Origin of the sequence: Nocardia vinacea NBRC 16497, from assembly GCF_000308835.1 — a bacterium.
Classification (GTDB): Bacteria; Actinomycetota; Actinomycetes; order Mycobacteriales; family Mycobacteriaceae; genus Nocardia; species Nocardia vinacea.
Genome location: NZ_BAGN01000182.1, coordinates 57,131 through 114,307 on the forward strand (window position 1 = coordinate 57,131; position 57,177 = coordinate 114,307).

General features: G+C 58.8%; 60 protein-coding genes, 1 tRNA gene and 2 pseudogenes (2 of these 63 only partly in view). 33 read left to right on the top strand and 30 right to left on the bottom strand.

Annotated features, from left to right (window positions below; all coding sequences use genetic code 11):
* Positions 1-43, top strand: the final stretch of a protein-coding gene (locus ON44_RS24910; RefSeq protein WP_040694615.1) for an SDR family oxidoreductase. The gene continues 707 nt to the left of window position 1, outside the view; 43 of the gene's 750 nt are visible here — the last part of the coding sequence; its start codon lies off the left edge, out of view; its stop codon occupies positions 41-43.
* A 54-nt stretch (positions 44-97) separates the two neighbouring features.
* Here the strand turns inward: ON44_RS24910 and ON44_RS24915 are convergent, their stop codons facing one another.
* On the bottom strand, positions 98-997 hold the full coding sequence (locus tag ON44_RS24915) for a phosphotransferase family protein (RefSeq protein ID WP_040694308.1): 900 nt from the start codon (positions 995-997) through the stop codon (positions 98-100).
* A 165-nt stretch (positions 998-1,162) separates the two neighbouring features.
* Between ON44_RS24915 and ON44_RS24920 the strand changes: the two genes are divergently transcribed.
* Entirely contained in the window at positions 1,163-1,555 is a 393-nt protein-coding gene (locus ON44_RS24920) for an acyl carrier protein (protein WP_051182411.1), read from the top strand.
* Positions 1,556-1,570: 15 nt separating this feature from the next.
* On the opposite strand, the gene ON44_RS24925 is transcribed toward ON44_RS24920, so the two are convergent.
* Positions 1,571-1,963 (bottom strand): hypothetical protein, encoded by a 393-nt coding sequence (locus ON44_RS24925; RefSeq protein ID WP_040694311.1) that lies wholly within the window; start codon positions 1,961-1,963, stop codon positions 1,571-1,573.
* 81 nt (positions 1,964-2,044) lie between these two features.
* Between ON44_RS24925 and ON44_RS24930 the strand changes: the two are divergent.
* A pseudogene (locus tag ON44_RS24930) lies at positions 2,045-2,686 on the top strand (serine hydrolase domain-containing protein); the annotation flags it as partial.
* A gap of 104 nt (positions 2,687-2,790) precedes the next feature.
* Here the strand turns inward: ON44_RS24930 and ON44_RS24935 are convergent.
* Entirely contained in the window at positions 2,791-4,089 is a 1,299-nt protein-coding gene (locus ON44_RS24935) for a serine hydrolase domain-containing protein (RefSeq protein WP_040694313.1), read from the bottom strand.
* Positions 4,090-4,367: 278 nt separating this feature from the next.
* On the opposite strand from ON44_RS24935, the gene ON44_RS24940 reads away from it, so the two are divergent.
* Both ON44_RS24940 and ON44_RS24945 read left to right on the top strand, forming a co-directional pair.
* Entirely contained in the window at positions 4,368-4,802 is a 435-nt protein-coding gene (locus tag ON44_RS24940; RefSeq protein ID WP_157187296.1) for a hypothetical protein, read from the top strand.
* A gap of 56 nt (positions 4,803-4,858) precedes the next feature.
* Positions 4,859-5,185 carry a helix-turn-helix domain-containing protein gene (locus tag ON44_RS24945; protein ID WP_040694318.1) on the top strand — a complete coding sequence of 109 codons (327 nt, stop codon included), beginning with the start codon at positions 4,859-4,861 and terminating at the stop codon, positions 5,183-5,185.
* Here ON44_RS24945 and ON44_RS50455 read toward each other — a convergent pair.
* The gene (locus ON44_RS50455) at positions 5,153-6,169 is read right to left on the bottom strand and encodes an ATP-dependent helicase (RefSeq protein ID WP_157187297.1); all 1,017 of its coding nucleotides are present in this window, start codon (positions 6,167-6,169) and stop codon (positions 5,153-5,155) included. The two genes, ON44_RS24945 and ON44_RS50455, sit on opposite strands and share 33 nt — an antisense overlap.
* 170 nt (positions 6,170-6,339) lie before the next feature.
* Positions 6,340-7,944, bottom strand: coding sequence for an ATP-dependent nuclease (locus ON44_RS24950; protein ID WP_040694320.1), 1,605 nt, complete (start codon positions 7,942-7,944; stop codon positions 6,340-6,342).
* A gap of 1,211 nt (positions 7,945-9,155) precedes the next feature.
* Here ON44_RS24950 and ON44_RS24960 point away from each other — a divergent pair.
* Both ON44_RS24960 and ON44_RS47050 read left to right on the top strand, forming a co-directional pair.
* On the top strand, positions 9,156-9,524 hold the full coding sequence (locus ON44_RS24960; protein ID WP_040694324.1) for an effector-associated constant component EACC1: 369 nt from the start codon (positions 9,156-9,158) through the stop codon (positions 9,522-9,524).
* Positions 9,521-11,128: a caspase family protein gene (locus tag ON44_RS47050; protein ID WP_051182413.1), complete on the top strand. Its 1,608-nt coding sequence runs from the start codon at positions 9,521-9,523 to the stop codon at positions 11,126-11,128. Before ON44_RS24960 ends, ON44_RS47050 begins: the two co-directional genes overlap by 4 nt.
* Positions 11,129-11,252: 124 nt before the next feature.
* On the opposite strand, the gene ON44_RS24970 is transcribed toward ON44_RS47050, so the two are convergent.
* Together ON44_RS24970 and ON44_RS47055 are read right to left on the bottom strand one after the other, a co-directional pair.
* Complete coding sequence (locus tag ON44_RS24970) at positions 11,253-11,849, bottom strand: hypothetical protein (protein WP_245567321.1); 597 nt, start codon at positions 11,847-11,849, stop codon at positions 11,253-11,255.
* Positions 11,846-12,595, bottom strand: coding sequence for a uracil-DNA glycosylase family protein (locus ON44_RS47055; protein ID WP_051182414.1), 750 nt, complete (start codon positions 12,593-12,595; stop codon positions 11,846-11,848). Before ON44_RS47055 ends, ON44_RS24970 begins: the two co-directional genes overlap by 4 nt.
* Before the next feature lie 304 nt (positions 12,596-12,899).
* Between ON44_RS47055 and ON44_RS24980 the strand changes: the two genes are divergently transcribed.
* Positions 12,900-13,331, top strand: a complete 432-nt coding sequence (locus tag ON44_RS24980; protein WP_157187298.1) for a hypothetical protein — start codon at positions 12,900-12,902, stop codon at positions 13,329-13,331.
* Between the two features lie 370 nt (positions 13,332-13,701).
* On the opposite strand, the gene ON44_RS24985 is transcribed toward ON44_RS24980, so the two are convergent.
* Complete coding sequence (locus tag ON44_RS24985; protein WP_040694328.1) at positions 13,702-14,619, bottom strand: transposase; 918 nt, start codon at positions 14,617-14,619, stop codon at positions 13,702-13,704.
* A 97-nt stretch (positions 14,620-14,716) separates the two neighbouring features.
* Between ON44_RS24985 and ON44_RS24990 the strand changes: the two genes are divergently transcribed.
* On the top strand, positions 14,717-15,262 hold the full coding sequence (locus ON44_RS24990; RefSeq protein WP_157187299.1) for a hypothetical protein: 546 nt from the start codon (positions 14,717-14,719) through the stop codon (positions 15,260-15,262).
* Between the two features lie 146 nt (positions 15,263-15,408).
* A complete protein-coding gene (locus tag ON44_RS54085; protein ID WP_444543894.1) occupies positions 15,409-15,588 on the top strand; it encodes a helix-turn-helix domain-containing protein in 180 nt (59 codons plus the stop codon).
* Between the two features lie 33 nt (positions 15,589-15,621).
* On the opposite strand, the gene ON44_RS24995 is transcribed toward ON44_RS54085, so the two are convergent.
* Positions 15,622-16,092 carry a GIY-YIG nuclease family protein gene (locus ON44_RS24995; protein ID WP_040694335.1) on the bottom strand — a complete coding sequence of 157 codons (471 nt, stop codon included), beginning with the start codon at positions 16,090-16,092 and terminating at the stop codon, positions 15,622-15,624.
* A gap of 192 nt (positions 16,093-16,284) precedes the next feature.
* On the opposite strand from ON44_RS24995, the gene ON44_RS25000 reads away from it, so the two are divergent.
* Positions 16,285-16,620 carry a histone-like nucleoid-structuring protein Lsr2 gene (locus tag ON44_RS25000; protein WP_040694337.1) on the top strand — a complete coding sequence of 112 codons (336 nt, stop codon included), beginning with the start codon at positions 16,285-16,287 and terminating at the stop codon, positions 16,618-16,620.
* 256 nt (positions 16,621-16,876) lie between these two features.
* Positions 16,877-17,977, top strand: coding sequence for a Shedu anti-phage system protein SduA domain-containing protein (locus ON44_RS47060; RefSeq protein ID WP_157187300.1), 1,101 nt, complete (start codon positions 16,877-16,879; stop codon positions 17,975-17,977).
* Positions 17,978-18,002: 25 nt separating this feature from the next.
* Here ON44_RS47060 and ON44_RS25010 read toward each other — a convergent pair whose 3' ends face one another.
* Both ON44_RS25010 and ON44_RS48560 read right to left on the bottom strand, forming a co-directional pair.
* Entirely contained in the window at positions 18,003-20,444 is a 2,442-nt protein-coding gene (locus tag ON44_RS25010) for a DEAD/DEAH box helicase (RefSeq protein WP_040694339.1), read from the bottom strand.
* On the bottom strand, positions 20,441-22,102 hold the full coding sequence (locus ON44_RS48560; RefSeq protein WP_245567322.1) for a site-specific DNA-methyltransferase: 1,662 nt from the start codon (positions 22,100-22,102) through the stop codon (positions 20,441-20,443). The genes ON44_RS25010 and ON44_RS48560 overlap by 4 nt, the downstream gene beginning before the upstream one ends.
* A 94-nt stretch (positions 22,103-22,196) precedes the next feature.
* Between ON44_RS48560 and ON44_RS25020 the strand changes: the two genes are divergently transcribed.
* From ON44_RS25020 to ON44_RS25035, 4 genes are all read left to right on the top strand, one after another.
* Positions 22,197-22,281: transfer RNA gene (locus ON44_RS25020), tRNA-Ser, on the top strand.
* Positions 22,282-22,574: 293 nt separating this feature from the next.
* On the top strand, positions 22,575-23,345 hold the full coding sequence (locus ON44_RS25025) for an NYN domain-containing protein (RefSeq protein WP_218007632.1): 771 nt from the start codon (positions 22,575-22,577) through the stop codon (positions 23,343-23,345).
* A 66-nt stretch (positions 23,346-23,411) separates the two neighbouring features.
* Complete coding sequence (locus ON44_RS25030; RefSeq protein ID WP_040694342.1) at positions 23,412-24,404, top strand: DUF6615 family protein; 993 nt, start codon at positions 23,412-23,414, stop codon at positions 24,402-24,404.
* 183 nt (positions 24,405-24,587) lie between these two features.
* A complete protein-coding gene (locus ON44_RS25035; RefSeq protein WP_040694344.1) occupies positions 24,588-25,187 on the top strand; it encodes a hypothetical protein in 600 nt (199 codons plus the stop codon).
* Positions 25,188-25,229: 42 nt separating this feature from the next.
* Here the strand turns inward: ON44_RS25035 and ON44_RS25040 are convergent, their stop codons facing one another.
* The 3 genes from ON44_RS25040 to ON44_RS54090 form a co-directional block, all read right to left on the bottom strand.
* Positions 25,230-25,433, bottom strand: a complete 204-nt coding sequence (locus tag ON44_RS25040) for a hypothetical protein (protein WP_040694346.1) — start codon at positions 25,431-25,433, stop codon at positions 25,230-25,232.
* A gap of 188 nt (positions 25,434-25,621) precedes the next feature.
* Positions 25,622-27,367 (bottom strand): hypothetical protein, encoded by a 1,746-nt coding sequence (locus ON44_RS25045; RefSeq protein WP_040694349.1) that lies wholly within the window; start codon positions 27,365-27,367, stop codon positions 25,622-25,624.
* Positions 27,367-28,098 (bottom strand): DUF4236 domain-containing protein, encoded by a 732-nt coding sequence (locus ON44_RS54090; RefSeq protein WP_373283203.1) that lies wholly within the window; start codon positions 28,096-28,098, stop codon positions 27,367-27,369. Before ON44_RS54090 ends, ON44_RS25045 begins: the two co-directional genes overlap by 1 nt.
* Positions 28,099-28,266: 168 nt before the next feature.
* Between ON44_RS54090 and ON44_RS25055 the strand changes: the two are divergent.
* The 4 genes and pseudogenes from ON44_RS25055 to ON44_RS25065 form a co-directional block, all read left to right on the top strand.
* Positions 28,267-29,451: pseudogene (locus ON44_RS25055) on the top strand (IS110 family RNA-guided transposase); the annotation flags it as partial.
* A 111-nt stretch (positions 29,452-29,562) separates the two neighbouring features.
* Positions 29,563-29,883, top strand: coding sequence for a histone-like nucleoid-structuring protein Lsr2 (locus ON44_RS53780; RefSeq protein WP_306306518.1), 321 nt, complete (start codon positions 29,563-29,565; stop codon positions 29,881-29,883).
* Between the two features lie 408 nt (positions 29,884-30,291).
* On the top strand, positions 30,292-31,638 hold the full coding sequence (locus tag ON44_RS25060; protein ID WP_157187303.1) for a hypothetical protein: 1,347 nt from the start codon (positions 30,292-30,294) through the stop codon (positions 31,636-31,638).
* Positions 31,639-31,768: 130 nt separating this feature from the next.
* On the top strand, positions 31,769-32,317 hold the full coding sequence (locus ON44_RS25065) for a DUF4760 domain-containing protein (RefSeq protein ID WP_040694355.1): 549 nt from the start codon (positions 31,769-31,771) through the stop codon (positions 32,315-32,317).
* A 65-nt stretch (positions 32,318-32,382) separates the two neighbouring features.
* On the opposite strand, the gene ON44_RS25070 is transcribed toward ON44_RS25065, so the two are convergent.
* From ON44_RS25070 to ON44_RS25095, 7 genes are all read right to left on the bottom strand, one after another.
* A complete protein-coding gene (locus ON44_RS25070; RefSeq protein WP_040694356.1) occupies positions 32,383-32,814 on the bottom strand; it encodes a YbaB/EbfC family nucleoid-associated protein in 432 nt (143 codons plus the stop codon).
* Positions 32,811-33,263 carry an ankyrin repeat domain-containing protein gene (locus ON44_RS25075; RefSeq protein ID WP_051182419.1) on the bottom strand — a complete coding sequence of 151 codons (453 nt, stop codon included), beginning with the start codon at positions 33,261-33,263 and terminating at the stop codon, positions 32,811-32,813. The genes ON44_RS25070 and ON44_RS25075 overlap by 4 nt, the downstream gene beginning before the upstream one ends.
* Positions 33,264-33,274: 11 nt before the next feature.
* On the bottom strand, positions 33,275-34,705 hold the full coding sequence (locus ON44_RS25080; RefSeq protein ID WP_157187304.1) for a GH-E family nuclease: 1,431 nt from the start codon (positions 34,703-34,705) through the stop codon (positions 33,275-33,277).
* 188 nt (positions 34,706-34,893) lie between these two features.
* Positions 34,894-37,008, bottom strand: coding sequence for a caspase, EACC1-associated type (locus ON44_RS48565; RefSeq protein WP_083898124.1), 2,115 nt, complete (start codon positions 37,006-37,008; stop codon positions 34,894-34,896).
* 32 nt (positions 37,009-37,040) lie between these two features.
* Positions 37,041-37,409: an effector-associated constant component EACC1 gene (locus ON44_RS25085; RefSeq protein WP_040694361.1), complete on the bottom strand. Its 369-nt coding sequence runs from the start codon at positions 37,407-37,409 to the stop codon at positions 37,041-37,043.
* A gap of 209 nt (positions 37,410-37,618) precedes the next feature.
* Positions 37,619-37,921 (bottom strand): WXG100 family type VII secretion target, encoded by a 303-nt coding sequence (locus ON44_RS25090; protein WP_040694363.1) that lies wholly within the window; start codon positions 37,919-37,921, stop codon positions 37,619-37,621.
* Entirely contained in the window at positions 37,918-38,238 is a 321-nt protein-coding gene (locus tag ON44_RS25095) for a WXG100 family type VII secretion target (protein WP_040694642.1), read from the bottom strand. Before ON44_RS25095 ends, ON44_RS25090 begins: the two co-directional genes overlap by 4 nt.
* Positions 38,239-40,110: 1,872 nt before the next feature.
* Between ON44_RS25095 and ON44_RS47075 the strand changes: the two genes are divergently transcribed.
* Together ON44_RS47075 and ON44_RS25105 are read left to right on the top strand one after the other, a co-directional pair.
* The gene (locus tag ON44_RS47075) at positions 40,111-41,547 is read left to right on the top strand and encodes a hypothetical protein (protein ID WP_157187305.1); all 1,437 of its coding nucleotides are present in this window, start codon (positions 40,111-40,113) and stop codon (positions 41,545-41,547) included.
* A gap of 154 nt (positions 41,548-41,701) precedes the next feature.
* The gene (locus ON44_RS25105) at positions 41,702-41,944 is read left to right on the top strand and encodes a hypothetical protein (RefSeq protein ID WP_157187306.1); all 243 of its coding nucleotides are present in this window, start codon (positions 41,702-41,704) and stop codon (positions 41,942-41,944) included.
* Positions 41,945-41,965: 21 nt separating this feature from the next.
* Here ON44_RS25105 and ON44_RS25110 read toward each other — a convergent pair whose 3' ends face one another.
* Entirely contained in the window at positions 41,966-42,229 is a 264-nt protein-coding gene (locus ON44_RS25110) for a helix-turn-helix domain-containing protein (RefSeq protein ID WP_040694367.1), read from the bottom strand.
* A gap of 328 nt (positions 42,230-42,557) precedes the next feature.
* Between ON44_RS25110 and ON44_RS25115 the strand changes: the two genes are divergently transcribed.
* The 11 genes from ON44_RS25115 (at position 42,558) to ON44_RS25165 (ending at position 49,155) form a co-directional block, all read left to right on the top strand.
* Complete coding sequence (locus tag ON44_RS25115) at positions 42,558-43,688, top strand: hypothetical protein (protein WP_040694369.1); 1,131 nt, start codon at positions 42,558-42,560, stop codon at positions 43,686-43,688.
* An 85-nt stretch (positions 43,689-43,773) separates the two neighbouring features.
* Positions 43,774-44,067 carry a hypothetical protein gene (locus ON44_RS25120; RefSeq protein ID WP_040694371.1) on the top strand — a complete coding sequence of 98 codons (294 nt, stop codon included), beginning with the start codon at positions 43,774-43,776 and terminating at the stop codon, positions 44,065-44,067.
* 143 nt (positions 44,068-44,210) lie between these two features.
* Entirely contained in the window at positions 44,211-44,810 is a 600-nt protein-coding gene (locus tag ON44_RS25125; RefSeq protein WP_157187307.1) for a hypothetical protein, read from the top strand.
* 151 nt (positions 44,811-44,961) lie between these two features.
* The gene (locus ON44_RS25130; RefSeq protein ID WP_040694372.1) at positions 44,962-46,197 is read left to right on the top strand and encodes a helix-turn-helix domain-containing protein; all 1,236 of its coding nucleotides are present in this window, start codon (positions 44,962-44,964) and stop codon (positions 46,195-46,197) included.
* Positions 46,198-46,442: 245 nt separating this feature from the next.
* The gene (locus tag ON44_RS25135; protein ID WP_040694373.1) at positions 46,443-46,658 is read left to right on the top strand and encodes a hypothetical protein; all 216 of its coding nucleotides are present in this window, start codon (positions 46,443-46,445) and stop codon (positions 46,656-46,658) included.
* Between the two features lie 6 nt (positions 46,659-46,664).
* A complete protein-coding gene (locus ON44_RS25140) occupies positions 46,665-47,276 on the top strand; it encodes a hypothetical protein (RefSeq protein WP_040694374.1) in 612 nt (203 codons plus the stop codon).
* Positions 47,277-47,282: 6 nt separating this feature from the next.
* Positions 47,283-47,504: a hypothetical protein gene (locus ON44_RS25145; protein WP_040694376.1), complete on the top strand. Its 222-nt coding sequence runs from the start codon at positions 47,283-47,285 to the stop codon at positions 47,502-47,504.
* A gap of 68 nt (positions 47,505-47,572) precedes the next feature.
* Positions 47,573-48,208 (top strand): hypothetical protein, encoded by a 636-nt coding sequence (locus tag ON44_RS25150; RefSeq protein WP_157187308.1) that lies wholly within the window; start codon positions 47,573-47,575, stop codon positions 48,206-48,208.
* Entirely contained in the window at positions 48,205-48,408 is a 204-nt protein-coding gene (locus tag ON44_RS25155; protein ID WP_040694379.1) for a hypothetical protein, read from the top strand. Before ON44_RS25150 ends, ON44_RS25155 begins: the two co-directional genes overlap by 4 nt.
* A 115-nt stretch (positions 48,409-48,523) precedes the next feature.
* The gene (locus tag ON44_RS25160) at positions 48,524-48,895 is read left to right on the top strand and encodes a TetR/AcrR family transcriptional regulator (protein ID WP_051182422.1); all 372 of its coding nucleotides are present in this window, start codon (positions 48,524-48,526) and stop codon (positions 48,893-48,895) included.
* A 50-nt stretch (positions 48,896-48,945) separates the two neighbouring features.
* Entirely contained in the window at positions 48,946-49,155 is a 210-nt protein-coding gene (locus ON44_RS25165) for a hypothetical protein (RefSeq protein ID WP_157187309.1), read from the top strand.
* Between the two features lie 420 nt (positions 49,156-49,575).
* Here the strand turns inward: ON44_RS25165 and ON44_RS54095 are convergent, their stop codons facing one another.
* The 8 genes from ON44_RS54095 to ON44_RS25185 form a co-directional block, all read right to left on the bottom strand.
* Positions 49,576-50,331, bottom strand: coding sequence for a phytanoyl-CoA dioxygenase family protein (locus ON44_RS54095; protein ID WP_083898125.1), 756 nt, complete (start codon positions 50,329-50,331; stop codon positions 49,576-49,578).
* A gap of 25 nt (positions 50,332-50,356) precedes the next feature.
* Complete coding sequence (locus ON44_RS54100; protein ID WP_083898126.1) at positions 50,357-51,076, bottom strand: TauD/TfdA family dioxygenase; 720 nt, start codon at positions 51,074-51,076, stop codon at positions 50,357-50,359.
* A 6-nt stretch (positions 51,077-51,082) separates the two neighbouring features.
* A complete protein-coding gene (locus ON44_RS48580) occupies positions 51,083-51,646 on the bottom strand; it encodes a 2OG-Fe(II) oxygenase (RefSeq protein WP_083898127.1) in 564 nt (187 codons plus the stop codon).
* Positions 51,647-51,766: 120 nt separating this feature from the next.
* Complete coding sequence (gene cysS / locus ON44_RS25175; RefSeq protein WP_040694383.1) at positions 51,767-53,152, bottom strand: cysteine--tRNA ligase; 1,386 nt, start codon at positions 53,150-53,152, stop codon at positions 51,767-51,769.
* Positions 53,142-54,218 carry a hypothetical protein gene (locus tag ON44_RS50460; RefSeq protein ID WP_157187310.1) on the bottom strand — a complete coding sequence of 359 codons (1,077 nt, stop codon included), beginning with the start codon at positions 54,216-54,218 and terminating at the stop codon, positions 53,142-53,144. The genes cysS and ON44_RS50460 overlap by 11 nt, the downstream gene beginning before the upstream one ends.
* Before the next feature lie 30 nt (positions 54,219-54,248).
* Positions 54,249-55,610, bottom strand: coding sequence for an ATP-grasp domain-containing protein (locus tag ON44_RS48585; protein WP_083898128.1), 1,362 nt, complete (start codon positions 55,608-55,610; stop codon positions 54,249-54,251).
* Between the two features lie 18 nt (positions 55,611-55,628).
* Positions 55,629-56,426, bottom strand: a complete 798-nt coding sequence (locus ON44_RS48590) for a sugar-transfer associated ATP-grasp domain-containing protein (RefSeq protein ID WP_169338097.1) — start codon at positions 56,424-56,426, stop codon at positions 55,629-55,631.
* Positions 56,427-56,758: 332 nt separating this feature from the next.
* On the bottom strand, positions 56,759-57,177 hold the 3' portion of the coding sequence (locus ON44_RS25185) for a class I tRNA ligase family protein (RefSeq protein ID WP_051182424.1). 760 nt of this gene lie beyond the right edge of the window; the window shows 419 of its 1,179 coding nt (coding positions 761-1,179); the start codon falls outside the window, past its right edge; its stop codon occupies positions 56,759-56,761.

Genomic DNA, 57,177 nt, shown 5'->3' on the forward strand with positions numbered 1-57,177 from the left:
CAATGTGGCCGAGCTCATCGTCGTACCGACCCAGCAGGGCTGAAACCGACGCGGCGGACGTCCCTCCGGACGTCCGCCCGCTCCGTCAGAAGCGCGTTTATGACAGCGCCGTCCATCCGTCCCACACCCGTGGGCCGATATCGCCGCGCACACATGCCAGGCGAAGATCCGCCTGCTCCTGGTACTCCGAATTCGCGGCGGCCGCCTGTGCGGCCATGGTGGCCATCCGGAACTCCCGGATATCGCGCAGCAGGTAGAAGCCGTCCCAGCGCATCACGTCACAGCCGTAGGCCTGGCAGTACTCGCCATACTGTGCATCGGTGATCCAGCCGAACGACGCGCATTCGATCGCCGCATGCACCAGATCCCATTCCGGCGGGCCGATCGATACCAGTCCGGTATCGAGCAGGATCACGCTGTCGTCCTCCGCGACCACCACATTGCCGCTCCACGCGGCGCCGTGGATGACAGACCACGGCCGTCCGTTCGGCAGCGCGGCCCAGCGCCCTCGAAGTTCCGCCAAATGCCTACGCAGCCAGGATCTGTCGTCCGCGCTCATGGTGTGCGCCGCGTCGATGCGTTCATCGAGTCCGACGAAGGGGGCCACCTGTCCGATTTCCATATCGGTCGGCGGCGCCAGCCCGTGCAGCCGCGTCAGCGCCGCAGCCACCTCCGCGGGTGTGCCGGCGCGGTGCTGCGGCAACTCGTGCCAGAAGGTCACCGCGCGACCGTCCACCACCACCGGCTGCGGAAGATCGGAAACCACCTGTGCCGCCGGAATTCCGGCGGACTCCAGCCATCGAGCGACATCGACCGCACGCTTGGCGGCGCCCTCCTGTCCCGGTGCGCCGATCCGCGCTATCACACCTCCGGGCAGCCGGTAGTCGATCTCGTCGGTCACTCGAAGTAGTTGGGCCCCTATGGCATTGACGCCCGCGTCCGCGCAGGCGACCCGCAGCATCGACCACGTCTCGTTACCAAGGCGCATCGCGGTCATTTGCCCATGGTAACGGTTCGATCTGACGAATTGCATTGATTCACAACCAATCTGACTTGCCATGCCCGGCAACCTGGTCGTTTGGATCGGCTCGAGTCTGCTCGAGGTCCACGCCTGGGTGTACGGGGCCAGAGTCTTCGCATACGAGCCGAAGATCTTACGGCCGTGGACATCACGTCCGTCGCGGACGCGATCGGCCTGGAAGAAACCCGGATCAGCCCGGAGTCGTCACTGATCGACGAACTCGGCGCTGAGTCGATCGACCTATTGGATATGTGGTTTCGCATCCACCGGGCTCCGGTGTGGAGATCTCCGGCGCCGATGTCGCCGCGCTCTTGCGAGGTGATATTCCGGACGACGAATTCGCCGAGCGAGGTGGGGTTGGCCCATCTCGAGCGAGTACTACCGCGGTTCCGTCGCGATTCACTGGCCGACCCACTGCGAAATGATCAGGTGCACAGTCTGATAACCGTAGGCAATCTGATCGATCTGGTGCATTCGCTGGCGGCGCAGCACAGAACCGAGGCTACGCCGCCGGAGGTGGAAACAGAACCCTGATCGCGCGGATTCAGGCTATTGGGGTCCCCGGACCGCGCCGAGATCCTGGCACTCGCACTGGGCATCCGGACCGATCGTGAACGAGACGCTGCGACCGCGGGCGTCCAACCTGCCATCACCCCAACTCGCGCTGCAGTAGGCGTCGACCTCGATGGCGTACTCGCCGTCGGCCAGATCAGCTGGTAGCTGCACCATTGCCGACGGCCGCCGGTCCACGAGATCCAGGTACATCCGCTGCGGATCGCCGCCGAGTGCCACCAGGAAGATCCGCGCGTACTCGAACTTCTTGCGGGCAGCCGATGCGTTGGCGGCCGACCATGTGACGCCGAGCGATCGGCGCGCGGTATCGGTGAACTCGACGGCGACTCGCAATGTCGCCTCGCCCTCCAGCCCGGCCTGGTACCGCACGGCTTCCTCCTCGTGTGCCTGCTACGTCGCATTATCTTCCGGGCCGGGTCGGCGGCGCGTAAATTTCGGCTCACCCGGTTTCCAGCTGTCTCACAAACGGACAGCCCCGAAGCCGCGCGAATCGTGGATATCGTCCGCGGCAAAATGATCGAACTCGATCTCAGCGCAGCCGTATTCGGCGTATGGCGCGGCGATAAGCAGATCGCCTCGGGTGCACTCGGCGGCTCCCCGCTCGGAGTTCCGGCGGCACCCGATATGCAGGTGCGAGTCGGCCAGCCGATGGAACCCATGCTCTCGACGGTGCTGCTACAGCTGAACAGGGAAGGCTTCGCTCGCCTCGACGAACCGATTGCCAAGTGGGTGCCGGATTTTCCCCGTGCCGACCAGATCACGCCGCGGATGCTCGCCAATGGCACCACCGGCATCTCGGACTACGTGACCGATCCCGTGTTCCTGAAGACTTTCTACGCGAACCCGATCAAGGGTTTCACCAGCCAGGAGCTCTTCGACCTGGCCAATGCGCGCCCGCCGCTATTCGCACCGGGTTCCAGCTTTTCCTACGCCCATAGTGATTTGGTCGTACTCGGTGTGGTGCTGGAGAAGGCCACGGGCAAGTCGCTCGGCAATCTGATTCAGCAGCGCGTCCTCGATCCGCTCGGTATGAAGCAGAGCCGTGTGATGCTGACGCCGCAGATGGTCGAGCCGAGCCTGCACGGTTCCACCGGCACGACACTCCCTGCGACGCAACTCGATCGCCGTGGTCAGGCCGATCGGGCCGGCGCCTGCGATGAGTACGGCGGTCTCATCCATCCGACATCACCTTCATGTCATCGACCGGGGGTAGTCGCCTCGGTGGTGCTGGTCGGACTCGCGCCGGTGGTCGCCACATCCTTCCCCGGCCGGGCATCAGCGCCGTAGAAGGTCGGCAGCATGCCTTTGACCAGCACCAGGGCGGACCCCTCACCCGACGGAACCGCCGCAAGGTTCGTGGCGACCACGATCGTGAGGTCCGATGCCGGGTCATGACCCATGAAGGTCATGAAACCCGGGAGCTGACCGTCGTGTCCGATGAGGTGGGTACCGAATCGCACGATGCCGAGGCCGTATCCGGCTTGATCAGGATTGGCGGGATCGATCGGCTGAATGCTGTCCAACCGAGTCTTCTGCATCTTCGCATCGAGCAGGCCACCGCCGACGAGCGCCTTCACATACGTCGCCATATCGGCGGCCGTCGAGATCGCACCACCGGCGGTCCACGCCCAAGACACGTTGATATTTGTTTGGTTGCCCGGTTTCAGGGTGCCCGCGACGGCCTCGGCCTGTTCCGCGGGAGGAAGTGCGTACGTGTCGATGGTGGAAACGTTGGTGCCGAAGGCATAGCCCTGGGGATGCGGATCCGGAATCGAGGAGTCCGTGGGCGCAGGCAGTGATGTGTGCTCGAGGCTCAGCGGTTCGAAGATGCGCTTCTGAAAGCTCTCGGCGGCCGTCATTTTCGTGAGCTTCTCGATGACCAGACCGAGCAGGATGAAGTTCGTATTGCTGTATTCGAACTTTTCCCCGGGTTGGAAGTTCACCGGGTGCGCGAACGCGATGGCCAGCAATTCCTCCGGCGTCCATACCTTCTGCGGCTCGTTGTCGAGTGCGGCATTGAACTGCGGGTCGAAGGTGTAACTGTATAGCCCGCTTCGCATTTCGTTCAGCTGAGCAATCGTGATCCGATCACCGTTCGGCACGCCGGGCCAATACTTGTCGATGGGGTCGTCGAGCGAGAGCTTGCCATCCTGCGCCAGCTGCAGGATGACCGTCGAAGTCATCGTCTTGGTATTACTGCCGACGCGAAAGTAGTCGTCGACTTCGATCGGCTCGCTCGTATCGATGGCTCGGGTACCGAATGCCGCGGCCCAATCGCCTTGCTTCGCCGATTTGACGACCACCACAGCGCCCGGAATGGCTTTGTCCTTCATCAGCGTGGTTATCACCGGCCGGATGGCGGCGGCGTATGCGGGCTCAGTGCCCGCCGCGGTCGATTGCGTGGAAGTTCCGGTGGTGTCCGTCGACGTTCCGCAACCCGTGACGATCAACAGCCCGGCCGCAACGCACGCGGCGATGCCTGTCCTGTGTCCCATAACGCTCCATCCGAGGTTTGCTGGAACGTGGCTATGTAACGCGGTGCAACACTAACTCCGTGCGACACGGTTTCGGGCGGGAATGCCCGCTCATTGCCACCTCCGCCGGCAGCGGCGCAACGAGTTCCACTCGGACGGCCCGCACGCGCGACGATGCTCCGTCCTTTCCGAAGATTCTCGGCGCGGCCTGCGCCGAGGTGATCCGCGTCTCAGGTACCGTGCGACGACCTACGCCCGGGCCATGAGCGGCTCGGTCGGCACAGCGAAAGGCGGGCATGATGGGCGGACTCTCGCGCGGGGCGGCCGGTGTGGCGCTGGCGGCGGCGTGTCTGGCAGTACCGACAACCTTGGCACCCCAAGCGAATGCGATGATCGCCCCGACGCTGTCAGTGGCGATGGTCGGCCCGGCACTCGGTGCGAACAGTGTCGCGGCGGTCGGCTGTGGGCAGACTGCGCAGGCGACGGTGCTGCGCCCCGACGGCACTCCGGTGCAAAACGGTGTCGTCGAATTCACGAGCCGCCTGCCCGGCCTGGGCGGGAATATCGTCGGGACCGTGCCGGTCACCAACGGCACCGCGAGCATCCTCTGGATTCCGGATACCGTCGGCCAGCACATCGTCAGCGCCGTCTACTACGACGGCCTGCCCGACTACCAACCAGCAGCCGGGTACACCACCGTCACCGCAGTAAACCTCGGCGGCTTCTGCGTGTAGTTCCGAACGATCCACCGAAACGACGAAGGCCCGGTCCGTATGGACCGGGCCTTTTCGTGGACATGGCGGGAACTTACTCGAACCGGACCGACATTTTGGAGGAGTTCGCTGAGCTGCTGAAACGGATCGAGCTAAGCGGACCGCGAAGGTCAAAGCCGGAGCGGATGCGGACGTCAGGTGGGCCAAAGAAGCTGCTGACACCCGAGGAGACGGCACAGATCGTGGCCAAATACGAAGCCGGCGCGTCGATGGCTCAGTTGAAGGTGGAGCACCATATGGCCAAGCGGACCGTGGCGAAGGTGCTACGGGAGGCCGGGGTGGTGATCAGGTCGCGGGGCGGCCAGCGCCGGTCATCCACCGTCGGGCAAGATCGCAAGGGCTAACTGATCATGCCCAGCACATGAGAGACTTTCCTGGAAATCTTGCGGGATTGAAATCTTCAAGGCTAGTTGGTCGCTAGGAGTCCAAATACGGAGGGAGGCCTTTTCTGGCCTGTCCAGCACAAAGGCCACACTGTGGATAGCGCGAGTAACGCCGACATACAAGCCGCATGCGGATCTTTCCTTCAGGGGATCGCCCTTGTAGAGAAATTTCTTTATTGAACCTGTAGGGAATATGAGTACCCGATCATGGGTAAGCCCCTTCGCCAAACCAAAATTTACCGCTACAACACCATCGGGCATGGGCGTAGAAACTCTTTCCCGCAAGCATACCGGGTTGAAAGTATCTATGTACTCGCGCACATGATCTTCCGAAATAGCGAAAACACCCTCGTGGTCGGACGTAGCAGTCTGTTTCGATATAGTTGGCGGAAATTTCTCAGCGGAATCAAAAATTGAATCCGAAAAGGTGGCGATAGCTTGAACAGACCGCCAGGTATCCGAGGAATTTTCGATACGCAGATGGCCGAGTTCGGCTTGCTCCTCGAACCATCCACGCATGCGAAGGCCCCTATATTCCGGCAAACGCGGATCGTTAGGATTCGTACTAATAAGAGATTGACGAAGATCTCCAACTAAATGGATCACACTGGTTGACTTGAGTAGCGATTCAACAATATCAAGATCGTAGCCAACCAAATCTTGAACTTCGTCTATGTATATTTCATCATATATGCGTTCAAGTCTCGCAATAACGCTACCTTCAGCGGCATCGGCGATATCTACCGCAAGCTTTGAAAGGAACATCTTGTATGCGCGCGAGTTTGAATCCAGGAAGCGGTCCACCCCACTGACAACAACAATTCCCCTTGCGTTCTTCGGCGGCGAACCGTCAAAATTTAGTCCACTAAGTTGCCGCCCTGGATATTTCAGCGGAAGAAACGGACGAACCCAATGACGCATTAGAAACGCGTACCAACCGCACACGTCTGGGAGGTTATCGGACCCGCAAACGGCATGGAGGCGTCGCTCAAGGTCACGCTGTCCAGTTTGAGTATAAGTGACGACGAGGCGACGGCGACCCGATGGACCTCCTGTGCAAGCGTCGATTATGGACTGCGTCTTGCGAGATCCTGCCGCTGCTAGAGTTACTGTATTCATGATACGAAGCCAATTGCGTCCGTCAAATATTGAGGATACTTGACTGTCAAATTCGACTCCGCGAACGTCAACGCCCAGTCTGTCTTGTGGTCAGTCATCCATTTTTCGGTACCCTTTTCAGAGTCCGATATCCCCAACAGCTTACGAAGCTCATTTTCGTCGTTTACCTTCAGAAACTGAGGTTCAAGCGTGTTACCATCCGTAGGATCACTTATAAATACTTCGCGGAGTCCCTCCTTCAGCCAGGGGGCCAGCGACTTACGCCAGTGGTCAGGATTCTTACCATCATTGTCACGGATTGCTGCAGCTTGACGACCAAGTGCGGTGCAGAGCTGAAGTCCACGAGCAAGCGATAGACCGGCCATAGACACTACATCGACGCCGAGTTCGATCGGCGTTTTACCTCCATGGGCGTCCCGGAATGCGCGTTGAAAAACCATCTCATCGGACGGACCTTCGACTAGAATAAGCTTCTGAGCTAGAACAAGCCGAAGAGTGTCGTAACCCGACAGACGTTTGAAGTACTCCACTGTATCGGCGGACAACATGTCGAACTTTGCACGTACCCCACGATGCAGTAGCACCAATTTATTGAGGCCGAGACGGTTCAACACAAACGAACTATGCGTGGTCAGGAAGATTTGACGACTCCCCGCCAGGGTTTCGACGCGAGAAATCAGCTTCGTAAGGCTCGTGTGAGAAAGGTGGTTTTCAGGCTCCTCAATGAGAACAAATGCGGTTTTATCTGCCGATCGGTTCATCGCGAGCGCGACCTTGATTGCAGCTTGCTGCCCCTGGCCAGCCATTGCAAACGGGACATCTGAGACCTGTGGAACTATGCTATTTTCCCACGATGCGCTCGCCGACTGATCCAGATGAAGGCCAATCGGTCGGTCGTAGAGGAGCCGACTCTGCTCCGCTATTCGCGCATTCGCAGATGCTAAGGCATCGGTACTGATTCCATATCGAGCACTCCGATGCGCCACGGAGACTGCGGCTCTCTCTTTCGGCTCGATGAAGTCCGTAATCATCTCGCGTGTCTGATGGTCAACACCCGCCGTGGATCGAATCGTACGAGAATCTACTGTGGCGACACCGAGGCACTTTGGCCGCCGCGTGAGCTTCAAATCGCTGAAGTCTTTCCACTCGACTTCATACCATTCAGTTGGAAGAATATTTGGACGGCTTTCAGCCTTTACATAATCCGTAAACTCTTCACGGTATGAGACAGAGGGGGCGATGCGAATGCGAATACCGGGACATTTCTCTTGAAGAGAGTTGTGAACCCCGAGCATTTCTTGAATGCTGTCGTCGTCATTCGTCAGATAGAGTTCGATCAGAATTTCCGGAGGCGGAAGGGGTGAACCAGTACCAAGCGACTCAAAGTATTCCTTGACCTGCGTTTGGTTGAACCAGTATGGGTTTAGTTCATCCTCCGCCCAACGACCATTTATTCGACCCGTGAGAGCCAGAGAGATCGCTTCAAGTAGCGTAGACTTGCCCGCCTCATTGTCGCCAACGATGATATTCGCACCATCATTAGGCTCTAGTTCAAAGTCCTTGAATAAGCGATAGCCTTTTATAACGATGCGAGTAATCATTCCAACTCCATTGTCTCATGAACTCTTTTTCGCACAAAGCAGACAACAAGATCGCCGAGCTTAACCCCAAACCAACTAACAACAAGCCGAAGAAGGACGAGCTACCCCTTCCGCGTACCCGCACCGAGGATAGACCCCAGAATGACAGCCGTGTCATTCACTCCAGTGAACATGTTCCAATTTTCCCGTCTGTAGACCAGCAGGAGGCTGACGCCACCGCCGGGCAACCGGCATATCTCGTGGTAGGCCAGCTCGAAGGTCGAACAACCGGAGCCAGCTTTCGAAGTTGGACCACAGTCTGTGATTTGCATCACAAATAGGTTTGAGACTCGGCTAGGTCATCTGCGACGTGGTCCTACCGACATTTGTCCTAGTCAACCGATATACCAGCAACCCCGAAGAAGTACGCCGATGCTCTCCAGCCGGATCAGCACAGGATGCCGTGTCGGCGGAACTCGTCTAACTCGCGCGAAGTCGCGGCTGTGCGTCACCTTCGACACCATGAGGGCTATTACCTGCGGCGGTAGTTCCAGCAATTCGATCATGGCTAGCCCAACGATGTGGGCCAAGGTAGGTGCTTCGCACAGCCAGGCGGGCGGTCGATCATCACCTGGCAGGCGCAGGAGGTTGCCCAGTAGCACCAAGACGGGTTTCGCCACCACACTGAAGGCGATGCGCCCCGATGTATCCGCGAGCACCGTCCGTGTCCATACTGACGCTGAACCCACATACCGAGCAGGTGACGCCGAATCCTTAACTCTCCCAACTCATCACAGTAAATCGCTGTTCGTCGATACGATGGACAGACGTCCGCACAGAAATTCAGCCCAGTAGGTGCGGGATTTCACCTTCGATGACGACCGCAGTCAGGTCCGCACCGGCCGCACACTGCAGGCGATGGCCACCCTCCGCAACACCTCGACCAGCCTCATCCGCTGGCCGGCCACACCAACATCGCTGCCGCCCTGCGACATTACGCGCACGACTTCAACCGGACACTCGAACTGTTTGTGACGTGCTGAAACCCAACAATGACAGGGCTCTGGAACCGGACCGACTTCCTACAGAACTTCGGTGAACTGACTGTGGCGAAGGTGCTGCGGGACGCTGATGTGATCATTCGCCCAACGGGCGGACACCGACGATTAGAGCCAGCCTGGCGAACGGAGCCTGGCGACCAGGGAAGAGGTGGAGTGCGGCAAGATGGCTGCATGTCGAATCCGAATGGGCAGTTGTCGATCCGCACCACCGGCAGTCCGGATGACCTTGTCCAGCTTCTGGATTGGTTCGGGCGTGACGACGCCTTGCGCGGACGGGTACGGCTGGAGTCACCTCCGATACAAGACGGCCAGATGGGTGACCTCTACCAGGTACTGACAGTCGCTCTTAGCTCCGGCGGGATCGCGACGGCCCTCGCGGGTGCGCTGAAGACGTGGTTCACCACCCGGCGGTCCGATCTTGTCGTCACCATCTCTCGGCCCGACGGCACCGAGCTGAAAGTTGATGCGAAACACGTGAACTCGCACGAGGTGTTGTCCGATCTGACGGCGTTGGTCGAGCCCCGGGATGCGCCGCAATGACTCGGCGGCCAGATATCGAGGATTCACGAGCGGTACTGATTGGCGTCAGCCGCTACGACGCCCCCGTACAAACCGAGATAGCCGGACAAGCCAACTCCGGTCGCGGACTGCCTCCGATCAAGTCAGTCGCGCACAATCTCACCGATCTTCATCAGCTACTGACTGATGCCGAACAAGGAACCTTCGCCGCCGAGTACTGCACAGTCATCAAGAACCCCAGCGAACAAGGCCAGATTGGTGACGCTGTCACCACAGCAGCCAGCCAGGCCGACGATGTCCTTCTGGTGTATTACAGCGGTCACGGCCTCGTCGACGCCCGCGGTCGCCTGTACTTGTCGTTGACAGGAAGCCGTCCGGACAATATCGCTTGGACCGCGCTGCCCTTCGAGAGGTTGCGCGAGGAGATTGCCTCCAGCCCTGCTGCCATTCGCATCCTGATCCTGGACTGTTGCTTCTCCGGACGCGCGTTCGAGTCCATGAACGCCGAGTACGCGGAGGACGCCGTCATCGGTCAAATCGACATTGCCGGAACGTACACGATCGCGTCTTCCGCAGCGAACGAACCGTCCTTAGCCCCGGCTGGTCAGCGAAACACTGCGTTCACGGCGGCGCTGCTGGCCACAGCTCGTCAGCAACCGGGTCTAACGCTCGATCAGTTGTTTCCCAGCATCGCACGTCACCTTCAGTCCAATGGCCACCCAGTGCCGCACCGCCGAATCATCGACACCGCAGGTGAACTGGTCCTGTTCGGACGTATCCAGCAACCGGGGTTGACCAGCAATTCCCTCACCGTCAATTCCGCTCTCTCTAACGGCGACTACCCCGCTCGCACCCTGGTCACGTCAGTCAATGCCCCGACGCCTCAGGCTGCGGAACCGGTCGTCGAAGAAGCCCGATCCACACCACTCATCTACGCACCTTTGAATGGACCGGTCGAATTCTCATGGGTAGCCGACTGGGCCCAGTCGACAAGGTATCGAAGTTCGGAGAAGACTTATGTCGAGTTGCATGTCCGGTCTTTGCATGACACGCCGATACCCGCTCGGGTGATGCGTTCACTGCCTGAACCGCTGATCGGCGCTCTGCGCTCCACAGGAGCTTTGCGCCCCGAGATCGGTGTAACGCCTACGGCGACCAACGATTCGGTGACAATTGAGTTGCCATTGCGCGAGCCCACCGGATTCAACCATGCCCACCCCAGCGAACTGCGCGGTGTCCGCGTTGACCGCACCGGCCAGTGTTCTGCATGGTGGTCGCTACCGGGGGATTTCCTGGGAGCGATCCTGGATGAGCAGGAACTGACAGCAATGATTGCCAGAAATCTTCGAGTGCTCGGCGCAGTGGGCCCAGCGGAAGTGATGGACTCCTCGGATCGAAAGCAGTACCTCGTCGCGATCGGGTTGGGTGGGCCCACAATGAAGGTCACTGAGGGAAAAGTGACAGGTGAACCCCGCGACAGAGCGAGCTTCGGTCGGCTCGGTGACCGTGTCGTACGGGTCGATCCGGACGAAAGCGTTTCCGGCGCAGCCCTCGATGAAGGAGCAAACCAAATGGCCCAAGTCTTGGCGGAGGGTCTACTCGAAGCGTTCCGTCGAGCTCGATGATGAATAGTCCCGCCATGAAGCGTCTACCTGGACATAGAGGGAGTGGACGACGATCAGCTTCGGCAGCCATTCGCTGATCTGCACGACGTCGCTGACACCCGTCGAGTCTGGCAGATAGGGCACCTCACGAGCAATCAAGCGACTGCACCCGTTCGACAATCCGCTGTGGCAACTCCGCCGCCGTCAGCCGGTAGCTTGACCACTTGTCGTGACTGTCCACACTGGCCGACGCGGAGAACCGCAGTGTGCCTTGTGAAGTCGGCGTTCCCTTGAGTCGGTCGAAATCCCGGCTGGGCACCAGCCACGCCGCGCTGAGCGTGCCGTGCTCGATATCTACCAGGATGAACAGGAGATCCAGGTCGTTTCTCGGCCGGAATGTCGCCTGGCGGATCTGTGCCTGCAGCCGGCCGCGGGCCGCCACCGATCCGTCCGACATACGTGCCTTGACCTGCACTGCCAGCGTCGCAGTGTGATCGCGCAGGTGGAACACCAGGTCGACGCCTTCGTCATCGACGATCGTGGTGGAGACATTCAGTTGGCCTCGGGTGGCCAGGATGCAGATCGCCGCGACCAGGTACTCGGCCGCTTTGCCCATGCGAGCGGAATCGGCGGACTTCTCCAGATAGCTGGGGCGTTCGTCCGTGGCGGCCTCTTCCTGCGCGTCATCGAAGCTGCCCGGATCCCCTGTTTCGCCGGTGGCGCCCGGCGGAGAGCCGTTCATCGGACCATGCTTGCGACATGTGCAAAGGCGGCTGCGATGTCGTCGCGGTTCCGGCGACCGGTGTCTTTGTCGACCTGGTTGATCGACAGGGGACCTGGGTGCGCGGTGAACAGAACATCGGCACCATGAAACCGTCGGTGGTTCTTTCCGACTGAGGCTTCCCAGGCTGGCCAGGTTTGCGACTTACCCATGACAATGACGGCTGCGAGGTCACCGGGCAGAAGGTCGACCACTTCATCAAGGTAGGGCCGTGCACGCCGCGCCTCAGATCCCAATGTGCGCCGGCCTTTCGCGGGATTGGCGACCCACCACGGAATGACGTTCCACGGCACGTAATCGGCGTACTGGAGGGATGTTTCCTCGCACAGCTTGTACACGTTGTGCGCAGTCTGGTCGTTGTTGTGCAGGCTGATGAAACCGGACTCGCCGTCCGCTGCGCCGGAGGGATCTTGCAGCAGCATTAGCACTTTCGCTCCGTCCGATGCTGCCCGGGGATCGAAGTACGGCACGCTCTCACCGGTCGCGGTGCGGACATCGTCCACCCACCGGTTCAGCTCACCGATGGGGCCGTCGTAGCGCTCGGCCATCCGATCCTCGACGTTCCGGGGCGTCATGACCTTGCTCAGCAGTTCACCGCGGTCGTAAGCGATTCGGTTCTTCACACCACGGTAGGAGGGAGGTGCCATGCCGGATGTGTCGGCGGTTGCATGGATGTCGTTAGCACAGCCGAGTTCCAACGGCGTCACCGACGAATGGATGGAAGCCGGAAGCCGCCGGAATTCTTGAGCCGGCAGATCTACTCGTACGGATCGTCTGTCGCGAAGAAGCGGCGCTTGCAGGTAAGGAAGTTACTCTCGCAGTTGCCAATTCAGGCATGCCTTCGACTCGGCCAATCGCGAGAGGCAACGCGTTGCCCTCGCTTGCTCGACATGTCAGGGTGGAAACGTCATAGCGACAATATATTTCGGGGGAGGCAAGGCGATGGCGAGTACTCATTGCCACGAGCGCATCGACCGCTGGGACGATCATCTGGACGACAACTACACGTTCATGATCGCCGTGCGGGACGTGGTCGGGAACCGGCGGCGGCTGTATGCGGGCACCGTTCAGATCGACGGCACGTGCGGCATGATCGACGTCGCCGCGAAGGCTGACCTCGAGGTTAGCGACGACATCATCAGCTACTCACTGCCGTTCGATGCCACTCAGACTGTTGACGACATGGATTCGGTGTCCGGTGATCGGTTTGGCATCATTCCGATGATCGCTGTTCCAACCGTCCTGTTCGATGGGGCGAGTCTGACCCATGAAACATCCGGTCGTCTTACCGAACAGCGCATCCCGCACGCCTGGAAGATCTCGCGCGCCAACCGCACGGTCGTCACCCGAGACCCGGTCAGTAGCTATGTCACGAAGGTGGAAAGCTACCGGCACGCCGAGCTGATCGGCGTGCGATCGCTGGTCAGAATCCCGGCGCCGTAACAAGAGGTCATGGTGCAGATGACGACAAGGCCGCGAGACTCAGCAGCGATTGGACCGCCATCGTTGGACTCGCTACGCAAGCGGTGATTCCAAGCCGAGGCGTTTGCCACTTGGACTAAATCCGACTCGCGTTGATGCCATCACAATCTGCTGGGACAACTCAGATGCCTTGTCCTGGTAGGCCGGATCGCGTACTCCCATGAGGGTTAGCCGAAAGATCAGAGTCGGCCACAGGTAGAGGGCGGTGCGGACCCGGCCGCAACACCGACAACGAAGCGTCGCTCTGAACCCATGCCCGAGAAACGGCGGGCCGCCACGAGTTCGACGTCTTCGGCGTGCCACGACCGAGGATGTCGGTGGAGCGGCGATATCACGCGGCGGCCTCCGTAGGGGTGGCTGACTTTGCCCGGTCGGCGTTCGCGATCTGCTCCAGCCACGCCACAATCCGGCGAGCCTCGTTGTTGCCGCGGAGCGCTTGATGCAGACGGGCGAAGAGTCCCGAACTCTGGTAGCCCCTGTAGCCCTGGTAGGCGGACGAGGGGCGACCGTAGCGGGCCGGCACCTCTGTCCAGCGAACATCGTGGGACAGCTTGAACCGGATGCCATTGAGCATGCGGCGCTTGGCCTCCAACTCGCGGTTGGATCGCGGAAAGCTGCCGTACCTGTTCCGGCTTAGCCCGAAGTGCGGCACCATGAGTCGCCACTCCTCATCGGTCAGATCGGATTCGGCCCCAACAACGTCCTCCCACACATGCAGTAGCTCACCCGGTGTCAGCGCGTGAACCAGGTCGGCGGGTCCAAGGTGACGGTTGTTCCAGGATGTCACCTGAACGGGCAGAAGATCGAATCGTCTACTGCTGCGGACGATCTCACTCCAGCTGATGTTTTCCATGTGTGAGTCCAGCCAGTTGTCGGCGTCGAGGCGTTCGTCTTCGGATGGCCACTCGTCGAAGTCGCCAATGAGTTGGCGAAGGGTAGGTACCGCCGCGACCGCAGCATTGCGGACCGCTATAGCAACCTCCCAGGGTTGTGACTCAAGCACTTCGTCGACCAGGGCGGCCTTGTTGGTGCCATCGACTGGTCCTCCGTCTGAGATGAGCAGCCTGTCACTAACATCAGCTGGAAGTTCGCGATGCAGGTAGTCCCGCACGGCAACGCGAAGCTCATCGGTCCATTCCTGAACATCAAACTCGACATCGCCGCCATCCATGTTGTATTCGTAGATATTCCCGAATCGGGGATCGAGGTGGATAGCGAGAATTTCGTATTTATTGTATTGCTCTTCCATTCACTCCTGATTTTGACTTGATTAGGCAATCGAGTCAACCATTTGAGGTACTCACCGTTGGAGGCTGAGCTGTTTTGTGGTATAAATAGAAAGAAGTATGACTGTTTACAACCCTTATCCGTTTTCCCCGTTACCGCTAAGTCGATTGGAAGATATTCGGCCCGCAACGCTGAAAGTGGCACTGAAACACCTCATGAGCCATCCGGTTCCGAGCGGCTCGGTGGAGAGATATTTCCGGGATACGCTGCACTTGTCGAATGATGCCAGCATTGCAATGCTTGCGTTCTTGCAGGTGATCGGCATGGTCATAGAAATGGGACAGCCGACTCCCCGATGGGCAGCGCTGGCGTCCGATTTGATCGAGCCTGCCCCGGGGGCACACAAGGAGCCTATACAGCGGCTACTCAAGAAGACACAGCGGCAGTTCCTGCGCGACATCGTCGAGGAGGCGTTCGCGGCACCGGACGGCACGCCCGCTGGACGCGCCTTAGCCGATCGCTCTGACCAGAAGGATCGCGTGGCCTGGTTTGTTGACGTCCACGGACTGGATGCAGACACGACTGCGGTGTATGCCGAACGGATCTACCGGACAGTGCAGGAACTGCTGAATGCGTCGGCCGAAGGTCATCCGCCGGGAATCTAGACATCCACCATCCACGCCGGAGATAGCTCCGAATACTTCACGGTTGCCCGCGCCCAACGGGTGACTGTGCGGATACGGGTGCCGCCGGAGGGGCCGACTCTCCGGCGCGACGGTCGCCAGGCATCCGGGATCTCGATGGTAAGAATATTGCCACGCTTCGGCGCGCAGGTGGACTGACGCAAGAACAGCTGGCCGAACAGTCAGATCTGGCGGTCACGACGATCGCGTCAATCGAGCAGGGCAAGCGCTGGGCCAGATTGACCACGCTCCAACGGCTGGCAAAAGCGCTGCGAGTCAAAACCGACGAGCTGCTCAAGGGACTTTAAGCCAGCACTTCCGCATCGTTGCTGGTGCTCGCATCATCGGACGGCGTCGCAGAGCGCCAGAACATCGGCGTACGCGCATAGGGTGCCGAAGTCGCAGTCGTGAAACAGCTCCGTCTCGGCAGGGCGGCTCTTGTCCCGGCCGACAGCCGGAGTCCACGGATTGAGCTGCTGCCCGTCCGACACAGCACCGGCGTATCTCAGCAGGCGCCACTCAATACTGCACAGACCCGACGAGCGCCGACGATCATCGCGGATGTCACTGACCAAGCAGGAATACCACTGGTCCACTACCGACCAGCCATACCAGCGGCGATATTCGCGCCGATGGGACGCGAGCCGTGTGCGCCAGTTCGAGGTCTTCCCGACCTTGACCCACCCGGAGTCGAACTCGACGACGTACAGGTGACCATAATCAGGATCAGGCGGATAGACCTCACCCCAGATGATGTCGTCTTCGTCGTCAGGAAACAAGATCTCGCCGATCTCCAGGTCGCGGTAGCTCACGTGACAATGACAGCAGCTGCGAAGCGGCGGCGCCAGGGCCAATCACATGAGAGCCGGGATGACAGGGGCTATTTACCTACACTGCGGACATGAAGCATTGGAATACCCATACAGATGACCAATTTGCCACTACTTATCAGATCGGGCTAGGGTTTTTCTTTGCTGTATTCATGACAAACGAAGGGGCACCGCATGGCACGCAAGGTCGTTGTCGAGTTGGTTGATGACTACGACGGTAAGTCCCAGGCCGAGGAAACGGTCTTTTTCGGCTTGGATGGCGTTACCTACGAGATGGATCTATCTGTACTGAACGGCAGCAACCTACGGGGCTTCTTTGAGCAGTGGACCCCCCACGCCCGCAAGGTTGGACGCGCACCGCGGGGCAAGAGCATCACCCCACGGCCGGCGGCCGAGCGGGATCGGTCTGCTGCCATCCGTGAGTGGGCGCGCAAGAAGGGTATGGAGGTGTCGAGCCGCGGGCGAATCTCAGCGGAAGTGGTTGAGGCATACAAGAAAGCGAATCGCTAGCTTTGAATCCACGGTCGCCCATGGACCTCGTCCGAAATCGCGAGAGACGTTTGTAAGGGTGCCCTCGTGCGTTGGCTTGAATGAGCAAACATAGGTAATCACGGATGCGGCGGCTGGTGAGCTCGCGCGGAACAACGGCCCTGACCTGCCTCTCCCGCTGATTGCTCACTCCGATGCCACCAGCACTGCCATCAAGCCAACCACGAGTGCAACAATGTGTTGGGGCCGATGTATGGGCGGCCGATTGGGAGGGTTCATGAGCGGCACCGCAAGCGACTCGGCTGACCCAGAAGCCGGTTTCCTCATGTGGCTTAACGGCTCTCGCGGTCCACAGCTGGGTCAACGGGGGGCTGTGATCAAAAAGGGTCGAGACGTTATGAAGACGGTCGACTTGAGCCACTATGGCAACCCGGCCGACGGCGAAATTAGAAAACGGACCCTCCGGTTCCGAACGATCGACGTCCGCGGCAACAGGGCTGTTGACTTCGACGACGGTAAGACAGACAAGAATGCATGGTTCTGCGAAAACGACGAAATAGAGAAGCTGCTTGCCTTCCTGCATACAGACGTCGCGCGCACTGGCCGCTATCAAGTTGTAGATATAGATTCACCCGGCGCAGCGTTGATCGATTTGTTGCAGAGCAGCGAGGTTGATCCCCAGGTCATCGTCGAAGCATTGGTACGACATGCCAACATAGACCAGATAGTCAGTCTTATCGCAAGCAGTGACATAGGCATGTCCGCAGCTCAGTCGGCCGTGCTCGAAAGCCGCCGCAATCTTGTCGCTCAACTGCGTCAACTTGTTGATAGCCCAGGCAGCACGGAAACCGAAATCCAGAGGTTGATCGGCAACGCCTATTGGGTTTTCGGAGGGCGGTACGTCGGTGTCGCCGAACGGCGATCATTCATCGCGCTCGATCAAACAGATATACCCCTTCTCGGCGCAGATGGCACGCTGCATATCGTGGAACTAAAAGGCCCAGACATTGACAAGCTCATCGTCAGACATCGCAATCACTGGATCGTTGGTCCCGCAGTCCACGAAGCGACAGCGCAAGCCATGAATTACCTGCGCAGCCTCGATGAGCACGGTAGCGGTCTCTCAACGATGTACAACTACGAACTGGGCCAGAAGTACGATATGAGCCGCGTATTCGCGACGGTGGTGATAGGTCACTCTGATCATCACCGTCCCGCCGATGCTGAACGCGAGGTTGTCGCGCGAACCCTACGGCAATACACAGCAGGACTCAATCGGGTTGAAGTGATCACGTACGACCAGCTCGTCGACGCGGCCGAACGTGCCCTTTTGTTCGAGCACCATTCAGCTACCACCCCTTCACTGCAGCAACTGTAATTATGGTGACGCCGCGAAGCGGTGCTTACATTTCCGGCTTGGTCTTAGCGATCAATTCCTCCCACGTCTTTGCCTGCCGGATGTGGGTTTCGGTCGCGAAGACATACCGCCATGTACCAAAACGACCGTCGTCGCGCACGAAGCGGGCCCATTCCTCAGCAGCCTTCTTTTTGTCGATAACATCGATGTCGCGAGCGGCACCGTCCGATTTACCTTCGACTACCCAGAACACGCCTCCGGTGTCGAGCACGACGAAGTCCGGATAGTACTTCTTCCCATTTTCCCGCTCGATCCACACATCACCAGGCTCGTAGATCCGCAACCACCACTCGACATGCGGGGAGTTGTCGAACATCTGGGCAAGCGTGAATTCGGTGCTCTTGGCGTCGAAGTTTGCGAACGGCTGAATCGATCGCGTCCATCCGCCGTACCACCTGTTCTTGTTGAACTCGTCCCAGCGGCTGGCTGTGTCGCTTGGCATTGCCCGGCGAATCGGTACTTCGACGGGAGTATACGACCACTGGGGCTGAAGCCGTCGATTCTGGTAGCTGGTACGAATGAGCTCAGCGATGGCCTTTACTGCCTGATCGGTGCGGCGCTCGCTCCACAGCGCCTCATCATCGTCGGTGACGCCAGCGCCAAGTAGAAATTCCCTCGCGATGCGCTGCGCTGCATTGAGCTCCTGCATCTCTTCGGGGACAAGCCCGAGGTTCCAGATCCGATTCTCTATGTCTTTCCGTACGTCGGCGACGGGGACATACTTCTGCGTCGCGTCCTCGTCGTCTACCTGTTGTGTTCGAACGACAGCCTTGCCGTGCATATCGCGTTCCGCGATGAGTGCCTGTCGCTTCAGGTGCACTGGGAACTCATGTTGAAAGCCAGCACCGACTGCCTGGGCAGCCGAGTTTTCGATATAGCTGAGTGAGAATTGGACTGGCGCGGTCTCGCGCTCGCGCCGAGGAAAATTGATCGACGGCGCGTCTTTGACCTTGTATAGGACCTTGTTGGCGGCGGCTTGGTCCTTGTCGAGCTGCTCGTTGGCTGCCTCGATCGAGGCGAGGATTAGGAACTCAGACCCATCCACCAGGTCACCGTTGTTGATTCGCGCCGGGCCGACCAGGTGCAGCTCGCCGTTCTGCTCGATCTCGGTGACATCCGGTCGGCCGTTGCCGAACGGCAAAGGTGTCGGCTCGCCGACTGACGGAGGGGAAGGGGTCGGTTCAGGCGCAGTCGGGACGAGCTGCTCTAGCAGCGCGTTCTTGTTCGACAGCAAGCGACGGTATGAGTCGTGGGCCACCAGGTCGACGTGGTCAATCGCCGCGATGCCGACACGCGATCCGAATGGCAACCGCAGTCCGCGTCCGAGCACCTGCTCGGTGAGAGTACTCGACGCTAATGCTCGGTAGCCCACGATGACGCCGATGTTCTTGACGTCCCAGCCTTCCTTCAACATGTTCACACTGACAACCGCGCGAACACGCGAATCGGGAGATTCGACGGCCGCCAGTTGGGCAAGCGCTTTGTCGCTCGACTCGGATGTCACAAGCAGGACTTGGCCGGCGCCAGGCAGATAGCCCTCGCGGGTGAGGATGTTGGCAACCTTCTCAGCATCTTTGATGTCCTGGCACACAACGAACAGCACCGGGCTGATCTGAGCGTGGCCGTTCTGCGCGGACCACGAGTGCCACACGACCTCCTTGCGGGCGCGCAGAAGACAAGCGTCGGACAGTTGCGTCTCGATGTCCTTTTGGCCGTCTTCGCGGTACACGATGACAGGCGTCTTAACCAACCCGTCAGCGATGGCCTCGGCCAGGCTGTAGTGGAAGACAACCTTGTTCACGTCGGCCTCGTCGGGGGTAGCCGTGAGGCCCACGAGAGCTCTGGGATTGAGTTCACGCACTGCCGCGCCAAAGGCTTTCGCCTTCTCCCGGTACACATGGTGTTCGTCGGCAATGACAACCAGATCGTCAACATCGCGGAGATGGTCGTAGAGTCCCTGGCCAATGAACTCATCGGTATCTCGGGTCTTACGTGACGTCTTGACAGATGGTTTGGTCAGCTGTTGGACATTGAAGATGAAGACCTTCAGGACCGTCTCATCGTGGAGCGCATCACCGACTTGACCGCGAGAGAAGTTATCTGCGGTGATCAGCAGCGGCTGGTACTCGGCGCCCGGTACGAACTTGGGATGGCCGGGCGTGAAGTTGTCAACAGTCTTGTTCTGGATGGTGCTACCTGGCGTCACGATCAGGATATTGCGGACGCCTTGGGCCGCCAGGTAGTCGATCAGGGCCGCAGCGAGGTACGTCTTACCTACTCCGGTCGCGAGATCACAGACAACCTCACGACCTGAACCTTCTTGGATCGCCTCGGCGACTCTCGCGAGCCCTACTGCATTGGGCTTCCGAAGGTCCATCCGCGCTCTGATCTCCTCGATCAAAGCGACGTCGTAGGGCAACCACATCATCGCACAACCCTCCCCTGACGAACCAGATCCCGCGGTGCCTTGAGTAAACGCGAACCCGTGCTGAGCTCCTTAAGAACATCTGCTGTCCCTGGAGCTATCGCCTTAGCGATAACTGTCACCCGCTCGTCCTCCCCTAAATGCGACACGATCGCTCGCACCACCACGTCGTCCGCAACGCCGTCGACGACTGCGAGACGAGTCCTTCCCTTTATGCCTGAAAATGGCTTTTCTATTTGATAGGTAAAACCCAGCTGTGCTGCTACCGCTTGCGCGAACTCTTCGCCTTTGGCCCAATCTGCGAGTAATATCCGCTGGTCGGCATATTCGTAGAGTGAAGGGCCGACGACCATTGTCCGGAACCCTCCTCCGCCGGTCCACCCCGTTGCTTTAGTAACGCCGCCCGGATCGCTTCCACAAACAACCTTCTCGAGCCGAGGCCGGGTATAGGTCTCGAAAGTAGACTCTGATAATTCCACTCCGACCCATCGTCGGCCCATTTTGTGCGCAACTGCCGCCGTCGTACCTGAGCCCGTAAAGCAATCCAGCACGATATCTCCGGGATTGGTGGCGATATGAATCACGCGTTGCATAAGCCGCTCAGGCTTCGGTGTCGCGAAAACATCACCCACGAGTGAGCGCACTTCCTCTTTTCCGTTACGGACAAAACCAACCTCTTCCGGGTGCCAAACCGAGGAAGGAACTCGACCGCCTTTTACCTCAGACAGGTAGCGCTTGAGGTAGGGTCGACTTGTCCCATCCGGCCCCCAGAAAATCCGCCCATCAGCATCTAGTCTCTGCAGCTCTTCTTCAGAAACGCGCCAGAAGCTACCCGACGGAGGGCCGCTAATGCGACGTCCACTTGGAGTGGTTATCGGATACAGTCCCTTGGAATAGTAATTTCGGGCCGCTAAATCGCCGCGACGCCACGGTCCGCGAGGATCTTCATCGGGATTGGTATAAGCCGCATCCATTTCATCGGTGCGCGGCAGTTGATTAAATGAGCTGAGTGCAAGGTCTTTTGTGTAGCACAATATAAAGTCATGATCAGCCGACAGATGTGTAGCCGTATTCCGTGGATCATTCCTCCGCTTCCAGATGATGGAAGTAACAAAATTTCCCCGGCCGAAGATCTCGTCCATCAACACTCTGCAATATGCCATCTCGGCGTCATCGAGGTGCACCCAAACTGAGCCATCAACTGCAAGTAATTCGCGGATCAGCAGCAGGCGTTCACGCATCATGCCAAGCCACACAGAATGCTCTAGTGCATCCTCGTAGTGCTCGAATGCTTGGCCGGTATTAAAGGGCGGATCGATGTAGACGAGCTTGACCTTGCCGCGGTACTGCTTGGCATACTCGGGTATACGCACGAGTGCATGAAGAGCGTCGTAGCTGTCGCCCTGGATGAGGAGGTTGTCATCTGGTGCGCCGTCTCCCGAGGCACCGGCGCTGTGGAGTAGGCGCACCTCGGTGACCCGGGGGTTGTCACGATCGACCCATGTGTAGCCACCTTGGTCGTCCGACACAAGAGCTTGGTCCTTGTTGACCCATGACAATGTCAGCCGACCGGCCATGAATTCCCCTTCGCTCGTTGTGGCTTGCCGCCCAACAGTAGCCGGTGGTGCCGACAACATCTCAAGGTGATCGGTGACGTTCATGTGCGCCGACCGCGAGATCGGCAACGGCGTCGACTGATTTGAGTCATGCGACCACTCGCGCATGCTATGGAGCGCCGGGTACGCTCGTGATCCTGGAGACGTGGCAGAGCGGCCGAATGCACTCGCCTTGAAAGCGAGAGTCGCGTGAGCGACCGGGGGTTCAAATCCCTCCGTCTCCGCGACAGTTGCTCCAGCGGCAGGAACGTGGGCACGGATCACCGTTCAGGAGCGACTGTGGCTCCCAACGATGACGAGCTGATCTTGTCAGCTCCGGTTTGGTGACCGCGTCACCCTGTTCTACAGCGGCCGTGTCGTAGCGTGGTCGACGACGCACTTGTGGACGGTTAGTGCCGGGAGCGGCACGGCGCGCTCGGCGAATTGGTGCTTCTCAGCATTAGCCGCAAACTGCAGATGACGGCACGACACGCATCCTTGGGGGTGGACCATGCGGCGAGATACGCGATCGACTGACGTGACGAACGAGGCCGTTGCTGTCTTTCTTGACTTCGAGAACCTGGTCCTCGGTGTCGGTGGCGCGAATACTGTTGCAGGCAACACTATTCCGTCGTCGGCGGTGCGTTGGTTGTGCCGCGGTTTCGGTAACGCCTCAGTTCGGCGCGCGTACGCGGATTGGCGTGACGTCCGGTTTGGCCAGTACGAGCCGGTGTTGGCGGAGAACGGCATCGACTTGGTTCAGCTCGGTCGCTTCACGCCCGGAACTCACAAGAACGCCGCTGACATCCGCCTGGCGGTCGACGCGATGGAGACCCTGATCACTCACGGTGAGATCGGCGTGTTCGTGCTCGTCACAGGAGACAGTGACTTCACCCCGCTCGTGCAGAAGCTGCGTGAGTTCGGCAAGCACGTCATCGGCGTCGGTACGAACGAGAACTCCACCAGCGCCCGCTTGGTGTCGGTCTGCAGTGAGTACAAGTTCTGGGCCACGGTGCTCAGGCAGGCGGAACCGGCCCAGAGTCTGACTGAATCGCCGAAACAGGCAGCGCCACAGAAGAATTTGGACAAGGCTAGACAGCTGCTGATGCAGGCGGTAGGGCAGATCACGACCGATACCCCGACTGCTAGCGCGATCAAATCCAAGATGCTGGCGCTGGACTCGACGTTTGATGAGAACAACTACGGTTTCGGCAACTTCCGCGAGTTCTTGGCCAAGGTTGGCGGGGCGAAGATCGTTGGGCGGTCAGGTGGTGATATCACAGTGTCGTTGCCGGGGCCGTCGTCGTAGGTAGTTCCGCTCAGCTGTTCACACGATCGAGCCACTGCGTCATCAAGGCGGTGCGATAGTCACAGGATGGTAGTCGATCTGGGGCGTCTCGTCGCCGACATGAACAGCTTGTCCGTCGATACATGGAGGCGCGCCGACGTCGGTGACCAGGTCAATCTTAAGTTCAGAGAGGACTCGTTAACCGATCACAATCTGTTCGAGCTGCATCTTCGTCACCAGGAGCTTCGGGTGTACCGGTTCGACCAGACAGAGGAGACCAAATCGGGCGCCGACTGGGAATGGTGGATCGGGACGCCCGAACGTGGCTGGCTGTGCCTCAAGATCCAAGCCAAACGCGTCTATGGGCTGAGCTATCCAGAATTGAATCACAAGGCCGGAGCGGGGTCGGCGGCGCTGCGACAGTACGAGGTACTCATTGACCAATGCGACTCACGACGGGCCGAATACCCGTTTCATGTCTTTTACAACGGCTGGTCAGATGGGCGGTTTCGTGGGGCTGACGACATTGCCGTCAACAGGAGTATCGAGCGCCACCAAATCAGTGGCCGTGTCCAGGAAGATATTTCGAAGTTATGGGGGTGTACGGTGATGCCGACTCGCAAGGTTCGCGAACAACACGCGATCAAGCGTGGTAGGCACCAATTCACCTACGTCCCGTCCTACCTGGAACACTCAGTGCCCTGGTCCGAGTTGATCATTCCCACTTTTTCCACAGCCGGCGCAGGCAAATATGGCGGTAGTAAGCAGGACGGCGCGGCGATCCTAAACGCGGTGTGGCATCGAGTCGAAGCCATCACGCAGCTCGCCGAGTTGCCAGACGATTACACCATGGAACACTTTTCAGTCATCCCCGTAGAAGAGTGGCTCCATCTTCAGGATCGCCGACTTCATACCAACCTGCCCCGGTACATCCAGACTGCGACGGACATACCCCCCGACCTGGACTCGATCGGTGCTCGGCGCTCTGACCGCGTTCCCCGGCTTGCGGTGGTCCTGGACCTCAGCCAACAGCAAACGGGGATACCTCAACCTGACAACATGAGAGAGCCGCTGCGATGACGGGCCGGGATACGTCGATGCAGCTACGATTAATGCCTTCCGATAAGAATATTGCCACTACTAGCTCATCGTGGACTCGGCTGAAAGGTAACGAACCCGCAGGTCCACAATTAGCAGATATAGGCTATTTAGCGTGGCTACCGGCCATTGTAGACCTGGCATTAAACTGCGATACTGGGCGGTGTGACGCAAACGATAGTCCTTGATGATGCGGTCGCTACGTTCTTGGAGGGCAAGGAGTCGCCTTCTCTTGACGATATGCGCGAACTATGGTGGTCAATATTCGATCAGGAGACGCCTGGAGCGGAGGTGGGACTCGAACATTTTGTCGAGACGCTTTCTGTCGGCGCCGAGATTGAGGGGCTTGAGTTCAAGCTAGGCGCTTGGAAATGGGACGCGGCGACGAATCTCGCGAACTCTCTACTGAGCAGCCTGGTAATTGGAGCCGTCCTTGAATCGACCGGCCATCTTCACTGGTCCGGATATACCGTTCCTGCCGTATTGGGCGTTCTGTTCAAGATGGAGAAAGTGCGCATAGAAACCAAAGACAAAGCGCTCATGCTGGTACTCCAGGAGAAGACTGGCGACGATGGGCGACCGCGGTCGATAGATGATTTGTACGACTTGCTCCCCAGAAAGGAGCGGCGATCCATCGCGAAGTCCGACTTCATCGCTTTTGTCGAACGGCTGCGGCAGGCAGGCAAAGCTGGCCAGGAAATCGGCGGAACCTTCCGGATCATCCCGGACGGTAAAGAGCCTTGGATCAAGATCAATATCTTCTAGATGGGAAAACGGCTCCGCTGGATTTTAGCGGAGCCGTGTCAGTCAGTTGTCGTGATCGTCGCGCCAAAGCATTCGGACGTACCGAACAATTGGATTGAGCGCGACAGCGACGATCAGTCCCAGCAGGAACGCGGTGCCGAACAGCTTCCAGCCCAGGGTCCCAAGGCCGTGTGAAAGCTCGGGCGCAAGCGCAATGGTCAGCGATATTGCAAGACCAACGGCTAGGCCGCACTGGATCAACAGCATGAGGTTTCCAAGAACCTTGCTGGACCGATTTGAATTTGACTGTTTCGGGTCTACCATCGGTGACTCCCTCGTCAATAGACGGGCCAACGGCCCGAGTCACCGCATTTCGGCGACCACCCTGCGCTCGTTTGACCAGCGCAGCGAAGAGCCAAAATAGAAAGATTGACGCGATTTTCTCATTTGTCGCACTATTTGTCAAGATCCGAATGGTCGCGACTATCTGGTCTGAGTGATTCGAGCGCCCTTTGATCGACGTATGATTCACAGGAAATGATACTCCGGATGACGGCCGACAGTTCTCGTTCCCATTGCAACCAATCGACATCCTGCATCGTCAGACCTTGTCCCATAATGTCCTCAAATTGGCCAGCGGTAAGCTGCGTCGCCAGGTCATCGCCGATATACATTCCCAGGTGTGTCTGACCGTCGACATGCCATATGAGAGCTGTGTAGGGGGTACCTGTCAAGTTCCAATAGATCCCGTAAGCTTGTCGATCGCTTGGAAGCATGGCTTTTTCGGGACCGATGAGAGTGTTCGTCGGGACATCCAGTAGAACGACGGTCGGGATGCGCTTGCGAGTTGGCTCTATCCAGTGGGCCGCGAAGTGAGGATCCGTGTAGCAACTGGCGGCCACGCAGAACGCATATGGCCCGCGATCCTTCCATGCGTCGAGCAACTCAAGCATGTCTGCGGGTTCTCGGAACCCCACATGGAAAATCTCAAAGTCATCGCTGTCCCCGATATTTGTCCGGCACTTCACCGAGACAACAACGCTATTGCCGAGGCTTTCAAGGTGTTTTCGGGGCTGCTCGTCCCATTCGTAGCTCTCTAAAAGGCGTCCTGCCAGGCGCGCGTGGAACACGAGGTCGGGAACGCCGTCAACAGATGCGACGTGAGTGATCACGTGCATGAAGTCCTCGGGGTCGATGACGCCCTTCATGTATCCGAAACTCGCTGGCCACAGATGATTGCGGAAGGGAAAGCGGGTAGCTGCCAGCATGGCGACGGACTCGTCATAGCTGGTCGGTGCCGGCGCACCTGCCGGGTTGACGCGAAGACGCGTATGTCCTGCCGATGCCAGCAGATCGGCCACCTGTCGAGTCGCTTCGATATGACCATCCCACGGGAGTACCGTGGCGCCGCGCTCGCTCAGATGGCTGGCGCACTCGTCGTAGACGACCTGTTCCCAGGCTCGCCATGCCTCATCGTTCAGCGGGTCATCGACGCCCCCATACGCGGTGTTCTTCTGGAGCGTGTGGTTGCCGAAGCGATCCGATATGGCGGTGTCCGCTTGCCTGGCAAGCTCTGAAATGCGGGGTGCCAGGTCGCGAAGTAGCAACGAGAACCGCCGGTCAGGACGATCTACATTCGGGATGTCAGATAACTTAAACTCACCGGGGAACGCGCTGGCCGCGAGCGAGAGGATCGGCGTCTGCATCGACGCACGCGTTATTGCCGTCAGGAGAGAATCCTTGCGAATGGGATCCTCCAGCTGTTGGACTAAGACGGCCGCCCGGTTGTAGTACGCCTCGTACGCTCCACCTTTGGAGAGAACTGACGAGGCGTTTGGGTATCTGACCTCAGCTAGGTTGATGCTGCTGAAAGTGGCAAAAACCTCGTGCGTATACCGTGATGCCCCGAGAAGTTCTCCGAACAACTCGACCGCCCACGGTTGATACTCATGTGCGAAATGCAGGGCGGAACCCCATGCCGTTGAGTCATTGAGCGCTTTGTGATGAATCTCGTGGATATGGGTGACGTGATGCTCCATGGTATCGGCACCGGCCAAGCTCAGCGTCGTATCTCCGGGACGATAATGACCATAGCTGACGCCCGACTGGAAATGCAGTGCGTCATCTGCGGCGCTCTCAGGCACCGTCAGGTCTTCCAGCTCAGACAAAAACTGCTGATAAGCGTCCTCAAACTCGTCCACTATTGCCACCTGAAGTCAGAGGTTTCATCGTCGTCGTGACTCAAGGGCGTACTGGCGTTGGCCTGCGAAGCACTGCGGTTCGCCGCAGCTTTTCGTCTGTCCGATCGCGCCAGCAGCGCGCTGTAGACCAGAAAGGCCGTCACCAGCCAAAGCGGAATCGCCAGCCAGATCAGTCCGCCTGCGGTGGCCGCGCAGGCTCCGCCCCCGACGATCAACGCAAAGAAGGCGACACCGATCTCAGCCTCGCGGCCAGTCGGGGCCGCAGCAGTCGAGTTCGTAGGAGCAGCGGGCGCGAGTACTTGTCTCGGTCGGCCTTTTGGTCGGGGACCGATGGTCTTGGTGTCGTAGATGCCGGTGCCAGGTATCCGCACTGTTCGCTGGAGACGTCCGTCGGCGCGGCGTGTCAGTCGGGCGGGCCCAGCACCGGCGCTGAAGCCGAACCCGGATTTCGAAGCTGTGACACGCACCGGACCGAACTTCCTCGTCATGCGGACCATCGGCTGCCCCCTGGCAAGTGAACTCGAAAGATCTTGCACCGGACATATTTTGGTATGCCAACCTGGCGCTGCGGTCGATCCTACTGCCGACGGACTCCAAGGGGTGCTGTTATTGCTGGTGGCCGCCAAGCACACTCGAACGCGCTGCTCTTGCTTCGTCAGCGACGCAGTCCTTTTCAAGACTGACCACGACAGGGGCCCATCGGCTCCGAATACATTGCGGGCATTGACCATGGCTGGCACACCTCTGGCCCTCACGAAGGCTCATGCAAGAAGGCCGATCAATGCTCGGCGAAAGGGCGACTCGACCGCTCACGTATGGACGCGCTTGAAGCGCTTTGTGGAGCCTGCCGGCGAGTTGTCACACAACCTGAACAGAACAGCAATCGGATGGATGCGGCTGTGCAGCAGAGATTTTGGGCTGGAGTGGATGTCGGTAAGTCAGCGCACCACTGCGCGGTGATCGACGACGATGGAACCCAGTTGCTGACGCAACGAGTCGCCAACGATGAGACTGAACTCAACGCGCTCATCGCTTCGGTCGAAGCGCTCGCTGGCGGTGTGGAAGTAACGTGGGCGACCGATGTCAACCGCGGCGGCGCCTGCCTTCTCATCGCATTGTTGCTGGAACGCGGCCATCGGCTGGTCTATATCCACGGACGCACCTTCTACCATGCAGCCGTGGCACAGTCGGGCGAGCGAAAGACCGACGCCAAGGACGCGGCCGTGATGGCCAACCACATCCGGATGCGGCGAGATCTGCGGCCGATCCACGCAGTGGATGAGATCACTGCCGAGCTCCGTCTGCTGACTGCCGAGCGTGCCAGCCTGGTTTCCGACCGAATTGCTGTCGTCAACAGAATCCGCGCTCACCTACTCGAATACTTCCCCGCGCTCGAAGCCACGTTCGACTACGCACACTCCAAAGGCGCACGGATCTTGCTGACGAGGTTCCAGACCCCGCAAGCTATTCGAGATGCCGGACACGACGAGCTCGTGAGCTGGCTCAAGAGCAAGGAGGTCCGTAAGGCGTCCACAATCGCCACCGCCGCAGTCACTGCGGCACACGCCCAGCAGATCACTTTTCCAGGCCAAGCGCTGGCAAGCAGTTTGGTTTCGAAGCTCGCCCAAACGATGCTTGATCTCGATGTCGACATCGCTCGCGTCGACGCGATGATCGAAAGCCGAGTGTATCGGCACGACGACGCGGCAATCATCCTCAGTATGCCGGGCTTCGGGGTGTCGCTCACCGCCGACTTCCTGACCGCGACCCGCGGTGGCATGGCCGCTTTCACCAGCGCGGATCGCCTGGCCGGATTCTGTGGCCTGGCGCCGGTGCCTCGCGACTCGGGACAGGTGACCGGCAATCATCGCCGCCCCCGTCACTACAACCGGCGCCTCCTGCGAGCCTGCTACCTGGCGGCGCAGACAGCACGTCAGTGGGATCCAGTGGCAGATGCTTTCTACCAGCGAAAACGGCGTGAAGGAAAGAGCCATGTTCAAGCCATTCTCGCCTTGGCCCGCCGCCGAATCAATGTGCTCTGGGCGATGCTCCGGGACAGAACGCCCTACCGCGGAGCCCCAACCGAGCTGCCGAGCCCAGTGACCGGTTGTGCCGTCGAGACGGCGGCGACAAGCACATGTCCTTCAAAATTGGGCTACCACGGACAAGAACGAATGCCTGTGCCGTGGAAGACCATGCCGTTCGTCGACAACTACGACGGCAGATCCCTGGCCACGGAAACCGTGTCGTTCGCTCTTGACGGCGTCGGCTACGAGATGAACCTGTCCGCGCTCAACGCCAGCGAGCTACGGCGAATCTTCGAGCAGTGGACGCCGCACGCGAAGGAGATACCCCACGGGGATGAAGGCGTCAAGCGGCAGGTCAGGTTTACGGTAGGAAAACAACCGAGCGCAGCCATCCGCGAATGGGCGCGAAGTCACGGCCATCAGGTAGCCAGCCGAGGCCGGATCTCACCTCAACTCGTCTCCGCGTACTACGAGCATGGCTTGGTGTGAACCGACGTTGAGATTTGCCCATTCGCGGTGCGCCCATCCGGGCTCACACTCGGCCATCGAAACTCCGTCCTGACGTGAACCCGCAGCGTACCGCGCCTCCCCTAGCACGCCATCCGCGAACTACCGGTTTTCGATCGCGCAAATATCAGCGTTTTCCCTTGATGCACGAACCATTAATTGCCTAGGAGGCGAACCGCTAGGCCAGATATTGCCTAGCGGTAAGCGGCGTAAAGCCCGGCACAGAAGCCGAGTCCGGATTTTCGAAGTGGTGACACGCACCAGACCCCACTTCTCGTCACGCTGCTCCTGGCAAATGAACTCGAAAAATGTTGCACCGGAGGCGTTGTAGCCACGCGGGGCGCGACGGTACTTTGATGGTAATTAGCGTTCTGCAGTGGTGGGGGATTCATGCGTTCGAGTTCGATGGGCTTGTTCCTCAACGGCGCGTTCTTTTGTGGATTCGCGATCGACGCCGATCGATTGACCGCCGAGGGCTACGCGAAGGTCGGTGACGTCTGCCGAGGCCTCGCCGAACTCGACGCGGGATGGGGCTACGAGCGGATCGGTGACGAGAAGTGGTACTGGAGTACGAAGCTCTCCTCAACGCTGGTACCCACGTGGTTTATGTCCCATCGTGGTCAAACCCTGTGCGATCGACTGCACCAGGCTCTAGACCGGAGCGGCGTGCTGGATGGGCTGTCGTGGACCGTTGATGAGGTGTCTGTGGACTTCACCGACGCCGGTGGCGTCGGTGTGGCATCGACGAGACTGACCGTGTCGGCTGGGCAGGCGATGCCATTGCTGGACTGGCGGATTCGACTCGATCCGGTCGTGGACCGCATCGAAGCGGTGATCAATAGCTGGCTTCCTGATGAGTGCCGTAGTCTGCGCGATGCGTGTCGAGCGGTCGCTTCCGACTACGTGTTGGATGTTGCCTGGTGCCAGGACGACGGCACCCCGGACGCGGGTCATGGTGTGACATTAGGGCGTTCACGACCACAGCGGCTGTTGTGGCTGCACCGGACATTCCTCATCCCCTCGGTGCCAGTGGCGATGGCCGACCACGTGAAGTCGGCGGTCGAGGTGCTCTACCCGAGCATCCACAGCGTGGTCGTCTACCAAGGATTCGTGTTCATGCCGGGAATCTCCACCAGCGTAATCATCCCAGTCGACGGTGACCCGCATGGCCGAGTCTTGGTTGAAGTGAGCCAGATCCTGGAAGTCATGAATCTGAACTGGGCGGTACTGGCTGTACTCACCGAGGCTGACCGGACCCTGCACCGACGCTTCAATTTATTCACCGCACAAGGAGTTTCGTCCGGTGCGAGGCAGCTCGAAACCGAAGCGCTCGCCGTTCTCGAGCTTCAGGATCAGGTCCGCCTATCCCTCGGTTTCATCGACAGCTTGATGATCGACCGCGGTCCACCCCTGTGGCCGGCCTGGCGCGCGATCAACGAGGTTCAGCGATACGACCACATCGTCCGATCCCTCGAAGACAAGCTCGCCGCGCTCCAAAGCGCCTGTCAGACACAGCTTTCCAGAGCGTCGGCTAGCCGCGAACGACGCCTCGGGGTCACCGTCGATGTCTTCGCCGTATTCGGAGTGGTCGGCAGCGTCACCGGCATCACCGCCTTCCTGTTCTCCACCGACATCGCAGGCGGACTCGATTGGCGACTCGTAGTGGCCGCCACGGCCGTCATATCGGTCGTGCTCACCATCATCGCCAGAGAAAAGATCGGCCGTGACCGCTCGTGAGAATGTATCCCAATCACGCAACCTCGGAACAGTGTCGCCAGACAGTCTCCGAACATGCCTGTGGCGCAATGCCATTGACCTGGACACGTAGTCCCTCTAGCCACAGGTTGGACATCGAAGGAGCCGTTTGATGGATGCCGCGATTCTTCTGGGCTCGATTGCCATCGTCGTATCTGTCGCAACGATGATTACCTCTACCTTGATCGGCTTCAAGCAGGCGCGGCTCGCACGCGACGCCAATCAGATTCCAGCCGTGATTGATTTGCTGACTGAGTTCCGAACCGTCAAGTTTCATGACAACTACATGAAGATCGTCACCCAGCTCGATCGTCAGAACCCGACCGGTGCTGGGATCAGCGACTTGCCGGAGGATATGCGTGAGGCGGTGCTGGACGTTGGTTATTACTTCCAGGTACTCGCCAGCTTGATCGCGCTCGGGATCCTTGACGAGGCCAGCACGATGGCCATGCTGCACTACCGATTCGTGACGATCTGGGACGCCATCGCGCCCTATGTAATGGTCGAGCGCTCGAAACCCTACAGTGACGGACACAACCTCTCAATGCTCGAATTCTTCGCAGAACGCGCTCGACGAATACCCGTCGGAGCCACACCACAACTCCTCAATCGAGATGCCACGCTGCGGTTGGCGCAACGCCATCTCGGTCGACGTGCGTAAGTGATCACGATCGTGACCGGCGTCGATACGGTGCACCGCTACGTTGTGGCGGTTGGTTGGTGTGCTTAGCCGCGCCAACCCTGCTCGTTCATGCGCTCGAAATAGGCATCGTCGGCTGCCTGGATCTGTTCTTCGGTCATGGGTTTGGGCTGTGCCGCGGGTGCCGGCGCGGGTTCTCCCCGTAGTTCCTGGATCCCGGCGCGCAGGCGTGGGTCGGCAGTTCGCATGAGCTCTTCGGCTTTGGCTTGCGCGTCAGCCCGAGCACGGCGATGGGCCTCCATCAGCGCGTCGCCAAGTTGGGTACTTGTCCCTTTCATTGCGGCAGCCGGGATGTGCAGGTTGGTGATCGCCCCGGCCGTGTCGACCTCGACAGCGACCCCATGAATCGTGCTGCGGCCGCGGATGGCGGCTGCAGCTTTGGCCAGTTTGGCTGTGCTGCTGCGTATTTCGCCGAGATCGCGTTGGAGCTGTTGTTCCCACTCATCGAGGTAGGTCATGGGGTGTCCTCGTCGAGCAGGTCGGCGAACACCGCCTTGATGAGGGGCTTGTTGTCCACCGTGCGGACACGGGCCAGCGGGGAGTCGCCGATCTGGTTCGCGATGGTCGGGTCGCCGCCGCGGTCGCGGAGCAGCTGAACGACTTCCGGCGTGGTCCATGGGCTGCGGACTGCATACATCAGGGGGGTGTTGCCTTCGTCGTCAACGGCGTTGATATCGGCACCGGCCTCGAGCAGTACCCGCACTGTCTCGACTCCGCTGAATTGGGCGGCGCCGTGTAGTGGCATGAACCCGGCGTAGTCGCGGTCGTTGGGGTCCTGGCCCTGGGCGATCAGCTGGGCGACGAGGTCGGCCTTGTCGCCATGCCGGTCGGCGGCGGCGTAGTGCAGGGGGATGCGACCGCCACGATCACGGGTCACGGGCGGTGTCTTGTCCTTCTTCTTCCACATAGCAGGCGTCCTTACTTCGGCAGCTCGTCACGGTGGGTGGAGTTTCCGTACTTGTCCTCGATCCGGAAGTGCGTCGGGTCGTTGTAGAAGTCCGAGTATTCCTTCCAGGTCATGGGTGGGTTGCCACGCAGTGCCTCATCGCGCAGGCGCCAGTTCTCTTCGCCGGTGACATGTCCATAGACCGCTTTGGATTCGACGGGATACAGGGTCCCATCGGCGGCTTGGTAGTACTGGCCGTTGTGCGGCGGCTGCGTCGGTTTCGGCAGTGCAAGGATCGTGGCGTCGTCGTAGGTTTCGCTGACCGGGATGAGGATCTTGGAGTTGGTGGCGCTGACGTAGAACTCTTGTCCGTTGACGATCTTCTTGTCAGCGGCAGCGTTCACGGCATTCTTGGTCGACTGCCGCAGGTAAGGCCGACGGGACAGCAGGTTCAGATCGGTTTGGGATAGCGGGTTGACGCTTCCGGCGTACTCCGCGGTCAGCAGGCTGGCCTGCGAGGTGAGCAGGGGTGTCAGCTCTTCCACCGACCGAATGAATGCCCCCGAGGCCGCGACCACGGGCAGCCCTGTCGCTTGAGCGGTTAGGGCGGTCTCCCGGATGATTGTGGCGACGCGGGAGCCGACCACGGCGGCGCGGGCGGCGAGCGCGCCGTTGCCTCCCAGGACCGACAGTCCGAACGTTTCGGTGGCTGCCAGCCAGATGATGCCTTCGCCGATGACCCAGGTCGCGCCGAATTCGGCGAGTTCTCGCAGGATTTTGTGGTGGGCGTCCTCGATGGATTGGGCGTAGTCAGCGCAGCCATGGGCCAGCGTCATGAATTGCGTGGCAAGGGTTTTTGCCTGATTGTCCAGCAGGTTGACTTGGTCGAGGATCTGCTGGACCTCGGGGGTTTGCTGATCGCCGATGATGTCGCGGGCCGGCTGGAAGTTCAGATGCGTGGCGAGTTGCTCGGCGCAGTAGCTCCACCCGGTGGCGGCGTTGCGCAGAGTGTCGACGTTTCCGTTGGGCCACACCTCCCCCTGGGTATAGGCCGAGATCTTGTCCCACCACGACGGGGTTCCCGAGTCACCGCCATACAGGTTCGGGATGTCGGGGCGTTTCATCCATTCCAGCGAGCCTGGCGGGAACGCGAGATCGTCCGGGGCACCGCCGATGACCGAAAGCTGGTTAGCGTTCGCATGATTGGAGGCCGTGGCCTCCAGCAGGTCGCGCATCTGGCCCAAGCCGATGACGTAACTGGTCGCCGCGTCGATCGCCTGCTGGGCAACAGGATCGTATTCGTCGGACCAGTTTTTCCCGATCCGGTCGGTGCCCGCGCAGCCACCGCATTGTTTGAGCATGTCGAACATGCTGCTCATGTCGTTCCACGCGTACTGCCACTGCGTCTTGAATGATTCCGAGGCTTTCCGGAGCTCGGTCGGCGTCACCACCACCGGAGTCACGACGGCCACATCCCGACTGTCAACGCAGCCGCGAGCAGTGCAGGCACAGCGCGGTTGACTGATGAGATCAGCATTGTGCCAAGGATGACCAGATCGTGAAGGAGCCGACAAAGCATTCGATATCGCGCTTCTGTTTCGTAGTCCAGTTGGTGGCGTCCATGGGCGTCGGACATACAGCGGGTAGGCGTTTAAGTAGATCGGCCGATAATTGAAACTGTTTGATAGCGGTCATCTGCTGTGTAGATCGTGTGCGATACCGGGTCGACGACGAACCCAAAGGTTGCGCAATCGTGTGAGAAAGATTCGACAACCGTCTGAGTAGCAGTATCTACAACTGCGAAACCTCCGGAGTGTTCGACATACAGCCGACCAGTAGCAGGGTCGATTTCGAGATCGCGGGGTTTTGAGACAGAAATAGCGCTAGCGATCTTGTTGTCAGCCTTGTTTATCACCTTTACTTCGCCGGATTCTGACGCATAGGGATCTGCCAAGTACGCTGCGGACAGCTTAGTATCCACCGCTATATCCTTCGGGTAGATACCAACCGGTATCGTTGCCTTAACGAGTCGCGTGTCGACATCGACTGCCGATACCGAACCTTCTTCCTTTCCATTCGGTTGTTTCCAGCTAACTGCATATAGAGTACCGATGCCCGAATCAAAGGCGATACTCATTACATTCGGCACACTTATGGTTGCGGTTGCGATGCCGGTTGTGGCGTCGATTTCCGATATGCGGTCGGAACCCTCTTGTATTGCATAGAGCCTTTTTCTGGATTCGTCAATTGCCAGCTTGTGTGCCCAATGGGAGATATCGATTGTTCGGATGACTTTATCGGCCTCGGAATCTACCACTTGAATCTGGGGTCCGTTACCCACGTAAAGTAGGTGTGCACTGGAATCTACAACTATATCTATGGGCCCACCGTCTAGTTCGTAGCGGTTCGGGTTCTTCCACGCGCCGACGTCGATGGTTCTTTTTACCGAATTACTATTCGCGTCGATGACGGATATATTACCAGCATCATGATTGGCTGTGTAGATCGTGCGTGTGGTGGGATCGATGGCCATACCGTAAGCTTTCGACGGTATGGCGATAGTCGGCCACGGTCGCGAGTCTCGATCGAAATAAGTCCAATAGACAGCACCTCCGACGATAACCAGCGCCACTAGGAATCCTAGGAGTGTTACGCGCCGCTTTGGCCATTTACTCACCCCCCGGCGTTGGCGATCGTCCAACGCTTCGCCCGAATCGGGTAGGGCTACCGCTTCTGGTGGTGCGCCCGGAGTGTCGGAAGGACGTGCACGTGGCCTCCGGGACCTCGTAGAGATGGACTTACCGCGGGGGCGCAACGATGTAGCGGCCGCAGGCGCGTACCGATCGGGCCGAGAGTCGATACCACGCGCTTGCAGCTGACTCGCATCGGTCGAAGGTTGGTCGTTCTCGGGCGCTGGTTTAGGTTGTTCGACCACTTCCCCAGCTACCAATGTTCGCGCGATGTCAGAGTCGTGCTCTGGTTCACGTTGGTTGACGGCGGTTGATGCAACTGACGGCTGTTGGGAGACGCTTGGCGTTACGGGATTTGACCGAGAAGGGCGCGCGGCTCCGGTGGCGGTATCGCGGGGTCCGCCGAACAGGATGAGGTTGCCTGTAGCATCGATGCTGCGCCGTCGGGGCCGTGGCCGTCCCCGCATGTTGAGGTGGCGGTCAGCTGCGCTGTACAACTCATCGAGGGTGAGTCCCGGTGCGGCCGCAGCACTCAGCAACGCTTCTGTGAAGGCTGTGTACTTGTTTCCTGCCGGGGCGAAAGAGGTTTCGTTCGCCGCTGAGGACGTAATCGTGTAGGTCCCTCTGATCTCAACCTGTCCCGCAATCGCCCCTGCTGTACCACTCATACCTTCGAATGCTCGGCCGGAGAAGCAGCAGTCGAGGATTAGGATACGGTTCTCCGCCGGGCTCTCAAGGATTTCCTCACGGAGGGTTTCGAACGACAGCGTGGACCACCCAACCTGGTCGGGATCGCTAATGGTCAACCCAAGGTGCAGACGTCCGCGTCGATCGATGAGGCCATGGCCAGCGTAATACACGAACAGAACGTCGGTAGCACGACGGGCAGCATGTCCGATGGCATCGCCGATCTGGGCGCCGTAGTGCGGCTCGCGAACAACCACGCACTGTTCAGTGCTGAATGCTCCAAACCCGGGCTCAGTCAGCACGCGCTGCAGATCGGTGAGATTTGCTGTCACGGCTGGGATTTCCGGCAATTTTTCGGAATGCACGTACCGACCGGCACCGATCAACACCGCCCACGACCGAGCCCGGTCAGGAACTCGACTCACGACGCGACGTCCGGCGGATCGATTAGCCTCTGGACTTGCTGTAGTACCTCGGTCGAATCGACTCGTTTCGCGTCCAGCTCGATCTTGTCGCCGTTGGCCCGCGTCACCGTCACCGTGATATCGGTGCGCCGATGGGTGAGCCAGACTGTCAGCGAACGAACTAGAGCGACACCGATCCCTCCAGAGCTGGCGGCCAGAACCAGAACATCGGTGAGGCCACCCATCTCGTCGCTTCGGATCTGGGCGGCTTGTGGACTGATCCGGCCACGCAGAGCATCGTCGTGCCGAAACCAGTCCAGCAGTTGTACTAAGTTTTCCGGGTTACCGCTTGTCCGAATCCACAGCTGTCCATTCGAGTTCGGCATGGAGCTATCGTTGCGTACTCGACTCCGTCGCGGAAGCAGTTGAGGCGAAACGAGCAGTCCTACTTTCTGGCGGTCCTATACCGCATCGGCGCTGACCCGGTGCCATTGATGTCGACAGCCCGCCTCACCTCGTCCGCCTCCGCGACAACCGCATCCAGCTAAACCTTGTGCTCGTCGAGACGCCCGAACCCCAACGGCCCGAGTGCAATTCACGATTGTGGCCACATCCGCGTGTTGTGGCTGATCGCGGCGGAGTAGTTCGTATACGCCTTGCGCGCGACTTCCCTTAGCTCATCCAGGTTTTCGGCCATCTCATCGACACCGGCCACCCACTTGTCATGCGCCGCACGTTGCGCGGTTGCCGCTGCACTCGACCAGGTCAGGTGCAGGTCAGCGATATGACGGTCGACCTCGCCGAGCCAATCCTGCACCGTGGCACCGAATTTCTCCATCGTGTCGATCGCGGCATCGAGCTGCTCAAGATCGACCCGATACCGATCATCACCGGTCATGGCAGATCCAACCCCTGCAGTCCGGTGATCGCGTCCCGGTTCGCGATGTCGCGCAACTCGTACTGGTTGGCAGCCTCCGAGAGGTTCGCCGCGGATTCCTCCAAGGCCGCGATGACAGTATCGGCGCCCTGCTTCCACTCCACCCACGACTCGTCGTAGGCACTGGCGGCCTTCCCTCGCCAATCATCTGCGAGGAGTTCTTTGCCGATCGTGTTGTCGAGGCTCGTCAACTCGTCCCGAATGGCTTGAGCCTTGTCGGCGACGAAGCGCGAGGCCTCACGCAGCCGGTCAACCTCGACCTGGAGCTCCCCGGACACGCTGCCTCCCCCTCCGTCGCCTACAGATCGCATCTGCACTATATGACGCGGTGGCGACGTGTTCGGTTCCACAAGCGGCCTAGTGCCTGTGAGCCCGACCCCGATTGACGAGGTTGTCACGCCGGACAGCTGTGACGCCGGGTTCGCGGCGCAGCGGAACTACGTCAGCCGCACAGGCCCGGTGGCCGAGTGTCAACATGGCGCACCGCCATCGCAAAAGCGTGATGAGCAGGTCTCACAGCTCACATCACTATTCTCGGAGCAAACCACAAAACAGACCCTGAGATTAGGGGCACCGGCTCAACTAAAAGCAGGAATTAGCGAGCAAATTCTGCTAGCACACCAGGATCCACTTCTGGCCAGACCACTTCCATCAACAAGTTCGGACTAGTCGGTATCTAAGTAATTCCAGTAAGGTGGTGATCGATTCGGCTTATAGCCCTCTCAAATGAGCAGAATTGGGCGAACAAAGCAACCGCTACGTCTCCTTTTGTTGTCACACCTCGAAAAGATGGCAGAACGATCACGATTTCGCTCGTCGTTATTGTATCGGCGCACCAGCGGCCGCTACTGTTCGATGTGCCGAAGCGCCAGCCAACGGCGCTGGAGCCACGCGGCACGAGGAGGGAAATGTATCCGCAGGTGTTAGTGACATGGACGGCGTCGGCGGCTGCGATGACGAATGGCCGAAATCAGACATACCCAGTCGCCGACGCACTGTCGCGACGTGTTCACCCGGACACGGAGCATGTGATCGAGGGAGAGACCGAGGGAATTCGCCCTTCAGTCGTGTCCGCGAGAAGTAGCAAAGAGCTGACGAGGAACAGGACGCCCGTCATGTGGTGGCGACCACGGCAGTGTTCCGCCCGAATAGCGCTTGTGACGGTATTTCTGACAATGGCATTCTCGCCCCTCGCCTGCACGTCGCAAACTCACGACGGAGCATCGACACACGTTGCGGCGTCAGATTGTATCGACGTCGGCAAACCAAATGTCACTATTGACGAACTTTTGGCAGCGCGGAAGGATCCTCGCGATCCGTTGCCCGTGCCTGATTCTGACTATGAATACAAAAAGAACATAGAAAGCAACCCGATCGCAGTAAGGGTTTTACAGGAGGGCGATCACTCTGGATATACCGCAGCGGTGTGCGGCCTCGTGGACGAGGACAAGAAATGGGCCAAAAGCGTGCGCGGAAGAATTCTCGACGACGGACTAAGAGCGTGCATATTAATACATCAGCCCGGATACCCCGAGGGAAAAATTCGACTGCCTCATCAATCAGAGGATGCAGCTCGCAAGTACCTGTGCCCTTAGTGACGATTCCAAGCTCGGCCGGACCGCGTTCTTGATTCTTTGCGTTCTGATACGTGACTGCAATAAGGCGACCTCAGCCCTATTAAATGGCCATCCCCTCCGAGAAGCCGGATCTGAACCGTATCGCATCTTTCCGGTGAGCGATTGCCGCGGCGCTCAATACTCCCAGTGCTGACTGGACCCTGTCGGCCAATTATTCGTGGAAGCAAAAACCGTGCGACCATAATTTCCAGACGAGCACCCGCCTGTGGCGCAATAAGCATCTTGAACGCGTGATCCTGGTTTGCTTTGACAAATAAGTCTGGCGACCGACGCCCAGCGTATCCATGCCCCGGTACTGCCTGAGCATCAAACCGACAGAGTGCTCACCGAGATCTAGTGGCGGCGATATCGGGCCAGTATCGTTCCTTCTAATAGATAAATTCTTTGACGTACACCAAATAAAACCAACTGTTCTGGATGTAACACGCCGAGCCGACACTCTGAACCCGACGTAGCGCTCGCGGCTTGCTCTTAGATAGGGGGCTAGAGCAGTGAACCGAAATGGGAGACAGCATGACGATGGAAATCGTTGTCGGGATGGTGATTGCCTGGGCGATCAGCAAAGCACGTCGCGTCGGAAAACACCTGGATGGGCGCACTGACCAAGCGCTAGACGCGGCTGCGGATCGGGTATGGGATGTTGTGTCCCGGAAACTAGGCATGCACCCAGCCATTCAACGGCTGGTTGACGAAGCAACGGAAACGGGAGCCGCGTCCGAGGTCACCCGTCGCCAAGCGCAGCATGTCCTGGAGGAAGCCGCCTCCAATGACCCAGGCTTTGGCGCCGAGCTTAATGCCGCTCTCATGCGGCCCTCACCGCACGTCGCCACGGGTGCCGTCACTAATACCGGCACGATGCAAGGCGGCGTTATGGCCAGCCAAATCACTGGCCGGACGGTGCGGTTGAAAGCATCGAATAAGACGGTGAATCAAGCCATCACCTACACGAAGCAGCATCCGCGGCCTGTGCTTTTCGGTGGAATCCTATTGCTCGTGATCGTCGTCTTCTTTGTGTCTTGCGTTGCTACAGGAGGCGATGACAACCGAAGCAGCGATGGTCGCAACGAGAGGATACCCACACTCATTGGCGGCGTGACGTCACCGATGCCTGCTACTACAACCTTCAGCAGCACGGTTCAATCTGGGATATTAGTTCATTTCACCAGCGGAAAAGGATCCAATGGAATTCGCAACAAAGAGACGATTGGCTTCTTGAATCCAAGCACCGGCCAGTACCAAAAGTATCGAGAATTTGACATCACCGGATGGACTGGATATTTCTACAGCTACGAGTTAGTCTTCTCGCCGACATTGGACCGCTACGCCATGAGCAAGGTCGTGGATGGACAAGGTCATGCTGGCTGGGTTGAAGCGAGCGGAAAATTCACCGATGTTACCGCAGGGCAGAAGCCGGGGCCGTTTGAAGAAGGTTTCGCTTTCGACTCCATTGGCTTCGGGCGTAACGGGGACTTCTACTACGCACGGGTTTCCACCGATCGCAAATTTGATGTCTATCGACTCCCGTCCGGTGCGACCTCTGGTGCGCAACTGATCAAGACTCTCGGTCCATTCGCGACAGTCAGGGCATGGCGCGAAGGCGACGGCACGATCGGTGTGTATGGATCCGGTGACGATAGCCCGGAAGGGAACTGTGAATACTCATTTGGTAACGTCAGCTGGGTTTCGCCGAACACCTACGTCATCGGCGGTGGAACGCAGATCTACAAGGTGGTAAACGTTACACCAGCCTGCCCCAAGGAAGCGCTACTTCCCTCTTCTAACAGAGCGACGGTCACCAACCCAGTTGTAAGTAGCGACGGGAAAAGAGTCGTGTTCGTATACAACGATATCGACCTCTATACGGTAGATTTAAGCGCGAATAGCGTCCCAGTCAAGCTGGAGTATCCAAAGGACACTCTGCGCGGCTTCCAGCTGCTTCGCTGGATCTAAGCCTCTCGGCGCAGAGCGCTCAGAACGAGGGCGCGTACACGATGAGCACGTCGAATGTTCTACCGGCTACTGCTGATCAGCTACGGCACCGCCTGCCGCGATGCCCTCGGGTGTGTACAGCTCGAGCTCGTTCAGGACATGCGCGGACAACCGAATGCCAGCTCGGAACCGATGGCGGCTGGGTGCCGTCGAATCCGGCATGGACTACGAGGAGCGGCAAGCCCTTATCGAGGAAGGCGTGAATCCGGACGATCTGCGGATGCAGCTGCGGCGAGCAGCCGTGAGCTACTGGCTACGGCGGCGCGCTATCGAAGCTCGCATCCGCCCGCGATGGCGTGGCAGTAATCGTCCCGCGCCACATGGGCCGCACTCGACCGAATCGGATGAGCGCCAATGAGCTTGCGGGCGTAGCGGCCCTTCACTCGCCGGAAGCGTCGACCGGCACGGGAAGCCCGCTCACGAGCTTCCCAGCGTCGATATTCAGCCCATCGGCGATCTTCAGGATGTTGTGGAGGGTCAGATTGCGCCGGCCCCGCTCCACTTGGCCGAGGTAGGTCCAGTGCAGACCACATGCCTCGGCGGCTCTCTCCTGGTTCAGACCAAGCTCATTGCGTCGCGCGAGGACACGCTCACCAAAGATCCTGGTGGCGTCAGACAGGGGAGGCTTCGCAGGAGTCGGCATGGTTGTCCAAGCCCATACGTCCCATGACTCATAATCCAGAGACTTCGTATCCCATGACCTTGTATCTCAATACTATAAGTCCTAGAATTTTGCGGCCGACAACGTTGCGTCGGCTTACATTTCCCCTTTGGCCAGGCAGATTCGGTTGCAGGCGGAGGGCTGGTCCGGCAAGGAGGTGGCAGTATGGGTGGCAATGGTTTGACCGGCGGCAACGGGTAACCGTTCCCCTGAGAAGCGAAATGGCGAGGCGTCCATGACGGACCCTCGCCATTTCCTTTGCTCTATGACGATCAGCAGGATGTTGGTACAATGGTTGCATCAAACCTGTATGAACGACGCGCGACACCGACTCCTCCGAACCAAGAAGGTCCTCGCCGGGCTGGTGCTGTTCGTTGTGGGCGTGAGTTCGATGGCCATCGGTAAGGTCATACCGGCAATGCGAGAGCTGGGATGGCTGGGTGCGATTCCGTGGAGCGAACTGGGTGGCATCCTCGTCGGCGCCGGCCTCTTCAGCATCTGGCTTGACGCCTATTTCGAGCGCGAGAAACAGGAAGCCGACGATGAACGGCTGCGACGCATGTTCATCGAGCAAGCACCGGCCATGAGAGAAGCCGTCATCAAGGGCTTCGCCTTCGAGGAAGAGGATCTGCGGCGGGTGGCTACCCCGGAACTGCTCGATGACATCATCGGCAACAGTCTTGCGATGCGCCTGCGCGACAAGGACTTTGCTCGCGAGCTCTACGCCGACATCCGCGACCAAGCCGTGCGATCTGTCGAACGGTGGCACGACGCCAAGATTTCGATCCGCTTGAGCACGCCGAGCTCGAACGCTCACGGCGTTGCCGCGGAGCAGAAGCCGGATGCATCCCGCATGGTGATCACCGTGCGACACGAGTACACGACAGTGCCCGCCAGCCGCGTTCGACGATTCGTGTCCGTATCGGCCATCGACGAATACCGTGAGCTGGCGCAGGATCCGGCCTCGACGTTCGCCTGGTACTACCGCCCTACAAGCGATCTGGACGCAGGTTCCAGGGAGGCGTTCGAGCTCGTCCAGTTCACGGTTGATGGTGAGGAACGACCAATCCGGCGTACCGCTCGCAAGGGCGCCCAGACCTACACGGTCAACCTCGGCATCGACGAGACCGAGCCCGCGAAGCAGTGCAAGGTTTCATATACCTATCGGCTGCAGCCTGCCAGGCACAACCGCCTCCTCCACCTCGACGTTGAGCAGCCGACCCGCGGCATCGACATCGAGCTGGACTACAGCGATACCGACGTCGCATACGTGAACATGATCGACTTCATCGCAAGTAGTCAGAAGAGCATCGTCACCAAGACGCCGGACACAGTGCCCGACAAGATGATTGGCCTGCGGTTCGACGGGTGGGTGATGCCGAGGGGTGGCGTGGCGTTCGTCTGGGTGCTGGCCGACGAGCTCACGGATGGGAGCAGCTAGTAGGCACCGAAGGGAGGACACTAGACCTGCTATGTTGGACGGTTCGCCTACACTGGGCGGCATCGAATGAAGGGGAGTTCAAACGATGAATCATCCAGTAACACAAGCCTGCCCGGCGTGGTGCCACGAGCACATCAACCCCGAAGAGCCTGATGAGGGAACGAGCCACCGGGGCCAAGACGTCGAAGTCGTCCTGGAGCAGCACGGGCCGGTGTCGGTGTTCGTGGAGCGCTACGACGACCAATCCGGGGACAGTAAGTACTCGGTGTTTCTGTACCCGAAAGATGGGCTGGTGCAGCTATCGCTGGACGAGGCCCGCGAGCTGAACAGCGTACTGGCCCTGCGGATTGCTCAGGCGGACAGCGACCGTCGAGCTTGACCGGATAGAGCTGCCCGCTGCGGGAGCTTGCGGCCTCGGCTCGGCGCAGGTAGATGTGTCATGACGCTAGCCAGCTTCTAATGAATCCGCTCTCGGTCAAAACCGCATGACACGTGCTGGATCAACCGAAGACAATGCTGGATATGACAGACACCACCAGGTTCGTCGAGTGGTCACCGGCCGATTCACCCGCGGCAATCGCGGTGTCGGAGTCGTCTTGGTGGTTCTTCAGTGTGCGCCTCACTATCCAGCGCCTCAGCGACAACGACGATTGTCGTGTTCCGTTTAACTCACACCAGATCGACGCACGATTCCTCGTCTTCGCCCTCCGGCAACTCCTGACCGCTGAACAACTGATGCAGAAGGCCGTGAGGGAGCCTGGCGTAGCTCCAGAAGTTTCAACAGTGCTCGCGCAGGCGAGACAGCAGTTCGAGGATGCGATGCCCGGCATCAAGCGCATGCGCGACGCTCTCATGCACTTCGAGGACTGGTCGCGCGGAACAGGCAGTGGCCCGCAACATGACCGCAGTAAAGCAGGTGAAGCACCTCGCGACATCGCTGAGGCATATTGGAGCTTCGCCTACGACCCGATTGCTGGCACCGTGTCTCTTGGTCCTTACACCATCAATGTTGCTGTCGCAGACCGGGCTGCCGCCGAAATGCGGCGCGCGATCTACAGGGCTGGCCGTGAGATAGATAAGACCGCGTCCCTTCCTGACGAGCAGAACCGGCCTATCCAGTAGTGCCCAAATACACCGCGAACCGCCCCTATTTGCCCAGGTCTGGCCCGTAAACGGCCTGGTCAGCCCGGTTTGCCCTAGCCCTACCCAGCGGGCGGCGGTACCGTGGCAGCCAGGGGCCAGGTACTGGGGAACAGCGCCAAGGAGTTACGCCATGAACGACGTACCACCGAACGACGTCGGCCGTCGACTGCGAGAGATCCGGGCCTGGCGTGGTCAGAGCCTCGAAGTCGTCGCCGGGCTTGCTGGCATCAGCTTCGGCTACCTTGCCCGCCTGGAACGCGGCGAACAAGCCCTGACCAATCGGGGAACGCTCGAAGCGTTGGCACGGGCGTTGAAGGTGGCGCCGTCCGAGTTCAACGCCTACCCCTGGCACACCGCAGCGCCGGAATCCAACGAACAAGCCCATGCCGGACTCATCGCCATCGAAGATGCCTTGGATATCTATGAATTCGGCGAAGATCCTGAGGTCGAGACGCGGGAGTGGCCGCTTGTTGCGGCTGATCTGGAGCAACTGGCGGTGGCGGCTCAAGGAACGTCGGACTACGCCGTCCAAGGTGAGTTGACACCCCGGCTGCTCGGCGAACTGCATGCGACCTATGTTCGTCACCCTGAACTCCGCCGAGAAGTGCTTCTCGGCATGATCCTTTGTTACAGCGCGGCGGCGTGGACGACGAAACGTCTGGGCGGCCGAGGGTTGCCGCTGCTGGCTGCCAAAGCTGCCCAGGTGTGTGCCGAAGCCTTGGAATCCCCTGCTTGGCTGGGGTTTACGACCTGGCTGCGTGGTGATGCCACGGGCGGGTTGAGCCGCCCGGAACAGCATCGCCGCGCGGTCAAGATGGCGGATCGACTTACGCCGCATCTGGACAATTCAGAGGTCATGCAGATGTACGGCATGCTGCACTTGTCGGCAGCACTGGCTGCAGCTGTGCAGGCAGACCGTGACACCGCAGATACGCATCTGAACGAAGCTGATGCCATAGCGGCCCGGATGGATGATGAAGTTGGTAGCTTCGGCCGACTGTGGTTCGGCCGGGCCAACGTTGGCATCTGGAAGGCCAGTATCGGGCTGGAATTTGGCGACGGCGCGCGGGTTGCCGAGCAAGCCCGAAACGTTCACGTCGACGCTATCCCGAGCAAGAGCCGCCAAGCCGAGTTCTACATGGAGGTTGGCCGGTCGCTGATGACCGATTCGAAACGCCGTGACAACGGTGTGGCGGTGCTGCTGCGTGCCGAAGAGCTTGCACCCCAACGTGTTCACGCCGACGTATTCGTCCGGGAAGCGGTTGCCGATCACCTGCGCGCGGCTCGTCGTGATGCGGGTGGACGCAACCTGCGCGGGCTGGCCTGGCGACTGGGGATTGCGCCCGAGCTGGCCCCGAACGCTTGACCGAGCGCAACGAAAATGGTTGAGGGTCGCTAACTTTCACACTTTTAGGGGTTTGTCCTTTCAGGACAAACCCCTTTTTGGTGTCCCTTTACGGTCAGTCCTGGTACCCGGCACCGGGCCGACGCCGTTACCCCTCGGGCGGCGCATTGGCCCCTGTGAGCTGGGGCCGGTGGCGAAAGCCCCCGGTGCCGGGCACCGCTTCACCTTTTGCCGACGGTTCTTCGACCGGAAAGAAGCGATGCCTGATGCCTACCAATTCCCTTGCCATGTACCAACTCATCGCGCTGTGCGACGCTGCCGCGCACACCGCTCCGATGCTGCCGTTCAGCGTTCGGCAGGCCCACGAGGTGATGCAGATCCATGTGGCCTGCCGGGCCAAGGACTGCCCGCGGAAAGCATCCGCCCAGGATGTTCTGGTTGAGGCCGGCCGGATGGTGCTGTCTACGAGTAAGCCCCGGTGATCACCGATGACCATCATCCGCGACAGCGGCACACCGGAGGATCGCTCATCGGCGGCGGCCGTCGGTGCTTCGACTGAGACGAACCCGAACTGGGTGCCAGGTACGGCATTGCCATCGAGCGAGTTGCTGCTGGCGTCCTTCGCGGGCGTTCGGCAACTCCACGGCAGTGACATTTTGGATGCGGCGGTCGACTTGGTGGCCTGCCAACGGCAGTTCCGAGAGGCCCTCGTCATGCTGGCGGACGAGCAGATCGGCCATAGCGATCTGAAACACGCTGCCGCCGAGCTGGTTTCAGCCCGTGAGGACAGCGAGATCCTGACCGCCGTCATTGACGATGCGGTCGACCATCGCCAACTACAGCGGGCAATAGCACCGCCCTCGGCACCGCCACCGGTCCCGATCACCGGCGTCCCCGAGGGCACGTCGGTGATGGTTGTGCAAACGGAAAGCGTTGGGGCGCTGGTCGCCCGGATGGCTGACCTGTGGGTGCTAGTGCTCGCTGCGGTGGCAACGGATGAGGAACCGCTCGAAGCAACCCGGCTGGCGCAGCTCTGTCAGGGCTACGACTGCCTGGCGGCCGCGATCGAATCCGGCCAGCAACTGGTACTCGGGCGGTGATCAGCGATGACATCCACTCGGCCCGTCCGAGCACCACGTCCACCGCGCCGCATCCGGCACATCCACATCGAATCTGGCGCGCTGAAGCTGGATTTCGCCGCCTCAGCCGAACAAGCCGCCAACGTGGCCGACGAACTGGCCCAGGGCTTTCCGGAGTTCACCGTCACGGTCGATGACGACGTGGCTGCCGATCTGCCGCCGCTTCCGTGCGCCCAGCTCTGGGATTGACGAACCTTCAATCCTCCTGCGCCAGGGCTTGCGCGGATTCACACTCGAAACCTGAAGGGATACCACCTGTGCCGTCAGATGCTCAGCCACCGGGTTACTTCGTGATGGGCTATTCCCCGGAAGAGCCGCTGGCCTTCTCGGTGCCACCCCTCGAGGCCCAGCCCGACCAGCCGCTGCCGGATGCCGGACCCTTTCTGCGGGTCTTTTCCGGCGCAGAAGAACCAACGACCGTCATGCTGCGCTGCGCTCAGCAGTATCTCGGTATCCACCGTCTGCTCCATGACCACGGCCGCAATGTTCCCGACGTTATCCACGAACAGCTCTCGGTATTGACCTTCCTGATCGACCGCGAAGCCGAAGGGCATACGAAGGAGATCGCGGTCGCGGCCGGCGCCCCAGTGAATCCGTCGTCGTACGGCGAAATGGTCTACTGGCTTGCTTGGAAGTTCCTGCTCTACGGCCTGCGGCAACACGACCCTGAGCACGGCGACCGTGATGCGGCGGCACTGCTCAAGCAGTGCAAGGCATTCGACCAGTTGGTCGAGGATGTCAGGGCTGGAGGGGTTCGGTTGCCGGACACGGCGACCGATGATTTGCCGCCACGGACGGTGCGGCCGGATGGCACCGAGGATGTCCTCGGCCAGGGCCCTACCACAGTTACGGGTGACGGCGGGGCTGCCAATGTCGGCCACACAGGGCCATGACGATGCCGGATCAGCCCCAGCGCAAGGAGTACGTCAAGGCGGACGGCAAGCTGGCCGAACGTTGGTGTCATGCCCATCTCTTGGAGCTGACCGTCCCGCGGGCACTTGACCTGCAGTGCATCCATGGAACGCACCGACCGGATGACTGCTTCGTGCATCTGCAGGTGGCGATGTTCCTGCTGGAAGCGAACGACATCTGAACTTCGCCCCGCTATCTCGCTTGCCCACCGCCTTCGCAGCGCGGGTTCCACCTGCGTGATGCGACCTCTTCCAGTTGCTCACGCTTCCCTTACATCTTGGAGCTGATTCACCCCCATGCCAGCTACACGCCAACGCCTCAATCGCACCGAGCAACGACAGCGCACGCATGAGCGCCTGCTCGCCGCCGCGACCGTTTTGTTCCCCGAAAACAGCTACACGGCAACCTCTGTCGAGCAGATCACCGAAGTCGCCGGGTATACCCGAGGCGCAGTGCAAGGCCAATTCGGGACGAAAGCCGAACTGGCGGACGCCGTCTTGGACAGGCTGTGCCACAAGGCCATCGCCCAGGCGACGACGCAGCTGGCGCGGCTGAGGTCTACCGAGAAGATTGCCGAGGGCGAACATATGATCGAGTTGGTCATGGGGTGGTGTGAAACGGCGGTCATCGAGCGCCCCGGGGATGGATACGGCTGGAGCTTGAGGTGATGGCCGAACGGTGGCATGACGGCGATGCGGATCTTCGGAGAGATGCACACTTGGCCCTTCTCCGAGCCGCTGTCCATGACTACCTGGCCACGGCGGGCACGGGCATCGACCTGGCGGTCGATGCGGACGCGATCGTGATCGGGCTGCTATTGGTCATCCAGAACGAAGAACCGGCTGCGGTGACTGCCGGTCTCCGACCGCTGGTGCGGCATCTGCTGCGACGAAATAGTCCTGCCTACAGTCGAATCGGGCAAGGCTAAGGGCGCGGTGCGGCAGGTGCTGGTTGTCATACCGTGGGCGGGATCGCTGGTCTTTTCGGCAGTGCTGGCGTTCCGGCTGGGGTACTGGTGGAGGGGGACCGAGCTGCTGGTGCGGCATGCGGTGGGAAATGTGGCGAGGCTGGATGATCCGTGGGTAGCGGGCGACCAGCTGGCAGCGGACGCTGTCGATGATGCGGCCGAGGGGCTAAAGTTTCGATCAGGGTGGCAGGCACAGTGGTCGTGGTATAGCGAGCCGGACGCCGCCACTGAGGTATTGCCGCGGATAACCGGACATCCGGACTAGCGCCGAGGCCGACGCCGATACGACGGCCCTTTTCTATGCGTCCGAACGAGTTGCCTCATCTGGAACGGTGAAATCTGAACGTCGAAAAAATTCTGAAACCATCATTGCACGCTCGATCAGCATGGAGTCGGCAACCGACCCGGCGAGTGTCGATCGCGCGCGCTTTCCCCAATACACAACAAATACTGTTGGACAGCAGTCAAGTCACGCTGTGATACCCCACGATCCGCCAGATCGTCTCGAGGGTGCAACCACCGAAAGCCATATGCCACATAGGCAGCCATTCGGATGGCGTGATGCGTGTTCGGACCACGTGAATGCACAAGCCGGTTGTCAAAAATGACACAGCTTCCCGCCTCACCCAGGAGCGGCACTGGTGCCTCGTCGTGTACCTCCCCTATATGACTGCCAGGAAAAGCAACGGTTGCGCCATCCGATTCACGCTCCACACTCGTCAGAAAATACCCAGCCTTGAGTGAGACTCTGGGCGGAGGTCCTACAGATTGACGGCCCAGGTCACAAACCGTCTGTTTTGCATCACGATGCCATTTGAACTCGAAGTCATGAATGCTCGTTGCATTGAAGCCAGTGCACGTCAGGTGCGAATGATAGACCGATATATTCTCACCCATGATCGCCACCACTGCCGCCAGCACGTCCGGAACACTTACTAATTTGGCAAAACGGAGGTCACGATGCACAATCCCGAATTCGTGAAGATATCCACGTGTATGCCCATTATTATTACGCCAGATGGAAGTGGCCACTTCTCGTAATTCGGCAACTGATTCAGGATTTAGAACATTCGGAATAATAGTATACCCGTTATTTTCTATGGACCGCACATAAGCTGCAAGTCTCGTTGGCTCCATAGTGTCACCGCATCCTTCTGATAAGCTAGCCCAACCAAAGACTAGGAGGCGAACCCAACATATCGGCTCTCGAAAGGGAAGACATTTTTATGCGCCGCAAATGACGGTCCGACGATTCCCCGAAGGCCGCCCGTCCATGTAGACAGCGTCGGTTATCAACAATCAAGACATCGTTCGTTTGCAGCTTTATTCGCTTAGGAGAAGTGGCGTCTATGGCAGCACCCATTGCCAACAGAGCGTCTTCCGCACGTCTCGATAACGCTGACATGACATCGCGCCGCCAGCGGATCCGCCAATGTTCACCCCGTTCTGACAAGACAGTGGTTATCAGCCGATGTCCCGACCAACCCACCGCAGGAACAAATTCGAACAGCGGTACTTGCAGCAGACGGCGGGTGTCAGCTGGCAGGGACGATATTATCGAGTCGACGAGTAAAAGAATCGACTCTCCGCCATCCCTCGCGGCCTTCAAGCACCCCATAACGATAACCGAATGTGGCCGCGGATAGCCTGTCGAGTCGGTGTGGAGATCGAACTTTACCCAGTTCTCTGAATGGAGGCTCGACTCGGAGGCGGATTGAATGGCAATCTCCGAAATGAGCCGAGACGGATTTCCATTACCAATAGCACTAGGGGTACCGAACAGGGATGCTGCTGAGATAAGTTCATCGTCGTCCGCAACATTGATGCCTGACAGAACGCAAAATCCGTTGGATTCTAAGTCGCGAAGCTGATCGCCATACATCGTCAGTCAGCCTACTTGGAACCGAATTATCATAGTCCAACGCTCGCCGCTAAGTATCGGAGCGACGCCGTGTACCCATTTCTTTGTCGCTGGGAACGCAACCAGTGTGCCTATAGGCGGGCGCAGGCGTATATCAGGGCCAACAAAGAACAGTTCACCGCCAGCGTAATCGTCTGGACCGCTGAGAAAAATAACTGATGTAACGTCACCAGAAATTACTGGCTGGCTATTACTCTTAGAGCGCGCTCTTTCGATATCAGTCGGCTCGTCATGGTGCGGGATGAAGCCGACACCCGGCGGGTACCGATAAACGAGCGCGGACTGATTAGCGATACTCGAAACAGACTCGCCGAAAAAATTCTCAAGGATAGCAATCGCCGAAGATTCGATCTGCACAGTCTCTTGCTCATCCAGTTTCGAGAAATCAGTCCTGCGTTTTTGTGGATCCACCAATCCCTGATAGCTACGCGCCGCCAGCGGACTTGCTTCTGCCAACTTTCGAATAGCCAGACACTCGTCCAAATCGAGAAATCTCTCCACGACGAGTGGACCGCGTTCAAACCAATTCACTTGTGCACCTTCTGTCCCCGCCGACTAAATGCTTCAAAGGTGCGTACGGCCGCGTGCACCCCTCTTTCTATAGTAACGAAATATTCGGCTGCGGTTAAGTGCTTGTTCGGATTTGCTCCATTACCTTCGCTCGTCGGAGCTGTGCCACCACCATCGCGTTCCGTCCGCAGTATCCTCGATGACGATTCCTCGTCCACTCAGCGAGTCGCGGATCGCGTCGGCGTCTGAATAGTTGCCCGTCTTACGCAGCGCCCGCCGCCTCTCCAGTAGCGACTCTATTTCGAAATCCTCAGTTTGCGCACCATCGATATCGAATGCGCAAAAGAGCGAATTCAGGTCGACAAGCAGCTCCCAGGTCGCAGCCCCGGGCTTGACTTCGTTGCGGTTCATTTGCCGAATGAAATCGAACAGCACTGCCAATGCGCCTGGGGTATCGAAATCGTCATCCAAGCGATCCAAGATTGACTGGCGCGCATCACGAACCACAGTCAAAGCATCGTCCGAATCGTCACGAGACCGATCGACGGAACGAGCAAAATTCTCGACCCGACGCCGCGCGTTCTTAGCATTCTGTACGGCGACTTCACTAAATTCCATGGACGACCGATAATGCTGACTGAGGAAGGCGTATCGTAAAGTTCGGAAGTCAGAGTGTTCGAGCACCTCTTTGATGGTCATAAAGTTACCGGCACTCTTTGCCATCTTCGCACCGTCGACCCTCACAAGCCCAGTATGCAGCCAATACTTCACAAACGGTGTCTTACCGGACGCGGCCTCCATCTGTGCTACTTCCGCTTCGTGGTGAGGGAAGATCAGGTCTACAGCACCACCATGTAGATCATACTGAGGCCCAAAGAACGATTCAGTGATCGCAGTATCTTCAATATGCCAGCCAGGTCGCCCCTCGCCCAGATCACTAGGCCAGAATGGCTCCCCGTCCTTCCTCGATTTCCACAACGCGAAATCACCAGGGTTACGTTTCTTATCATGATGGTCGATTCGAGAGACGGAGTCCTCGTCTCTTAGCTCTCGCCTGCCCGACAACTTTCCATAGTCCGAAAACGTCGACAGATCGAAATACCACCCATCATCCAATTTGTAGGCGTGTCCATGGTCGATCAGCTGATGTATCTGATTGACGATCGCGGCGATATAGTCGTGCGCTCGCGCGTACACGTCAACGCTCGTATTGCTCAACGACATCATATCGCTGCGATACTCTTCTTCGAACTTCGTAGCTAAGTCACTGGGACTCATATTCAGTTCTCTCGCACGCGCGATGATCTTGTCATCAACGTCAGTAATATTCTGCAAATAGGTCACCTCGAACCCACGGAAGCGCAGATAGCGAGCGATGAAATCGAACTGGGTGTACGTCTTAGCGTGCCCGATATGGCTTGATCCGTAAACCGTCGGGCCACACACAAACATCCGAACTACATCCTTCGTGGCTGGCACAAAGGGCTCCTTAGATCGGGAAAGTGTGTTGTAAACGCTAATTGCCATTTGAAGTCTCCGTTTTATTGCCGCTGCGCCTAATAGCTGTTACCGCATCCGTCCATTGTGTTATCGAGTCGACGGCGCCTATAGCAGTATCGAGCTCAGCGCGATTAGCGGATAATGTATAGTTTATCACATTTCGGACCATTTCCTTAGTGCCCGGCTCATACTCTGCGCAGATTTGATCCGCAAGAGTTGAGGGGCTCACTTCGATGCAGGATTGGAAACGACGCCGCTTTTCGACAACCTCGTCGCCCGAAGTGGCTAGCCCAGGCATCCTATTACACAGCTCTTCGAGAGCAGCTATCCGACGCTCCAGATCTTCCGCAGACGTTGGATCGCATCTCAACGCTGCCTCCAGGAGTGCCTTTGAGTTTCCACTCCACTGATCGAGGATTGCCGCTAGGTCGACGAACTTCCACTTTTTGTTTGATATGAATTTGCCGCTCTGCGCGAATGCATAGTCAAGGACTTCCTCGACAGCATGGTTCAAAACATAATGCCCGGCAGCAGCTCCGTGACGCTTAGCTTGCCGCAGTGGCATTTCACGTATGTCCCACGTTATTCTATTCGAGAGTCGCGCCGTTTCATTGGTCAGATGCTCCTGACCGGACTGAACTTTCCGGCTCACAAGTTCGCTGAACCGACCATCGCGGTCGAAGACAATCTCGCGCTTGTTCGCATAAACATCGCACTTTTCTCCGTCCCAAGCTGTTCGCGGATCGTTCTCGTAGTCGAAAATAAGCTGGTGAACATTCACTTCCATTTCTCCCCAGCTGACAGGGACATGGAACATAAAGTTTGGAACCCAACTAGGTATGCGATCGGACAGGAGCCGATACGTGTCTACAACTCGAGGCCGCCACTCTTCGGAATACATCGGAATATCAAGGACCAGTGAGATATCGAAGTCTGAGTGCTCATCGAACCGAGTCTTGCAGGCCGTAAAGTCAGCAGCAGACGACAGGATCGAGACAGCCTGAACACCTGGCTTTGCAACGAGGGCACTGACGAACGGCGACATGACCGAACGTGCGCGCTGCCACATGGACTCGGACGGCGGCGGAATCATCGGGCCATCGTACCGTGGTAGCAGACGCTGCTAGCACGCGACCTGGGGCTGTCCTAAAGCCGCTAGCAGCGCTTCGACTACTGCGTGGCCGTCTCGATCGAGCGACTGCCCATCGTCGGTTGCGAGACTTTTGTGGCATGCGATTCTGGCCAGAACCGCTCCGCTTTCGACAGTGATGCCAGTACGTGGCAGGCCACCAACGTAGTACTCGTCAGCACCACAATCTAGCAGTCCAATCCCAAAGCGCCGCCAGGCTAGGTTGCGTTCGTCATCAAGGACGTATATTCCTGCCGACAGGCTATGAGCTATACGCACCGGGCCATACCTATTGCGCACGACGAGCTGTGTCCCCTGGAGGTCACCAGATACTGGCTGGGTGGAGACGGTTGATCCATTTAGGGCAAGGACATGACTAACTTGCATTGGCAAAACTCCGCGCGAGACTTCCATCTCTCCCAGGAGCCAGGTCGATGCCTGTATCCGGCCGTTGATTTCTAGAACCAGCAAGCCACCGTCACCGACAGCAAAATCGACGCCAAATATACCGAGGTAGCCGTGATTGAGAAGTTCTTGCCCGATGCTGCTAGTCAAGCAAGCTGACTCCTTCGCATACAACGAAGGAAGCGAATTCGCCAATCCAAAGTCAGTGCCACAATAAACACCGAAGCCCGCTCCGACACTTGATATGTTCGATAATTGCACCGAAGGAGGGCTGACAGCTACACCGCCTCTGCCAGCTAGACCGTGAGTGTTTATTGTTAAGGCGCCTGAATATCTGCTGGCAAGCCAAACTGGAACAGACGGGTAGCGCGTTACTATCTTATCTATATCATCTTCAGTGCGTACGCAGAACGTCCCGATGCCTGACGATCCGGTTGGTGTCTGAACCACCATTCGTTCGCCAAGTATCTTCTCTAGCCGCTTATATTGCAATTGGCGACTGTCTACTACGACTGACTGCGGTACGGGTATTTGAAGTCTTCGTAACCACTTTCTTGTCTCGATCTTGTTGGTAAGAACTGCCGATGGTGGCCGATCCAAACCGGGAGGAAGAAGTATTCGGCCGGGTCGACCATTCGTCGCTTTTCGCCACTCATCTGTTAGTTGATAGGGCGCTAAAATCAAGCTGGGAGCCGTCAGCTTCGACTCGTCAATGTGGTCGAGTAATGCGTCCGCATCTTGTCCTCGCCAACGTGACCGTCGACCCGTCCGCTCTTCTACGGAGGCCAGCCTCACATCAAAGGCTTCCCCCCAGCCTTCGTCGGCGGCCTCACAGGACCACAAGCTGCGAAGCAAATCGAGTCTCATGAGTGGAAGTAAGTCAATCGGCCTATTTGAAACTCCCGCCATTCGACGACGGAATGGTTCGAGCTCGGAAGCCAACGTCTTCATGTGCCGAAGGTTCCAGTTCTAACCGCTGTTTGGCTTCGGCAAATATTTGCGCAACTCTCCTGCCACGCCACCGTGCGTACGCTGAATATTAGTCAGGCCAGGGCTACTGTTTCCCTCTATAATTACCGGGCCATCTTCTGTAATGGCGATATCCCAGCCTATGTAGGGCACCTCAGGGAATAAGGCTGCGCATCTTTTTGCAATCCCTACTAGTTCGTGTATTGAATCCAGCTTGCGCCCTTCGAATCGGACACCGTTCTCAGGATGAACCCTATGAACGGAAAACGATTCGTCGTATGCCTGCGGTGCCAGCGCGCCAGTCTCGATATCCATAGCTAAATATAGACCGCCAACATGCGCATTGTCGGCAGGCTGATCACCGCGGCCTAGCTTCAGAATGCAGTACCGCACAGATGGCTCGTGAAGTTCATTGAACGTTGTAATCGTGCGGATGGTGTTCACCGACGCGCTGTGTAGCTCGTTCATAAAGGAGCTTTGGGCGACGAACTCTTCGATGATCGCCGAGCCATACAGCAAGGAGTACCGAGAAGCAGAAAAAGTTGAGCCGTCCTGGTTGCAAACATTCCCATTGACGAACTTCAATATGTGAACACCCTCACCCCCACTTGAGTATTGTGACGGTTTAATGACAACCTGCTGATGTTGCGAAATCAAAGTATTGAGCTTTTCGGTGCCAATTGGCAGCCCCTTTGTGTCGAACCACTTTTTTCCGTTCCCGTATGCTATGAGTGCTGGCTGCGGTATCCCTGCGGCGGTGAGTATATTTTTACAGACGAGCTTGTCGTCAAGCAGCACGGTTTCTGTATTTATTGCAGGGAGGATTCGATAGTAGAGGACGGTCTCTGGCAGGTACCCGAAAATTTCGTTGAATCGGACACGGCGATCGTAAAGTCCGTATCGCATATAGTGAAATGGAATGCACCGCCACTTTAAAGTGAGTGCTACGAGCTCAACGAGGAGGTTCGCAGTCGATTTTCTGGTTTTACACTTGCGGAATGCTGGCCAGTATGCAACGCGAGTTCGCATCAATTGGTATCGCAACCAAGCCGTTGCTACCAACTTAGGCCCTATCGTGACACGGTATCTGTACTCGCGATTCCGCATTAGCGTGTTGAAATTCATCAACGCTACACATCCGCAGCGGCGTCTATACCCAAGAGATCCAAAACCCCACGGAGTCCCTCAGCCGCGTTTGGTGAACTGTTGCCAAGAATCGTTGCTTGTACCATTTCTTGCAGAACGCGAATTGCCTCGGGGGCGTTTAGATCGTCGTTGAGGGCCGCGATGATCCGCTCTCGAAATGGCCTTGGGTCTCCGCCGGATGGCTGCCTCAACGCTTGCCGGATTCCGGCAAGCAGATCGACTGCCTGAGCTAATAGATCATTTCGCCACTCGCCTCCACTGCGGTAGTGATAGCTCATTAGTGCGATACGCAGAGCCGCAGGCTCAGTTTGTTGGAGAATATCACGGACGAATACAAGGTTTCCGAGCGACTTTGACATCTTATCGCCGCCAAGGAGCATTGGTGCCGCATGCATCCATGTTT

Bases quoted from the DNA above. Each gene is read 5' to 3' on its own strand.
- ON44_RS25030 (WP_040694342.1), top strand. From the start codon at position 23,412: ATGGTAGTCGATCTGGGGCGTCTCGTCGCCGACATGAACAGCTTGTCC.
- ON44_RS54100 (WP_083898126.1), bottom strand. From the start codon at position 51,076: ATGTATGGCGATCAGCTTCGCGACTTAGAATCCAACGGATTTTGCGTT.
- ON44_RS54090 (WP_373283203.1), bottom strand. From the start codon at position 28,098: ATGGTCAATGCCCGCAATGTATTCGGAGCCGATGGGCCCCTGTCGTGG.
- ON44_RS25135 (WP_040694373.1), top strand. From the start codon at position 46,443: ATGCCTACCAATTCCCTTGCCATGTACCAACTCATCGCGCTGTGCGAC.
- ON44_RS25075 (WP_051182419.1), bottom strand. From the start codon at position 33,263: ATGTGGAAGAAGAAGGACAAGACACCGCCCGTGACCCGTGATCGTGGC.
- ON44_RS25070 (WP_040694356.1), bottom strand. From the start codon at position 32,814: ATGACCTACCTCGATGAGTGGGAACAACAGCTCCAACGCGATCTCGGC.
- ON44_RS24980 (WP_157187298.1), top strand. From the start codon at position 12,900: ATGATCGCCGTGCGGGACGTGGTCGGGAACCGGCGGCGGCTGTATGCG.
- ON44_RS25060 (WP_157187303.1), top strand. From the start codon at position 30,292: ATGCGTTCGAGTTCGATGGGCTTGTTCCTCAACGGCGCGTTCTTTTGT.
- ON44_RS25140 (WP_040694374.1), top strand. From the start codon at position 46,665: ATGACCATCATCCGCGACAGCGGCACACCGGAGGATCGCTCATCGGCG.
- ON44_RS24940 (WP_157187296.1), top strand. From the start codon at position 4,368: ATGGGCGGACTCTCGCGCGGGGCGGCCGGTGTGGCGCTGGCGGCGGCG.
- ON44_RS25115 (WP_040694369.1), top strand. From the start codon at position 42,558: ATGAACGACGCGCGACACCGACTCCTCCGAACCAAGAAGGTCCTCGCC.
- cysS (WP_040694383.1), bottom strand. From the start codon at position 53,152: ATGGCAATTAGCGTTTACAACACACTTTCCCGATCTAAGGAGCCCTTT.
- ON44_RS25125 (WP_157187307.1), top strand. From the start codon at position 44,211: ATGACAGACACCACCAGGTTCGTCGAGTGGTCACCGGCCGATTCACCC.
- ON44_RS24985 (WP_040694328.1), bottom strand. From the start codon at position 14,619: ATGGAAGAGCAATACAATAAATACGAAATTCTCGCTATCCACCTCGAT.
- ON44_RS24990 (WP_157187299.1), top strand. From the start codon at position 14,717: ATGACTGTTTACAACCCTTATCCGTTTTCCCCGTTACCGCTAAGTCGA.
- ON44_RS25090 (WP_040694363.1), bottom strand. From the start codon at position 37,921: ATGACCGGTGATGATCGGTATCGGGTCGATCTTGAGCAGCTCGATGCC.
- ON44_RS53780 (WP_306306518.1), top strand. From the start codon at position 29,563: ATGCCGTTCGTCGACAACTACGACGGCAGATCCCTGGCCACGGAAACC.
- ON44_RS25110 (WP_040694367.1), bottom strand. From the start codon at position 42,229: ATGCCGACTCCTGCGAAGCCTCCCCTGTCTGACGCCACCAGGATCTTT.
- ON44_RS25145 (WP_040694376.1), top strand. From the start codon at position 47,283: ATGACATCCACTCGGCCCGTCCGAGCACCACGTCCACCGCGCCGCATC.
- ON44_RS25010 (WP_040694339.1), bottom strand. From the start codon at position 20,444: ATGATGTGGTTGCCCTACGACGTCGCTTTGATCGAGGAGATCAGAGCG.
- ON44_RS25155 (WP_040694379.1), top strand. From the start codon at position 48,205: ATGACGATGCCGGATCAGCCCCAGCGCAAGGAGTACGTCAAGGCGGAC.
- ON44_RS48585 (WP_083898128.1), bottom strand. From the start codon at position 55,610: ATGAAGACGTTGGCTTCCGAGCTCGAACCATTCCGTCGTCGAATGGCG.
- ON44_RS47060 (WP_157187300.1), top strand. From the start codon at position 16,877: ATGAGCGGCACCGCAAGCGACTCGGCTGACCCAGAAGCCGGTTTCCTC.
- ON44_RS47075 (WP_157187305.1), top strand. From the start codon at position 40,111: ATGACGATGGAAATCGTTGTCGGGATGGTGATTGCCTGGGCGATCAGC.
- ON44_RS25040 (WP_040694346.1), bottom strand. From the start codon at position 25,433: ATGCTGTTGATCCAGTGCGGCCTAGCCGTTGGTCTTGCAATATCGCTG.
- ON44_RS25085 (WP_040694361.1), bottom strand. From the start codon at position 37,409: ATGCCGAACTCGAATGGACAGCTGTGGATTCGGACAAGCGGTAACCCG.
- ON44_RS25105 (WP_157187306.1), top strand. From the start codon at position 41,702: ATGCCAGCTCGGAACCGATGGCGGCTGGGTGCCGTCGAATCCGGCATG.
- ON44_RS24950 (WP_040694320.1), bottom strand. From the start codon at position 7,944: ATGATTACTCGCATCGTTATAAAAGGCTATCGCTTATTCAAGGACTTT.
- ON44_RS24935 (WP_040694313.1), bottom strand. From the start codon at position 4,089: ATGGGACACAGGACAGGCATCGCCGCGTGCGTTGCGGCCGGGCTGTTG.
- ON44_RS54095 (WP_083898125.1), bottom strand. From the start codon at position 50,331: ATGGAGCCAACGAGACTTGCAGCTTATGTGCGGTCCATAGAAAATAAC.
- ON44_RS25065 (WP_040694355.1), top strand. From the start codon at position 31,769: ATGGATGCCGCGATTCTTCTGGGCTCGATTGCCATCGTCGTATCTGTC.
- ON44_RS24960 (WP_040694324.1), top strand. From the start codon at position 9,156: ATGTCGAATCCGAATGGGCAGTTGTCGATCCGCACCACCGGCAGTCCG.
- ON44_RS25160 (WP_051182422.1), top strand. From the start codon at position 48,524: ATGCCAGCTACACGCCAACGCCTCAATCGCACCGAGCAACGACAGCGC.
- ON44_RS24915 (WP_040694308.1), bottom strand. From the start codon at position 997: ATGACCGCGATGCGCCTTGGTAACGAGACGTGGTCGATGCTGCGGGTC.
- ON44_RS48560 (WP_245567322.1), bottom strand. From the start codon at position 22,102: ATGAACGTCACCGATCACCTTGAGATGTTGTCGGCACCACCGGCTACT.
- ON44_RS25130 (WP_040694372.1), top strand. From the start codon at position 44,962: ATGAACGACGTACCACCGAACGACGTCGGCCGTCGACTGCGAGAGATC.
- ON44_RS24970 (WP_245567321.1), bottom strand. From the start codon at position 11,849: ATGAACGGCTCTCCGCCGGGCGCCACCGGCGAAACAGGGGATCCGGGC.
- ON44_RS25000 (WP_040694337.1), top strand. From the start codon at position 16,285: ATGGCACGCAAGGTCGTTGTCGAGTTGGTTGATGACTACGACGGTAAG.
- ON44_RS25120 (WP_040694371.1), top strand. From the start codon at position 43,774: ATGAATCATCCAGTAACACAAGCCTGCCCGGCGTGGTGCCACGAGCAC.
- ON44_RS47050 (WP_051182413.1), top strand. From the start codon at position 9,521: ATGACTCGGCGGCCAGATATCGAGGATTCACGAGCGGTACTGATTGGC.
- ON44_RS50460 (WP_157187310.1), bottom strand. From the start codon at position 54,218: ATGATTCCGCCGCCGTCCGAGTCCATGTGGCAGCGCGCACGTTCGGTC.